The sequence below is a fragment of the Pirellulales bacterium genome, assembly GCA_035499655.1.
Taxonomy (GTDB): domain Bacteria; phylum Planctomycetota; class Planctomycetia; order Pirellulales; family JADZDJ01; genus DATJYL01.
In genome coordinates, this window is record DATJYL010000141.1 from 1 (window position 1) to 56,586 (window position 56,586).

Here is a 56,586-nt window from a genome sequence, read left to right on the forward strand (position 1 = left end):
CCATTGATCCGCGAAACATGAGCCCCTGGTTTCAGTCGCTTATTATGCGGTTGTTCAAAGGCGAGCCCACGGTGCTGGGTCTGCTGGAAACGAATCCGTTTCCCGACACGCCGCCGAACTTCATCCGTATTACCTTGTGCCAATACCGCTTTACCGACGCCGCCGAGCGAGAGCGGACCGGCGATTGGTGGAAACGCACCGTAGTTTGGGTGGGACCCGCCATTTCGATCCGCCGTTAGCACCGTTCCTCTTTCTGGCAAGGGCTTTTGTTTGAATCGGGTTAAAAATGTTCGATTTTGTCAACATAACGCTCTCAACAGGTCGCTTTTCGACCACTTTTTTGCCTGCGACACGCCCGATAGTGGGAGGAAAAAATAATTGATCGGCCGCCGTTCCGCGATTACCATAGAGGAATCTATCTCTCAAACGCCCGGAACAATTCGGGTCAATCCGATTGGCGTTTGACGCGAGACGGCCCTAGGCCATTTTCAACATGCGGCCTGCGGTCCACCATTTGCCACGCATTACAGTCGACACGCAGTCCTACACACCACGGAAGAGGCACCCACGATGAAGGTTTGGCGTCGCGGTTCGGTTCGTCGTTCTCCGGCAAAGCGTCGTTGGTTATCCAGGCAAAATTCATTGCAGCGCAGCCAGCGCCGGTTGCTCTTGGAGCCGCTGGAAGACCGCAGCATGCTCAGCGTTACGCTGCCGGCCATCACCGGACCCGATTCAGGCGGCGTGTACGATGTTCCCTCCGGCAAAGATCTGTACGTGCCGCTGGTGGGAACCGACACGGGCCAAACCATCACGTATACCGCCAGCAGCAACAATGCCAACGTTACAGCAACGGTGTTGACCGGCAATCCCACGCTGTCGATCACCGTGCATGGCGTGACAGGCACTAACAACACATCCTTTAGCGGAACGATGACGTTCCAATTGTTCGAAAACATCGCGCCGAACACCGTGCAGGCCATCATCAACTACGTCAATTCAGGCTTGTACACCGGGGCCAATTTCTACCGCGCCGAAACCGGGACTGGGTTTCAGTTGATCCAGGGCGGTGTGGAAATGACTTCTGGAAAAACGGAGCCGTCCGATATCGCTGGCGAAATCAATGTAGCCGCACTCTTCAACAGCCCCGGCATGCTGGCGATGGCCAACACCGGATCACCCGATACCGCGTCCGGCGAGTTTTTTATCACTGCGCCGAATATTCCATTGGCCAACGAACCCCAATCGTCGCTCAATTTTGGTTATACCGTCTTCGGGCAACTTCTAACGGGCCAAGACATTTACAACGACATCGAGAATACCGCCACTACTAGCTCCGGCGGCATTGATTACGCGAAAAATGATGTGACCATCGATTCGGCCACCATCAATACCAACGATACCCAGCATAGCGTTGTGCAAATTGCCGAACCCAGCAACTTTACCGGCTCGGCAGCCATCACCATCACCGCCACAGGTTCGGATGGGACGCACGCCACGCAAACATTCACCGTGAGCGCCGCGCCGCCAACCAACACCACCGCTCAACCGGTCATTCTCAAACCGGTGTCGAATCTCACGACGAATCTCAACACCCCGGCGAATCTACAATTGAGCGCCCTATTTGGCGCCGGCTATAGCACCGGCACCATTACCTACAGCGTGACGGGCAATACCACGTTCACCGGCGCGCCCAGCAATGTGACCGTGTCCGGGTCGGGCTCATCGGGCGCCCTTATCTTGACGCCCACTTCGGGGTTCACAGGCACCATCAATCTTGTGGCACATGTGGTCGACGTCCTGCCCAATGGCAGCGGTGGCACGTTCACCGTGCAAGATGCCCTGCCTTTCACCCTGACCGTCAACAACACCACCACGGTATTAACCGTGGGCATCACCTCGGTCACGGACCCCATTAATAACTCCAATGACACCAGCACCTCGGCCGTGGGCAACGGCGTGACCGGAACCACGGTTTCGGTCACTGCCACAGATGGCACCCACACCACTTCCGCAAAAACGACCACTGTGGGCACGGGGGGCATGTGGGCGGTGAACGGAATTAATGTCAGCTCGCTGAGCGACGGCGCCATTACTTACACGGCCACCGCCACCGATTCGACCCACGCCACCGTCACGGACACCCAAACCGCCACCAAAACTACGGCGTTGCCCAGCGTTGCCCTCACCACGCTCACCAGTCCAATCAATTCCGGCAACGTCACCAATACTTCAGCCAGTGGCACAGGCACCGCGGGAAATACCGTCTCGGTCGTCGCCACCGATGGCACTCACACCACCACCGCTCAAACCATGACGGTCCCCGCCGGCGGCTCCTGGTCGATTACCGGCATTAACGTCAGCGCGCTGAGCGACGGCACCATTACGTATAAGGCCACCACCACCGATTCCGTCGGCAATACAGCGTCGGCCACGAAAACTACGATCAAAGACACCGTGGGGCCCAGCGTGTCGATTACTTCCGTCCCCTCTTCCATTACGACCACCAATCAGACCAGTGTTACTGTCGGCGGTACCGGCGCGTCGGGCTTAACGATTTCGCTGGTGGCCACTGACGGCACGACTACCACCACGACCAAAACGACGACCGTCGGTTCCGGCGGCACCTGGTCGATTAGCGGGATTAACGTTAGCGGGTTGAACGACGGCACCATTACCTTCACCGCCAGCTCCACCGACACCAACGGCAACACTAGCAGCACAAGCAAAACTTCGATCAAGAGCACCGCCGCCCCTGCGGTGGCCGTAACCACGGTCACCAGTCCGATCAACACCACCAATGTCACGAATACTTCCATCAGCGGAACTGGCACCGTTGGAGCAAGCATTTCGGTGGTGGCCAGCGACGGCACCCACAGCACGACGGCCACAACCACGACAATCCCCATGGGCGGCAGCTGGTCGGTCACCGGCATTAATGTTAGCTCGCTGTCCGATGGAACGATAACCTATACGGTCACCGCCTCCAACGCCAGCGGCACGACTACCATCACCAAGACCACGACCAAAGACACCGTGGCCCCCAGCGTTTCCATCACCACGGTGACCAGCCCGATCAATCTCGCCAACCAAACAAGCACGGCGATTAGCGGCACAGGCACTGCGGGAGATACCATCTCGGTCGTGGCCAGCGACGGCACCCACAGCACGACGGCTCAAACGACGCCGGTCCCCGTTGGCGGCTCCTGGTCGATCACCGGCATCAACGTCAGCGCGCTGAACGATGGCACCATTACATACACCGTCACCGCCACCGATGCCGCTAGCAACACGACGACTACCAGCAAAACTGCCACCAAAAATACCACCGTTCCGTCGGTGGCCATCACGACCGTCACGAATCCGATCAATACTTCGAACGATACCAGCACCGCCATCAGCGGCACAGGCACAACAGGCGCGACGATTTCTGTCGTGGCCAGCGACGGCACGCACAGCACCGCGCCCCAAACCACCACCGTGAGCTCCGGGACGTGGACGGTCAGCGGCATCGACGTTAGCGCACTGGACGACGGCACCATCACGTATACCGTCACCGCCACCAATTCGTTTAACAACACAGCAACCACCTCACAGACTGCTACAAAGACTACCGTCATTACCGACGGCGAGGCAACGACCACGCAGGTGACGTCCGACCACGATACCGGCTCGACTTACGGCCAAACCGTTCAATTCACGGCGACCGTGAGCACCGGTTCGGCCGACACGCCGACGGGAACGGTGCAATTCCAAATCGACGGCGTCAACTTCGGCGCGCCCCAAACATTAAGCGGCGGCCAAGCCAGCATCTCGGTTTCCAGCCTGACGGCGACGACCCACACCATTACGGCCTTCTATCCAGGCGTTGATGCCCAATTCAACACGTCGCAGGGCTCCTTCAGCCAGGACGTTTCGCCCGCCATGCTGACCATCACCGCTGATGATAAGACGAAGGTCTTTGGCCAGGCGTTGCCGACCTTCACGGTCAGTTACAGCACGTTCGTCAATGGCGACACTTCAGCCAGCCTGACAACTCAGCCGACTTTGTCCACCACCGCCACGGCAACCAGCGCCGTCAACAACTACACCATTACGGTAAACGGCGCGACAGATTCCAACTACACCATCGAATTCGATCCGGGCACACTGAGTGTTACGCAGGCCTCGACCACCATTAGCGTGCAGCCTTCCGCGTCGACCATCGCGGTTTCGCAAAGCGTCACGCTCACGGCCACGGTGGCCGTGGTTTCTCCCGGTGCGGGCTCACCGACGGGAACCGTGACATTCATGGACGGGAGCAACACCTTGGGCACCGGCTCGGTGAATTCCAGCGGCCAGGCCACGTATACCGTGCCGGCCAATACGCTGTCGCTGGACGTGCACAGCATCACGGCGGTATACGGCGGCGATGCTAATTTCCAGGCCAGCCCGACATCGGACGCTGTTTCACTGACCGTGAATTCAATCGACAATACCTTGAAGCCCAGCGTGGGCATCTCCGGCCCAAGCATTGGCGTGCGCGGCCAGGTGTTGTCCTACACGTTCACCGTGACCGACCCCAACGCATCGGTGAACGAAGCGGCCGGATACAGTTACTCCATCAACTGGGGCGACGGCCAAACACAAAGCATTGCCGCGGTTCCAAATTCTCTAACCCAAACCGTAACGCACACGTACACGGCCAGCCAGACCGATTCGCTGTCGGTCACCGTAGCTAACCAACTGAACGTTGCCAGCACCCCGGCGACGCAAAGCGTGGTCATTTCTGCTGTGGCGTTGGAGCCCGATGCGGCCAATCCCAGCCAAATGGATTTGTATGTCGGCGGCACAACCGGCAACGACCAAATCTCGGTGGTGCCCGCCTCGGGAAATAAACTCAGCGTGATGATTAATCGTCAATCGCAAGGGTCATTTGCCGCGTCCGCAATTTACGTGTTCGGCGGAGCCGGGAACGACAACATCCAGATTTCGCCCAACATCCGTTTGCCTGCCGTACTTGACGGAGGCGCCGGCAACGATTGGCTGGTTGGCGGCGCGGGCCGCAATATTCTCATCGGCGGCGCTGGAACCGATACCTTGCAAGGCGGCAAAAACGACGACATCATGATCGGCGGTTCTTCGACCTTTGAAGGCGACGCAAAATCGCTGAACTACTTGATGGCCGAATGGAATTCCGCCGACAGCCTCGCAGTGCGCGAAAACGATTTGAATGGCACAGGCGGCGGCAGCGGCGCCAACGGCGAGGTGTTTCTTGAAATAGGCAGCACCGTGTTGAACGACAGCGTGGTCGATCAGTTGTTCGGCAACGGCGGCCACGATTGGACGCTGCCCAGCTAGAGCGAACTTCAGTTCGGTGTAGCGTGTTCAAAACAGCTCGGCACAGAGCCGTTTTTATTTCGCGGCTCCATCCATATTTTTCCGGAGTTTGCCCATCTTTTCCGGTGTGCAATCCGGATCGAGCTCCACGGCCCGGCTAAAATCGGCCTTGGCTTCTTCTGCGTGGTTTAACGCCTGGTGGCACAACGCCCGATTGTAATAGCACTCGGCCCGCTGCGGCGCCAGCGCAATGCAAACGTTGGCCGCCGACAATGCGTCTGCATCATGCCCCAGTTGATAGTCGCACCGCATCTGCTGAAAATGGGCCCAAAAATCGTCCGGCTGCCGGGCAATTGCCGTGGCAAATTGCCGCCGCGCTTCGTCCAGCGCCCCGTGGTGCATTAGCCAGCGCCCTAGGCCGTCGTGCTCCCAAGCATTGTTGGCCACAGGCAGGGAATCGAGCGACACTTTTTCATCCCCATTGTTTCCGCCAGCCCGATAATCGCGCTCTTCCAAATCCAACAAAAAACTTGGGCCGCACACTGCCCGCGCTTCGGCCAGTTTTTCAATGGCCTGTTGCCGTACCTCGGCAGCACCGGCCGGGGAAGCCAACTGCATGTCGAGCCGCGCCGACAGAATGGCCAAATCGAGCAAATCGCGCCGCAGCGCTTCCGGAAGCTTCTGGTTGTCGTCCTGTTTCGTCTTTTCTTCTCCCTGTGGTTCCGGCGACTTGTCGTTTGCGCCTTCGTCGCTTGAGTCGCGCGCAGGCGACTTCAACATTTCCCGGGCTTGCCAAATCGCGCGACACCCGGTGGCAATCTCGGCGAGTTTCGAATGATTCAGTGCCGATTCCGCGGTAGGTTCTTGGTCTAAAAATCGCAATTGTTCCACTAAATCGTGCAGCGCGGCCACTACTTGGGCTCGCTGTGCCGTGGCAATTTGCGTCTTCAGCCGGCTTTTAAGCTCGGCGTGCCCCGGGAACCATTGCAGCGCATTCCACGCAGCCTGCGAATGTTGAATCGCCGGGCCAAATTCTCGATTGGCTAGTTCTTCTTGCGATTGTTGCAGGGCCGCTTCCGCGGTGCGGATGTGATCGCGATAGTACAGCGCCGCCACTCCGCAAATCACAATCACCACACCCATGCTGATTGCCAGCACGGGCAGCGCCAGCGGCTTGCGGCGACGCCATTTTTGCCACCGTTCCAATACGCTGTGATTGCCTACCCCGCGCAACGGCAGGCTGGCCAAATGGCAACGCAAATCGGCGGCCAACTGCCCCGCGTCGTCATACCGGCCCGCAGGTGTTCTCGCCAGGCATTTGCACACAATATCTTCCAGTCCACGGCTGATTTGCGGATTGGCGTGGCGAAGTTTTTGCCGCAACAAATTTGGGTTCTCCGGCGGAAGTTGGCCCGCCAGCGATTCGTACAGCAATACCCCCAGCGAATAAATATCGGACCGTGCGTCAAGCGGCCGTGCAATCGGCACGCCTTGCTTCACGCACTCGGTGGCCGCGCGTTGCTCCGGCGACATGTATCCGGGCGTGCCTCCCAAGCGGTCGATGTTTTTGTTCTGCAATCGCTGCGTTTCGCACGCCAGGTGAAAATCCAGCAACATCGGCTGCCCATCACCCGCCAGCAACACGTTCGAAGGCTTAATGTCCAAATGTACCAGCCCGCGCTGATGAGCGTAAGAAAGCGCATCGGCCAAGCAAGCGCCGATCCAGCATACGGCGTCAATATACGATGAGCGCGACAAAAACCCAATCGCCGGGCCGCCCGCGACAGCAAAGGCCGAAGTGCGCTCTTGCCGCTCGGCCAAATGCGCGACTATTTGACCGCCGCTGCGGCCACCAAGCACATGCTTCTCCAGGCTCGACAGCACGCTGGCCCATGTGGCTCCGCCTAAATACGGCATGCACAGGGCGCGCAAATTCTCCGCCGGAAAATCGTGCACCAAATATAGGGGCACAATGTTCGTGTGCTGCAATCGGGCCAACGACAAATGTTCCTGGCCGCTGCGCGCCGTCACTTTCACCACCAATAGCCGATCCGACAGCGACGGTTGCGTGGCCAAAAACACCCGCCCTAGTGCTCCGCGCCCCAACTCTTCCAACAAGCATAAATCGCCTAACTGCTGGCCGGCCGTAGGAAATTGGGTGGCTTCATTCGGCGCGCGCAATAACTGATGGCAATCCAGCACCACCGCCAAGGCATCCTGCCACTGTGGGAACCGCCGATAGTACTCGGCCGATTCCACCCGCTCACCGCGCTCTTCCCGCAGGCAAAATTCCTCGTACACCACCCGGACCGCGGCCTCCGCGTCGGCGGCCAACTCCGGACGCTCCGCCAGCCACTGCTCGGCGGTGCGTGCTTGTCCGGCGTGCCACTGGGCCGCCATTTCATCCAGCGTCGCCGCCAGCCGCGCATCCAACAAACCACCTGGGTGCGATGCTTGGGTCGGCCGCTCCACGACGTACGGCACGGAAGGATTTGCATCTTTGGTTTCCGGCAGCGATTGCGAAGAAACACTCATGTTGGCCGCCAGTTCTGAACCCCGCCCCCGGGATGGAACAGTTTCTGCGTGCAGGTTTTCTCCAGCGCGTTACACCGCCGGCTGCCGGCGCAGCCGAGCCACGCGCCGGGCAATATCGTACAAAATGCGGCGCACGCTCCCTTCGTGAAGTTTAGTCTGCCGTGCGATTTCCGCGATCGACGCCCCTTGCCGCTTCAGCTTGAGCAACTCGTAATGCGCCGGCGGACAAACCTGCACCATCTGCTGCCATAATTCGTCGGCATAAAAATTCTCGCTGACGCGCGGGCAGCGGTCGACCGGCAAGCCGTCGATATTCTGCTGCGGCAGCGCCACTTCGCGCCGCAGTGATTCGCGGTGCTTCCGCAACCGGTCGATAAACCGATTCCGCGTCATCTTGAACAAAAACGCCCGCAGTTGGTCCACATTGTCGAAATTCCATTTCGCTTGTTGCAGACCCGCCACAAAATCGGCCCACACCGATTGCACCACGTCGGCCGAATCGAACTTGGCCCGCAGCGAGCCCGCGATGTGGCGATGCACGACCATTCGCATGTAAGGCTCGAAGGCGATGAACATTTGCCTGACCGCAAATTCATCGCCCGAATTCAGCCGCGCCAATAGCGCGTCAAGAGAATCGTTCATCGTTTACCGCCGTCGATTGGCTTCAGCCGGAATGGCCGTGCAGCCGCGCAAATAGCCAACTCGACGAAGCCTCTTCGTCCCGCCGGCCGGCTTCTTCCTCGCCGCGGCGTCGTAAATAATAAGTCGCGCCGGCTCCCAGCGCCGCCGCACTCACCGCGGCGATCATGGGCACTAGGTGCATGTCGTCCAACCAGTGGCTGACCTCAGTTCCCAGCGATTCCATTTCGCTCATCACCGTGTGCAACGCCCGTTCGATGCCTCTCATGTCGAGCGGAATGCCTGCCAGCGACGCCTTGCAAACCGTCGTTTCGGCCTGCCCAACCGTTGCACGAGAATGGATGAAAGCTGCGTCTGTCAGCCGCTCGACTTGAATGCCGTTGCCTGATCCTGCCGTTTGGAAGGCCGAACGCACAGCCGTCGCCGTATTCACCACAATGTTCGCCGGAGCTTGGGCACCGACGAAAGTTTGCATCCAGGCAGTGCCCGCGCCGTCAAGCAGAGGAATCGAAGGCGCCACGGAAGCGATGGCGGAAAACAACGCCGTTTTCATCGAGCCCGCCGCCGCATACGCCGACGTAACCAATGCGGAATGCGAATTAACCGCCGCCGTGAAATCGGCGGGCGTCACACGAACGGTCGTTGCCAATGGCGTTTGGCTGGGCGACATCGCACTGGCCGGGTGTGGCAGGGCGTCCAGGGACGGACTAACGTTGGGCTTCATCCCGCCGGCCGGAGCAACATCGGCACGTAAATTTGACCCACTCTGGCCCGCTGGGGTGCCAGATTCTGCGTACATCGCGCTTGAATTGTTGCTGGTCGTGCTGAAGATCACAATCAATTCGGTCGGCGCGCCGAATACGATGCCCATCGATCCCCCGCCCACTCCACCATAATCTGCCAGGTCCATGCTCATCATCGGCGGTTCGTAAAATCCAAATCCGACGGGAGCAAAGCCGCCCGATTCGGCGTACATCGATCCCATGTTGTCGGAATAGTGTGACGCAACGCCGAATGAACCACCGCCGATTTTTTGGGACGCTTCGCCAATCGCATTGATGTCACGGTCGCCGCTGAACATGACCGTCGGCGCGACCGGTAAATCGAACAACGCTCCGCCGTTCAACACGCAGCGCGATTCAAGTCGTTCGATTTTTCGCGCTCCCCGAGTTCGATACAGCGCGCGACCAGACGGGGCACGGCCAAGAAATCTCTCCATGAGAGTGTTCCTTAAAGCGAAAAGATAGGCGGGATGAAGCGTAGAAAGCGGGTTCGGCTACCGCACTGCATGTCTACAATTTATCTGTTTCCAGTGTATTTGCTTTCTTGCCCCAAAGTCAATCATTCGGACGAAAAATCGATCTTATTTCCCGCCACGAGACTCCCGTAGGAATTTTTGATTTTTTTGCGCGCGCTAAAACAGTCGCGTTTCGTTCTTAATGATAGCCACCGGCGAATCTTGGGGCGGAGCTGTCGATTTCCAGTCGCTATTGGTTTGCGTAAGGCATTAAGCGGCACGGAATTCACGCCTCTCCTTTCCCCAATTTGACGCCTCGCCTGCCGAACCCAGATCGGCAGTGGTTCACTCGCAGATTTGTTCAGGCATCGTTAGTTCGCTAGCACAACCATCAACTCAGGGGCGTCCGTTGCGGAGTTGCGACCATGACTCGAAATTTCAACAACGCGAATCGCCCGTTACGCATCGAACGTTTGGAACAGCGGCAACTGCTTTGCGGAGCGGCCGCCACAGGCTCCCTCTTGCAAGCAGCCGCTCATAGCGCGTTGGTTGCCGGAGCGCACACTTCCTCCGCCGTGACAAACACCTTGAAATCTTCCACCAGTAGCGGCGCGTCGGACGAAAGCACTGACACTTATTTTTTTGCCACGCTCACCAATAGCTCAGGCGAAATCGTCGGCACCGCCTCATTCGAAACGGAAGTCAGCGGCACGACAACCAAGGAAAGCTTGGTTATCGCGGTGGTTGGCGGTGCAGCCAATGCCAGTTACGAAGTGACGGTGGGCACTACCGACCTGGGTGCGCTCACGACCGATGCCAACGGCAACGGCCGCCTAATTCTAACCTCGTCCACTTCCACGAGCAGCACCACGTCCAGTGCCGCAACCGCCAATTGCGCCGGCACAGGCAACACCACGACCGGCACGTTGCCCACCGGTTTTACTTTGGCGGCCGGCGCGACCATCAACTTGGCTTCGACCGACACCACGGTCGATCCGCTAAACGGCACATTCGCCGCCTCCACCGGCGAAATTGGCGAGGGCAACGGCAACGGTTATGGCGGCAATGGCTACGGCGGCTGCCACGGATCCGATGCCTCCATCACCCGCTCGGTCGCCACGCTGACCGATTCCGCTTCCGGCGCGACGGTTGGAAAATCGGTGTTCACTACCATTACGCACAGCGACGGCACCACGGTGGACATTCTGCGAGTGCATTTGACGGGCACCGATGTCAGCAGCACCTTCGATGTTTCCGTCGACGGCACCGATGTCGGCTCCATCACCACCGACGCCAACGGCAACGGTTATTTGATCCTGTCATCCAATCCCAAAACTTCCAACGTCGGCCAGTTGCCTTCCGGCATTACCTCGCCGACAGCTATCACTATTACCAACAGCGTTACAGGCACCACAATTACCGGTAATTACAGCGCTTCGTCGTCGTCCAGCGCTGCCGGCGGTGTGCTTGCCTCCGCGAATAGATTTTTTCTGCGAAGATGGTAAACTGATCGTCATACCAAAGTGTGAATGCCTGTTCGGCAACCGAAAGCTCCCCGCATAGGTCTACCCGCCTGAGAGACAGAAGGAAACGACCCGACATGAAAGCGCCAATCCGCCGTGGGCGTGCATTGAAAATCGAAACGCTGGAAGTCCGCCAAGTGCTGAGCGCTTCGACAGCCAGCCTGCTTGTGACGCCCAATTTGCTCGTTGTTCCCGATGCCAATTCGTCCACCGTGCAAGGCTTTTCCCCCGCGCAAATCAAAGCCGCTTATTCGTTCAGCGGAATTACCTTTGGCAGCACTGTGGCCACCGGAGCGGGCGAAACTATCGCCATTGTCGACGCCTACAACGACCCAAACATCGTCAGCGACCTGGCCACGTTCGATAAGCAATTCGGACTGGCGGCTCCCCCCAGCTTCAAAGTCGTCAACGAATCCGGCGGCACCAGCTTGCCGCAAAACGATCAGGGCTGGGCTGCCGAAATCGCTCTTGATGTCGAATGGGCCCATTCCATTGCGCCGGGTGCAAATATCTTGCTGGTCGAGGCCAGTTCCGCAAACACTTCCGATTTAGACAAAGCGGAAGATTTTGCCCGTAATGCCTCCGGCGTCGTCGTCGTGTCTAACAGTTGGGGCGGCAGCGAATACAACGGCGAATCATCGGAAGATGCGCACTTCACGTCCCCGTCAGGCAAAGGCGTCGCGTTCACCGTGGCGGCCGGCGACGATGGCACGGGAGCGGAGTATCCGTCGGCTTCGCCCGATGTCGTCAGCGTGGGCGGCACGTCGCTTCGGGTCACTTCATCGGGCAGTTATTCCAGCGAAAGCGTGTGGTCCGATGGCGGCGGCGGCGACAGCCGATACGAAGGCTTGCCCAGCTATCAAACCGGACTGGGAATATCCAATCGCGGCACACCCGACGTTTCGTACGACGCCAATCCCAACACCGGCGTGGCCGTTTACGACAGTTACGGCAGCGGCGGTTGGGCTGAGTACGGCGGAACCAGCATCGGCGCACCACAATGGGCTGGGCTAATTGCCCTGGCCGATCAGGGTCGATCACTCGCCCATGAAAGCTCGCTGTCCAACGTTCAGGATGTGCTGTACGCACTTCCCAAAAGCGACTTCCACGATATTACCTCCGGCTCCGACGGTAACTCGGCTGCCACCGGGTACGATTTGGCTTCCGGTCTGGGCACTCCGATTGCCAGCAGTGTCATTCGCGATTTGGTTGCCTATACCGGTTCGACCACTTTCACGCAGGCTTCACCGGTGACCACAACTCGCGGCCACGGATTCTTCTTCGGTTTCGGTGGCTTCGGCGGGTTTGGCGGCGGTTTCTTCTTCGGCTTCGATGTGCCCTCCGGCGGACAGGGCGCCATTGCGGCCGGCTCTGCAACCGATTCGGCCGACAGCGGCGGTGCTTCCGGAGCGGCTTTGCCAAGCAATGCCGCCATTTCGGCGATCGATTCGTTCTTTGCCGGCGTCAACGACAATAATTCCTCTTCCACGTCCGGGTTGACATCGAACGATTCGCTGGCCGCCGACAATGGCGCCACCTTGCAACAAATTACCGTCGATCAATCCGACGCCGGCGATGGGTCCGCTTGCTCCTCAGCATTATCAACGGATGCAGGCGCCGTTTTGTCGCTGTCCGGCAATTTGGTCGATGCCCACTTTGCATCGCTGGACGGTTAATCTGTCGCACAGCCCGTGGCGTCACACAATGCCATAGAACACAGCAGGATGGATTTCCCGATCCCCACGATCCCCACGATCCCCCAAGGATCCATCCTCTCGGCGAAGGGACTCGCCGTCTATCAATGCGGTGAGTGATTCCAAACCCACGGGCTTGCGACCCGTGGGCTTAGATGGCTATTGATGTTTATCTGCCGTTCAGTTGGAGTTATCTGCCGGTCAATTGGCGGTGGTTTCCAGGGCGGCCCGATCGACCACGGCCGTGTTGTTGGTCTCGTCGATTTCGGCCACGTTATTCAGTATGTCGACGCCAATGAACAATTTGGTGAAGACGGCGGGCTTGCCCTCAGGACCGGCCATTCTTAAAGCCGCTTGCGGCAGCCGCACAGAGACCGTTCTCACTTCGCCGGCGGCCAGCGAGTCGATTTCGACAATCGCTCGCGGGGCGTCGTCGGACAGCTTATCGCCGAGTCCGGCGAAAACTCCGATCAGGAACTTGCCGGCCGCTTGCGTGCCTTGGTTGCGGAACTTTACGGTGTAAGCCGGACCGGCAACCAACGTGGCCGGAGCGTCCAAGCGGACATCTTCCAGCACCAGGTCTGCGCCGGTCGTAGCCTTGGCAGCCGCTGCAGCGGAAGGTGTGGTGGAAGCATTCGGCGTTGCATCGGTGGTCGTCGTGGTGTCCGTGGTGGTTGCAGACGAATTGGAGACGCTGCTGTCATCGAACCCGCCCCCGAAGACCGAGCCGCCCGAGGTCATCGGAGGCTTCATATTGCCTGGCTTCGTTGTTCCGCTGTTCGAAGTCGGCGGGGCAAAACCGGTGTTGAAGCCGGTGGAGGCAACCACCTTGCTGACCGGTTGCATTGTCTCTCCTTTGGAGATAGTTGTGCCCGGGATACCGGTCGTGTTGTGAACGTCCATCTTGCTTTGCGTGGCAACTTTGCCTGGGGTGAAGAATGTTTGCCCCACAATGGCGTTCTCGTAGCCGGCAGTCGCATCGACAGGGCTGACGTTGCGGTTGCTGACCTGGGTGGCCTTATTGAGAGCGTTTTCGCTGCCGGCTCCGTGGTAAATGGTGTTGCCTGCGCTGAAACGGGCGTCAGGTGGAATCGGCGCTAATCCGGAGCCCGTCAAAACAAGCGTGAGGGTGATCGGCGCCCCACAAGTCGCTTCCGTAAGCCCAATCGCCCCGTTGACAATAGGCCCCAGGTCCGATTCTAAGCCGGAAACAACATTTCCAAGTCCACCGGCCAGGCCGCCTAGCAAATCCATCGTATGCATGGGCTGGACGGAGTTGGCCATGACGCGGTTTGAATTCAGTGCAGTCCTATTGGGATTAAAGTTCGTCGATTGATCGATGGCCCCTGCCGTCGCGGCTTTGGCACTGACGGCATTGGCGGTAACGTGGTCTTGCGAACCGACGGTCGTGGGAACGGTTGATTTGCCGCTGATTCCGCTTAGGTTGGCTTTTTGGACCGCGCTGGTGGTCGAGGCGGAGCCGGCCGTCGTGCTGAAGTTGCCCAGCTTGTTGCCGCTGGGGGGAGGAATGGGAATTGAAGGAGTCGCAGCCAATGTTTTAACGCTCTTGCTTGAAAACTGGGTATTGATCGTGGAGCCGTTGGAGGCATGAGAAACGGCATGGCTTGCGCCGCTGCTGCTGCTGCCGCCACCACCGCCGCCATGAGCCAGCGCCACTTGCGGAATGGCCGTTCCCACGGTCGCCAGGGTTAATAACACGATTCGGAAATTACTTGTTACAGTTTTCATGATCCACGCTCGCTTTCTTGGATTTTGAAGGTTATTTGGGGACGGCCATGCCGGCCTTCACTCTTATTGAGCGTGAAACTGGGACAGATGTTACGGGAAGCATCCCGGCGGGCTGGTAGTTCAGGAACATGCTGCCCACGGTCGCCGCTCTATAGAAGCGCAAAAAACCGCGGTGTTTGCCGGCCATTACCGACAAACACCGCGAAGGATTGCCCAATTTATCGCAGGTTTTGTTACTTAATGTGCGGCACTGAGCCGCCTGGCGGCAGGCTGCTGAGGGGCACGGCGATGTTCATTGGATCAAGATGATAAATACTGCGGTTAAGGAAGGGGTCCGGTCGGCTGGTTAAGGGGGGATTCTGCTGCTCATCCGTCAGTTCGGTGTGATCGCCGGAGATGTTCTTGATGCCGGTTTTCGTCGGCGCGAATTGGCTATCCAGTGTTCGGGGTGAGGCATAAAGAGCGCGTTCCAGCGGCGACAACAGCCCTGTACCCGCCGGTCCTTCACCGCCAAGACCGGTTTGCGCATCTGTTAATTCGGTGTGGTCACCGTTAATGTTTTTGATGTCGGTTTTGGTCGAGGCAAATTGACTGCTTCGAGTCTGGTTGGTCACGGTTTCGGAATGTTCCAGCAGACTACTGATTCGTTCAGGTTCCTTGTTGCCGCCATGCACATTATCACTGCCAGTTGGCTGAGCTGTAATGTGCAATGTTTGGGGCGAATTGAATTGCGAGAGCACCTGGCCGGGCAATTTCGGGCCCAGCTGGCTGAGATTGACATGTTCGGATTCGTTGAACGACTTCGACAGGTGAAACGGATCCTGGTGGGGAGAACGCTTCGGCACCGGAACTTCGCTGGTCGAAATTTTCCCAAGCGTGTTGCCCGAAGTAGACAACGAGCCGCTGGAGGAATGAATCGCAGACACGTGCGAAACGGAACTGGGGCCTTTGGCCCAAACCGAGGACGGCATCAACATGCTGGCAGTCGCCAGGATCGAGACCGTATTACGTAAATATTTATTGAAACTCGTCATCATCCACGCTCACTTTCTTAATTGCAGATGCGGCCGCCGAAATAGCAGCCGTATACCCCTATAAGCGTGAATCCAGAAGCTTTGTTGCAGATAATTTCGAACATACGGGCTGACTTTTGCGTTAACCATCGATCAAACCGCGATGGCAATAGTCCGCTTGCTCGTCAGCATGATTGATCGATGTGGCCGCCGAATTGTCGCTGTCCGGCAATGAAGTCGATGCCCACTTTGCATCGCTGGACGGGTGTGCGTCAACGCAGAGTTTATCTCATCCGTTACTCAGCCACTGCGGTATCTTCCGCCAGCTCCAGCCGCAAATAATCGTAAATGATGCCGCTGGTTAACCCGCCGGCCGGAACGGTTAGCACCATCGTGTTTTTGCCCGCATGCATCAGCGCGGCATCAAACGACAGATTGCGCTCCGACCAATACCCGCCGATGCCGTCGCGGTTGATCGTGGCGTTGTAAAATGGCATGTTGACGGTCCCGGCCGCTTTGCCGTTCACGGTCACATCAATGGTTCGGGTTCCCGCGCCGCAAATGGCCAACCGCAACGTGGCTTTGCCGTGCATGTCTTGCGGCAAATTGAACGTGATCGTCCACGGAGTGGCTCGGCCCCGGCCGGTGGCGTCGGCATCAGTGTCCGATGCGTCATGCGGCACCTGTTCAAAGAACCAATCTTTGTGGAAATCGGACGTGTCCACGTCGTAATGCACGTCATTGGGGAATAGCTTGGCGTATTGCACGTACCAGCCCCAGTGAAAATAATCATCCCCTTTGAAAAACTCCGCGCCGGTTCGGTTGGGAATGCCAATTTCCCACAATTGCTTGCCGTACCGCACCGGCGTCCATTGCAGTTTTCCTAAATCGATCTTATCGCCCGCTTTCACTTCAATCGACGCTTGCGAGAACTCGCCTAGCACTCCGTCAGCGATGGCGTGTAGCTGATAGGTGCCAGGCCGAATGTTGGGAATCACGAAGTGCCCGTCCTCGTCTCCTTGTACCCAAAACTCATAATGCTTGGCGTCGTTTTGCCAATCGGTAACGCTGGGACCGCGACCAAATCCGCGCCCGCCAAAACCAAAGCCGCCATAACCACCAAAGCCACCAGGGCCTAAACCGCGTGTGCTCCCCGCTGAATCCGCTTTGCTTTGATCCGTTCCGCCGCTGCCTCCTCTGTCATTTCCAGGATTCGCACCGTTGGGATTTGCACTATTGGAAGCTGAACTACCCGGAGTCGCACCGCCGGAAGCCGAGCTGTTGGCAGTGGAAGTATCAGGGGCAGTTTTGTCCGAAGTAGCGCCATTCCGGGTTGCGCCGCTGGAAGAGGCACTGCTCGAAGAAACGCCGCTGGAAGAGGCGCTATCGGTTGCGCCACTGCCTAAGGACGAGCCAGCGCTCGCGCTTGCACCATTGGACGGGGCAGGGGGTTTTTGATCCGGAAACGCCAAACCCACCAGCAAATTCGGCAGCTTCGTGGTCGTGGCTTGCGGATCGTTGAGCACAATTTGCCCGCTCAGGGTGCCGCGCTGGTCACGGTGCGGATAATCGACCCCTTGCACCCAATCGTACGGCCACGCTTGGCTTTCTTGTTTGGCTTTGGCCAGCGCGTCGTCGTACATCTCTTGCGGCGTGTCTTTCGAGTTCAAATAAATCATGATCGGCCCCACCACTTTGCTCCATGCTTCCCCGGCCGGAATCCGGCAAATGCTGCCGCCGTAGTGCGTGCCCCGCCAATAATCCAACAGCGTCGGCGCGCCGCCAGGATTGGCATCCAGGTGCCCGGTCAACTCGTACTTGGTCGCCCCGCCGGAGAGAAACTCCGTCGACGGGTTGATGAAGTACAACCCAATGTGCTGCGTCGTGCTCGACCAGCCAAAGGCTGGAATTCTGAATTGATAGGCCGAGTAATCGTACTTATGCTCCGCTTCTCCTTTGTACGTGCCGGTGTTCAACCGTCGAACTTCTTTCATATTCAATTGCGTGCCGGCCGCCCAGTCGGCGGCGGTCGGCATCAGCCGGTTGCGCTGTGCGTCGATCGAAAGCCAATCAAACATGTTGGGTAGCTTCACCCCGTAGCGCGATTCCCCCACCGAGCCCGGACCGGTCTTGGCGTCGTGGCTAAAAATGGCGTAGGTATACACGCCGCTGTCGTTTTGTCCCATCGCATAGCGCACTTCCATTTGAACGTTGTTGGTGCCGCCCCCCACGCCACCGGTGGCGGTTCCCTTAATCGAAACTTCCGCGCGCTCGCCGTGATTGGTCCCCGGATCAATCGTGATCGACGCCACCGGACTCGCCGGCGATTGCTCCCAGTAACCAGCATGATGACCCGAATCGTAACCCATCAACTCCTTGCCCTTGTACGTCAGCGACGTCAAATCGCCCGATCGCTTGGATATCACCGCGGTGCAGTAGCGGTTGCTAAACGTGTAGCTTTGGCCGTGATCGACCAGCGTGACCTGGTCCAAAGTCCCGGTGCTAGACACATCATCAGCCTGCCCGGTAAACAGCATGACCGGCGCTGTGGCAAGCACTGCCAGAATCGCCGACACAATCCCCATTCTTTTCAGCGGCATGAGTGAAATCCTCGTCACCAAAATTGGGTCAAGCGATGGCTGGCCTGACCTTTTATATATTGAACGACGCCCGCGAATCGAAAACAATAGACGCTCGCCCAGGCCGGCACATCCCACAACCCCACGCCGCCGGGCATCCATTTAACCCCGCTGGCCGTCTTTCGAGCCGCTTTTATGCTCAGTTTAACCTCCGAAACTTCACAGCGTTGGCTGGCCCAGGTCGATGCCCACCTGGACGAAATCCTCATCGACCACGCCCATTGCGAGAAAAAAGCCGCCGGCACGGCCCTGAACCTGATTTTCGCCTATGTCGACCGGGTCGAACTGTGCCGCGAACTGGCCGATATTGTGAATGAAGAACTCGACCACTTTCGCCAGGTCCTCGATTTGCTCCAGCGTCGCCGCATTCGCTTCCGCCGCCTAACCCCGCCCGCCTATGGCCGCAAATTGAACGACCTGGTCCGCAAATTGGAACCCGGCAAGGCGGTCGATCGGCTCCTGGTGGCGGGCCTGATCGAAGCTCGCAGTTGCGAACGCTTCGACTTGCTGCGGCAGCACGTGTCCGACCCTGAGCTGGCCTCGTTCTACGGCAGCCTGTTCGAGAGCGAAGCCCGGCACCACAGCACGTACGTTCGTCTGGCCAAGCTGTTTGCCAAGGACGAAATTGTCGACCGCCGCTTGGACGATCTGGCCGCCGCCGAAGCCGAAATCATTGCCGCCGGCGATCCGCTGCCGCGCATGCACAGTTAGCCGCCGGGCTTGCCCGGCGGGTAGATGCCTTATCGTTCATCATTCCCGCTCTGCTAGCGCCTTGCGGCTAAACCTCGATGGCTCATTGAACTTTTCCGCCCCCAGCGCACCTTATCTTTCATACGGCAATTCATCCGGCCGGAAGCGAACCTCCGATGGCTGACCAATTGAATTCGTTCTATTGGAAAGTCTTGGTCGTACGCTGCCAAATTGGCGATAGCTCTGCCTTCGAGGAGTTGGTGACCGCCTGCCAACCTCGTCTGCGCGGATTTCTGTTCAAGTTGGCCGGCCGGGAAGCCGTCGACGATTTGGCGCAAGAAGTGTGGATGGACGTGTTTCGTGACCTGCCGCGGCTGGCCAATTCCGATTCCTTCCTGCCCTGGTTTTACCGCATTGCCCGCAATCGGGCATATCGGCGGTTCCGCAGCCGCGGACAAACCGTCGAATCGCTCGACGCGCAAAATTTGAACGTTGCCGATGAACCAAGCCCCGCCGACGATTTTACCGCCGAAGACGCCCAGGCCGTGCATGCCGCACTCGATGGTCTCAGCCCCGAGCATCGCGAAGTGCTGCTGCTGCGGTTCATGGAAGACATGAATTACGACGACATTGCCGCCGTGGTCGGTTGCCACGTCGGCACCGTGAAATCCCGGCTGCACCACGCCAAACAAGCTTTACGCACCATTTTGGAGAAAACCCATGAGCCCCGGTGATTTTTCCGCCGCATTCCAAAATCAATTGGCCGCACCGTTTTCCCCCATGCCTAGCGCCCACGACATCGCCGCCGAAATTGTCCGCCGCGATCATAGCCGCATTCGCTGGCTGGCCGTCCTGTGTCTGCTGCTGTGGATCGTCGGCGCCGCCGGCATGGGCTTGCTCGTGTATGGCCTGAACCAATTTGTCATGGGCGTACGGCTTAATAACACCCGCGAATTCCTCGAGCTCAAATCGCAACAAACCGACCAGCCGGCGACTGCTGACAAGGCTCATGATGATTTGGCGTCGCTGAATTTAAACGCACGGTCGAGCCCGCCACAGCAAACGTCCGATACCCAGTTCCAACCATCCGGCGACTCATCGCTCGCTCAAAAGGTCGATCAGGCACACGCGCGCATGCTGTCCGATGGCACCGACTTGTTTCACCACGCACTTCCTTACATCGACGCCGCACTCGTTTGCCTGTTCTTAGCCGCTTTGTGCACCGTGTGGCTGGTCTTCGCCTCGCGCCGGACCACACTCAATCGCATCAACATCAGTTTGGCTCAAATCTCCGAGCAACTGCGGCAATTGGCCAAACCAACCGGCTAATGACGAACGATGCTTGCTCCGGCCATGTCAAACCTTGCCGATTAGCGATTCCCTCCGGGCCGCCGGCAACGGACAAACGACAAATGACAACCAAGGTGCAGTCACGCCAGCCCGAATGCCGACCTTTGCTGTAGGCCCAGGCGTCTTGTGCAAACTGCTAGCACCGCGCGCCGGCCCGGAATAATCGGCACACCTTCACACGGTTTCATGCTAAACCGCAACCGCAGCACAAACTTCGCCGCTCAACTGGCCACTGACCACTAACCAACCCCGAACCCTGAAATCCGACAAGGATGTCGCTTTTCGGAAGTAGTCGAGATGACCGCCGCCGCCGAAACCTGGCGGAGGATTTAGCGGGCGAATCGTTCGCACCGTCGGCTGCCGGTACGTCTAAGCCGGCCGGCAAGCCGGAGCGTTACACTGCCTCCGCCCGGCGCGAAAATCATCGCCACACGACCGATTTCATTCCCCGCAGTTGGCTCACCGTAGCACTGTGGTATGTCGCCGCCTTGGCCGCCGTCGGCGGGTTGCTGTTCGGCTATGTCAGGTTGTGCGATCAAGCGCGCGACCAATCCAATTCGCTTGGCCTGGCCCCCTTGTTCGATGCCGCCAACGGCGGCAGCCTGGCCGGCTGGTTCTCGTCGCTATTGTTTGGCTTTTCCGCTGCCGGCAGCGTGCTCATTTATTCCATCCGCCGCCACAAGCTCGATGATTACCGCGGCCGTTACCGCCTGTGGCTCTGGTCCGCCGTCGCCTGGCTGGTGATGAGCATCGATGCCACGGCCAACTTGCACACCCCCTTTGCCTTGGCGATGGCGCACTTCACCGGCTGGTCGATGCTTGCCGGCGGAGCGATTTGGTGGATCGGCATTTGGGGCGGCATCGTGGGCATTCTCGCCTTGCGATTGCTCTTGGAAGTGCGCGAAAGCCGCACCGCCACCCTCGGCTTCACCCTGGCGTTTTCGCTCTGGGCCGCCGCGCTTGCCACCGATTACGGCTGGCTGCACTTAGGCCAATCGCCACAAATGAGCGCCGCGCTAGTAGCAATTGCCGGCCGCTTAGTGGGGCAAGTTACGCTGTTTTTCACCATCGCGCTGTACGCCCGGCACGTGCTGCTCGATGCCGAAGGATTGCTCACGCTGCGCCAGCGCAAGCTGAAGCGCGAAAAAGCACCGAAGAAAGCGAAAGCAGCGCGGGCCGCAGATCAGCGCGCCGACAGCGCCGCCGAGCGCTTGAAATCCTCCCGTATTGATGCAGCCCACAAAACCCCCGCGTCGCCTTCCGCCGCACCTTTGGCCGCCATGGTGCAGCGCTCAGCCGCCAACTCCGGCTCTGCCGGGGGATCGACGTCGACAAATTCCACGTCGAAAAGCTACGGCAGTTCCGCCGATGACGACGACCGCGACAGCAATCGCTACTCCAAAAATCGCGCCGGCCAAAATCGCTTCGACGACGAAGAGGACGAAGATGACAGCGATTCCTACGGCGCGGGCCGCAAGCTCTCCAAAGCGGAACGCAAACGCCTCCGCAAACAAATGCGCCGCCAACAGCGCGAAGACGATGAATGACCAATGACCGAATCCCAATGACCAATGCGTTGTTGGGCAGCGGGTCGTTGGTCATTTCTGCTGCCATTCCCCATTCCACACTCCCCATTCCCCACTAGCCCGTTTCTCTGGTAGCTTAGTTCTCAATAAGCTCAAAGTTTCAGAGGATGAGGCATGGCTAGTCCCGTTCGCACACGTTTCGCTCCCAGTCCCACCGGGTATTTGCACATCGGCGGCGTGCGCACGGCCCTGTTCAATTGGCTGTTTGCTCGGCGGCACGGCGGTCAATTTCTGCTGAGAATTGACGATACCGACCAGGAGCGCAATGTGGCCGAGGCGCTCGCGCCCATTTTGCACGGCTTTCGTTGGCTGGGCATCGATTGGGATGAAGGGCCCGAAGTCGGCGGCCCGTTCGCACCGTACTACCAATCGCAGCGGCGCGATCGCTATCAGCAAGCCATCAACAAACTGCTCGACGGCGGTTTCGCTTACTGCGATTACGCCACCACCGAGGAAATTCAGGCCGAGCGCGCCGCCGCCGAAGCCGCCAAGCAGCCCTTTATTTACAGCCGCCGCTGGATGGCCGACACCGTCGATACCCAGCGCCGCTTCGAAGCCGAAGGCCGCAAAGGCGTAGTCCGACTGAACATGCCGCACGAGGGGCAACTCGTCATTCACGACCTGATCCGCGGCGACGTGCAGTTCGATTGGGTCCGCGAGCAAGATCACGTCATCCAGCGCGCCGACGGCACGCCGCTATACAACCTGGCGACGGTCGTCGACGATCACGATTTCCAAATTTCGCACGTCATTCGGGCCGAGGAACATCTTTCCAACACGCCGCGGCAGGTGTTCGTGGCCCAATCGCTGGGTTACCCGTTGCCCGAGTACGCCCACGTGCCGTTTGTGGCCGAGCCCGGCAGCAAAAACAAACTGAGCAAGCGCAAGCTCGGGCAATACCTGAAGAACCAAGATTTCGCCCGACTGTACAAACACGGCGTCGACATCGCGGCCAAGCTTAACTTGGCGGCGACCGCCGAAACGTTCAACCCGGTGATCGTCGATTTTTACGAGCAAGTCGGCTACCTGCCCGACGCCATCATCAACTATTTGATGCTGCTGGGCTGGTCGTTCGACGACAAAACGGAATTCTTCACGCGCGAGCAAATGATCGACAGCTTTTCACTGGAGCGCGTGAACAAAGCCCCGGCCAGCTTCGACCCCAAAAAACTATGGGCCTTCGAAGACCACTACCTGCAAGAGCTGCCGCTGAAGCAGAAAGTAGCCAAGACGTTGCCGTTTTTGCAACGCGCCGGATTAGTGGCTGAGCCGACGCCGTGCGACGTGGGCCCGCAACTGACAAAAATCGTTGCCGCCGCCGCCGACCGGATAAAAGTGTTCGGCGACATACTGGACTACGCCGATTTTTTCCTGCCCGACGATCAGTTGCCCTACGACGAAGCCGCCTTCGACAAACGCATTCGCAATACTCCCGGCGCCGCCGAAATTTTAACCGCGGTCAAAGAATTATTGGCCACGGTCGAACCGTTCGAACCGCCGCAACTGGAAACGACGCTGAAAGCTATCGTCGAGCAGCGCCAAATGAAAATGGCCGATCTGGTGCATCCGCTGCGCATCGCGCTGACCGGCAAAGGCGTCGGCTTCGGCCTGTTCGACACGCTGTCTATTCTCGGCCGCGAAAAATGCCTAGCCCGCATCGACCGAGCTTTGGCACGAAAGTGAATGAATCCGAAGCTATGGCCCAAAGGACGGACGTTGGCCACACGATATTTTTCGGAACAACATGGAAAATTAGGTGCTGAATTGTGGCCCAAAGGGCCAAGCTATGTCAGCCCAGGCCAACGGCCTGGGTCGATATCATCCCGCATAATCAAATAAGCCCAAACGGGGCGAACTAGAGCCCCTTCATGCCGCAATCGTTATCCAAGGTCATCGTTCACACGACATTCAGCACTAAGGGTCGTGTCCCGCTCTTACAAGATGTGGCTTTGCGGCGTGAACTTTACGCTTACCTCGCTACGGTGCTGAAGAATATCGATTGTCCCGCGCTGGTAATCGGCGGAATTGCCGACCATATTCACATTCTGAATTTGCTGGCGCGAACGCGCACGATTGCGGAAGTGATCGAGGAAGCCAAAACTTCCACTTCGAAATGGATCAAGACGAAGGCCGCATCGCTGCGCGATTTCCATTGGCAAAACGGTTACGGCATGTTTTCCGTCAGCGAATCGAAAGTGCCTGACGCGCGGCGATACATCGAAAATCAGGAGGAGCACCACCGCACATTGACTTTTCAAGAAGAATTTCGCGCGCTTTGCCAGCGGCACGGCATTCAGATCGACGAACGATATGTGTGGGATTGATTTCAGTGCGCCCCGTTGGGGCTTTAGGTTTCGTGTGCGTCCGTAAACCCAGGCCGACGTCCCGGCGCGCCGGGACTTGGCCTGGGCTAGCATAGTTCAACCCGTTGGGCTGCATCTGCACGTCGTAACGACCAATGCAAAGTGCATTTACCAACATGCGCCTTTTGAAAATACATCGCCGGCTGAAATGTGGCCCAAAGGGCCTAATGCGGCCAGTCCGGGCTCAATGAAATTGGGCGATATCGTTGATTCGATATCCGAAACTGTGGCCCAAAGGGCCAACCGATGTCAGCCCAGGCCAACGGCCTGGGTCAACGTGCCCAATCACTACCGTTAGCCCCAACGGGGCGAAATTAGGATTTCAGCTTGAGCTCGATTTGCTCAATCGCCTCATCAATCCACTGCCGAAATTCTTGGGCATCGCCTTGCTTGGAAAATTGTTTTGTCTGCGCTTGACGAAGAACTGCCAGTGATTCAGGCGACGCCAGTGCAACCAGCCCATCCAGCGCTTGTTGCCAAACCGCAGTGTTTGGATCGTGCAGCGCTTCGCCGAGCAACGGAATAATGGACAAATCGCGCCTCTGCCACAAAACTTCGATGGCGAATTCACGAATACTCGGGTCTGACTCGCTGCGATAGAGCGCGACCAAATCAGGAACAACGCTACTGTCCGATTCCAATAGACCGAAGAATGCGGCGCTGTTATCCTCGGCTCTTAGCCGTTCTAAATAATATGCGGCTACGTCAGAATAAACTTGCATCGGGTTAGCCCTGTTTCGCCTTCTCCGCAAAAAACTTCGCTGCCCGCTGCTGAATTTCCTGCGTCGTCAACACTTCCTTGTGCGTCGCGATCCACCACATGTTGCCGACCGGGTCTTTCACGCTGGCGGTGCGGTCGCCATAGAACATGTCGGTCGGCTCGGTTTGCGATTCTCCGCCCGCCGCCACGGCCTGTCGGTAAGTGGCATCGCAGTCGGGCACATATAAATACAGTACGGTCGGCCAGGTGTGGTGTCCCGCCGGCGGCTCGCCAACCATCAACAGCGAATCGCCAATCCGCACCTGGGCGTGCAGCACGCCTCCATCGGGCCGCGTGAATTTTTCACCCACTACGCCACCAAATGCCTGCTGGGCGAACTCGAGCAACCGGGCCGCATTGGGCACGACCAAATACGGCGTAACGGCGTGGCAATTTTCGGGGATGTAATTTGCTTTCATGTTTCGCGGCTCCAAGGATGAGGAGCAGGGTTTAACTTGCCGGTGACCGACGTCCAGCCAGAATGACGAACCAGGTGCCCAGCACGCACACTGCTATGGTCGCCAACAACGCCATCCACCAACTTCCCGCCGGCAGACACAGCACGCCGGCGAATGCTAAAATGCTTGCTTGCCAAACAAAAGGCAGCGTCGGCGAAATGCTATTGCTGGGGTCGGAACTTTTGCTATGCGTTTGTCGATATTCCCTGCGCACCGCAATGAACACTTCGAAGCCGGCCAGCAACAAAAAGAACAATCCGGCCCAAATCATCAGCGCACCTTGGAAAATCAGGCTCAGTTACCTGGTTCGCAGAATAGCTCAGTATAGTGCACTGGGCTGGCACTTACAAAACCTGATGGCAGTGACGCTCTTGCTTGAAACAGCCCCTTGCGAGAAACTATCGACCGTGTCCTCTCCCAGGCACTATATAAAGGCACCCAATACCAATTACCGTCAATTCATCATGCCCGACGAACCCCGTTCGCTGAATTTCATCGAAGAAATTATCGAGGAGCACGCCCGCACCGGCCGGTTTGGCAATCGGGTGCAAACGCGGTTCCCGCCGGAGCCCAACGGTTATTTGCACATTGGCCACGCCAAAAGCATCTGCCTGAATTTCGGTCTGTCGATCAAATACCAGGGCACGTGCAACCTGCGGTTCGACGACACCAACCCGACCAAGGAAGAAGAAGAATACGTCGAATCGATCGAGGAAGATGTCCGCTGGCTCGGCTTCCACGTGCCGCCGCCCTTGTACGCCAGCGATTACTTCGAGCAAATTCACGCCTGGGCCATCCAGCTCATTGAAGCCGGCCACGCCTATGTGTGCGATCTGAACGCCGACCAAATCCGCGAATATCGCGGCACGCTCACTACGCCGGGCAAAAACAGCCCGTTCCGCAACCGGCCCGTCGCGGAAAATCTCGACCTGTTCGCCCGTATGGGAAAAGGAGAATTTCCCGAAGGCTCGCGCACGTTGCGGGCGAAAGTCGACATGGCCCATCCCAATTTGAACATGCGCGACCCGGTCATGTACCGCATTTTGTACTCCAAGCATCACCGCACGGGCGACCGCTGGTGCATTTATCCCATGTACGATTGGGCCCACGGTCAAAGCGATTCCATCGAAAACGTGACGCACAGCATTTGCACGCTGGAATTTGAAAACCACCGCCCACTGTACGATTGGTATTTGGACCGCATCATTGAATGTAATTCTCATAAAGCCGCGACCGCTGGTCGCGCTGCCACCCCGTACCCCGGCCCTCTCCCACAAGGGGCGAGGGAGAAATCCACGCCACACGCATCCATCATCCATCCCCAGCAAATCGAATTCGCCCGCCTCAATCTCACCTACACCGTAATGAGCAAGCGCCGGCTGTTAGAACTGGTGAAAGACAAGCACGTCGCCGGCTGGGACGATCCGCGGATGCCGACGATTTGTGGTTTGCGCCGCCGCGGTTACACGCCCGAATCGATCCGCCTGTTCTGCGACCGCATTGGCGTGGCCAAATTCAACAGCACCATCGACATGGCCGTGCTGGAAGGTTCGGTCCGCGAAGATTTGAACCGCCGTGCTCCGCGCCGCATGGCCGTGCTGCGGCCGTTAAAAGTGGTGCTCGATAATTACCCGGCCGACAAAACCGAAATGCTCGAAGCGGTGAACAACCCAGAAGACCCCGCCGTCGGCAAACGGCAAGTCCCGTTTTCGCGTACGCTATATATCGAGCAGGACGATTTCCGCGAAGAGCCGCCGAAAAAATTCTTTCGCTTGGCCCCCGGCGCCGAGGTGCGGCTGCGGTATGCATACATCATTAAATGCGTCAGCGTTGCCAAGGACGCCAGCGGCAATATTACGGAAGTGCATTGCACGTACGATCCGGAAACCAAAAGCGGCATGCCGCAATCGGACCGCAAAGTGAAGGGCACCATTCACTGGGTCAGCGCATCGCACGCCGTGACCGCGCCGGTGCGGCTGTACGATTATTTGTTCAACAAAGCCGATCCGGACGAATTCCCCGCCGGCCAAAATTACTTGATCAATCTCAACCCCAATTCGCTGGAAACGCTGACCGATGCCAAATTGGAGCCCAGCTTGGCCGATGCCGCTCCCGGCGATAGCTTCCAATTCGAACGCAACGGTTACTTCATCGCCGACAAGCTCGATTCCCGGCCCGGCCGGTCCGTCTTCAACCGCACCGTCACGCTCAAAGATACCTGGGCCAAAATCGAACAGAAAGCCGGCGGTAAATAGTCCAGCAATAGCTGCCAATTGACGGCCCACCAACAGTACCTATACTGTTGTTCATGGATATCCTTGACCGCTTGCTGGGCCACGATTCCTGGACCACGCGCCAATTGCTCGTGCGCTGCCGCGAATTAACAGACGAACAGCTCGACACGCAATTCGACATTGCCCACCGTTCCGTTCGGGCTACTCTGCTGCACATGATCCGCAACATGGAAGTCTGGACCGACCTAATTGCCGAGCAACCAATCCGTCCGAACCAAAATAATTTGCCCGAGGGGCGCTCCGTCGACGGCCTCCTGCGCCGGCTCGATATTGTCTCCGCCGATTTAGCGGCCGTCAGCACGCGCCTGCAGCGTGAAAACAAACTCGACGAATGCTTCGTCGATCATTTGGACGACCCGCCGCGGAAAAAGCCCTACGGCGGGGCCATCGTCCACGTGATTACGCACAGCATGCACCATCGGGCCCAACTGCTGTACCTGCTGCGATTACTGGGGCTGCAAAATTTACCCGAAGGGGATGCCCTTGGTTGGGAAATGCAATTGCGGCGGAATTCAAGCTGATTCACGAAAGGGCCTTTCTGATGTTGGAACTTTACAAGCAAACGGTCGCCAGCCAGTTCGAAGCCGCCCTGGCCATGCTAAAACAGTGCGTTACCGCCTGCCCGAGCGAGTACTGGGAAGGCAAAATCGCCAACGACACGTTCCGCTACGTGGCCTATCACACGCTCTTCTTTGCCGAATTCTATCTCTCGACCAGCGATGCCGAATTTAAGTTGCATCATTTTCATGATCGCGGCGGCGACGAACGGGGCAAACAGGCGAGTCCCGGCCTGTCTCAGCCAGATACGCTGGAATACGCCCGGCTGGTCCACCAGAAGCTGCGCGACGCACTAGCCGCCGAAACGGTGCAATCGCTCGCCGGCCCTTCGGGCATCGCCCGCCGAAAATGCTCCCGCGCTGAGTTGCACATTTACAACCTGCGCCACGTCCAGCACCATACCGGCGCCATGTACGCCTACTTGCGTCGTATCGAACCCACCCTGGCCGACAACCAATCGCTCCCCTGGGTCAGCTCCGGCTGGCGATAAGAACCGAGTTTTCAATTCCAAAAGATCACGGGGCGACAATGCAATTTGAATGGGATCTTCAAAAAGCAACTCGAAATTTGGCCCGCCACGGTGTATCCTTTGAGGAGGCGGCCACGGTGTTCGCAGATCCGCAGGCCATGACGTATTTTGATCCCGATCACTCCGATCAAGAAGATCGATTCCTCACGATTGGAAATTCCTCTGCAGGACGATTATTGATGGTTTCACATACCGATCGGGGTGAACTCACAAGAATTATCAATTCCCGCAAATTAACTCGACGGGAGCGGAAACAGTATGAAGAAGAAACGTAACGCAAAGAAAAACGGCGAATTGCGTGAACAATACGACCTCAAGAAACTTAAGGGCGGTGTGCGAGGAAAGTACGCCAAGCGCTATCGCTCTGGAACCAATCTGGCGCTCCTAACACCAGAAGTGCGGGCGGCATTTCCTACCGATGCCGCTGTCAACCAGGCATTGCAATCTCTAATGCTGCATTAAATTTCGTTGAACCTTTGCTGCGAAAATCTGTGATCGGTTAACTGATCTCGCGCCAAAGTTTGCTGTTACCCCTGCCGCACCACGTCCCCCGCTTGCAGCGTGCCGGAAGTTAAAATTTCCGCCCGCAGTCCGCCCCGGTGAAGCAGGGCTTGCCTGATCCCCGGCACGGTCAGCTTTTCTAAATGCCCGCACGGCTCGCACAGCTTGATGCCCCGCAGCCGCACCGGCCCGACCAGAAATTCGCGCCCCACTAAATGATTCAGCGGCACGCCGCGCACCAGCAAATTGCGGCGCGATTGGGCCGGCGCAATCGTCACCTCGCAATCTCGGGCGACTGCCTCCAGGGCCTCCGCTTCAATCAGCGTGATCTGTGTTTCCGGATCAATGGTTGTCGGGTCGGCCGCCGTATCGGGCCAGTCGGAAAATGTGCCGCTGCCCGCAGAGTAACGGTCCCCTTGCAGACCCTTGGCGGCAATCGCTTGGGCGCTTTCCACCGGTTGCATCGGCCCCGCTTTCATCGATCCAATAAAAATCGCTTCGAGTGTTCCTTCAAACATCAGTTTGCTTCCGTCTGAGATTTCATCGGTTTCATGTGTGTCCAGTAGCCAAATTTCACCTTGCTGATGGCTTTCCACTGGGCCTTCAAAGTGGCGATGACCGGATCGGGAACGATAGGGACCGTGGACAATTTCCGAAAGTGCGAATACAAGAGCGACATTTCTGGGCAAGGAAATTGCCACACGGAACCGATGCCCAGTCCTGCCGTTGGGTCGTGCAGCATCAGCAGATAAATCGTGCCGCCGTAGCGATGTGGCTGGCTCAGCTCCCAGCCGGAGTTGCCGCGGGGGCATTTTTCCAACTTCATTCGTTTGCGCCGAGCATACTTGGCGACCACCTCGGCGATGGGTTCGAAGAGACGTTCGATATCGTCAGCGTTTGACATAGGAGTCCGGTTGAAAATGTCCAATGACCAAGCACCAATGACCAATGATCCTCGGAAATAACAAAGGAGCAAGGACGAATGACCAAGGGCCAAAGACCGCCGTTGCGGGGCGTTAGTTCGCGCTTCATAATGTGGCAAGTTTTGGCCGCCATGCAAGCCGGACTTCAAAAATCGCCCCAAGGAATTTCCCATGCCGCTGTTGGTCGTCGGTTCCGTCGCCTTAGATAGTGTCGAAACTCCCACCCAGCGCCGCGATAACGTCCTGGGCGGGGCGGCGGTCTTCTTTTCCTACTCGGCCAGTTATTTTTCGCCCGTGCAGTTGGTGGGGGTGGTCGGTGAAGATTGGCCCGCCGAGCACACCCAACTGCTCGAAAGCCGCGGCATCGACACCGCCGGCCTGCATATCGTCAAAGGGGGCAAAACGTTTCGCTGGACCGGTAAATACCAGCCCAACATGAACGACCGCGAAACGCTGGAAGTCCACCTGAACGTCTTCGGTGATTTCAATCCGGTATTGCCCGAAGCGTACAAGCGTTGCAAGTTCTTGTTCCTGGCCAACGGCTCCCCCGTGCTGCAAATGAAAGTGCTCGATCAAGTCGATGGCGCCCTGCTCACCGTGGCCGACACCATGGACTTGTGGATCAACATCCAGCACGATGATTTAATGCGCCTGTTTAAGCGGATCGACGGCCTGGTCATCAACGACGCCGAGGCGAAGCTGCTCACCGGCGACGAAAATTTGGTCCGCGCCGGCAAAGCCATTTTGAAGTTTGGCCCGAAGTTTGTGATTGTGAAAAAAGGGGAGCACGGGGCGATGTTTTTCAGCGAGCACGAAACCTACGTCATGCCCGCTTATCCCACGCCGAACGTGATCGATCCGACCGGGGCCGGCGACAGCTTTGCCGGCGGCATGATGGGCTACCTGGCCGAAAAAAATAACTTCGACCCCCGCACGCTGAAAGAAGCCCTGGCCTATGGCATTCTCACCGCCAGCTTTACCGTCGAAGATTTTTCGCTTGAGCGGCTGAAAAAAATCGAACGCCCCGACCTGGAACGCCGCATGCAAGAATACAAAAAAATGCTGAGTTTTTGAACCAGGTTTGAACCGCAGAGACGCGGAGACGCAGAGAGGGCAAGGAAGAAATAATGGGGCAGGATGGCGAACGGTACGAGAATCGGATTACGGAAGCCATTATTGGGGCAGCGATCGAAGTGCATCGGTCGCTGGGGCCGGGATTGCTTGAATCGGCCTATGAAGAGTGTTTGTGTTATGAATTGAGTGTCCGCGAACTGAAATTTCAGCGACAAGTGCCGCTGCCCGTTCGGTATAAAGAAGTTTTATTGGATTGCCGATACCGAATTGATTTAGTTGTCGAAAATGTGATTGTCGAATTAAAAACAGTTGAGAAACTACTACCCATTCACGACGCTCAATTGCTCACCTATTTGAAACTTTTTAATAGCCCCATCGGTTTGCCGATCAACTTCCAAGTTCCTGTCCTCAAAGACGGAATCAAACGAGTCGTGCATCATTTCTAAACTTGCTTTTATCCTCTCCGCGTCTCTGCGTCTCCGCGGTTAATTCTGAATTTTATTGCTCATCGCCATGTCCGTGCTGCGAGTTTTTACTGCTGTCGAAATTTCCCCGGAAATCCGCTCCGCCGCACTGCGGCTTATCGAACGGCTGCGTGTGGCTTCGGCCAAAGTCACGTGGACCAAAGCCGCCAACTTGCACTACACGCTCAAATTCCTCGGCGACGTGCCGATGGAAAAAACCGCCGCCATTTGTCAGGCGGTGAAAGCCGCCGCCGAACCCTTCACCCCCTTCGACATCGTCTCGGCCGGCGTCGGGGCGTTTCCCTCAGCCGGTCATCCCCGCACGCTGTGGCTGGGCGTAACCGACGGGGCCGAGCAAATGGAATTGCTCTTTCAAGCCCAGGAACGCCTGCTGGAACCGCTCGGTTTTCCGCGCGAGCATCGCCGCTTCACGGCCCATTTAACGCTGGGCCGTGTGCGCGATTCGAGCCCCGCGGCATTGCATCAACTGACGGAACTGCTGCGCAAACACGCCGAATTCGACGCCGGCGCCATGACCGTCGACAGCGTCACCGTCTTTTCCAGCACCCTCGGTCGCGATGGCCCAACCTACGAAGTTCTTTCCCGCGCGACCCTGAACGGCTAAATTCACCACGGAGGCACAGAGACACGGAGCGGAAAATGACGAAGGACTAATGACGAATGTCTAATGAATGACCAATGACCAAGTCACAATGACCAAGGATGCTGAGCGCTTCATCATTCGGATTTAGCTTCGCCACTTCGTGTGGTCATTCTTTCGACATTCGTCATTCGACATTAGGAATTCGCTGCACTGCGCTCTCCGTGCCTCCGTGGTGAAAATCTACTGACCACGCTGCGCCAGTTCCGCTTCCAGTTCCTTAATCCGTGTTTGTAGTTGTTCGATGATGGGCGCTACATCTTTCACCGCCACACGCTTGTGAATATGTTGCGGGCAGTTCATGTCCCAAGCTGTCAGCGTGAACACGATCGCCCGTTCGGGTTTGCCGGCGCGATATTCTGAATCGGCCAGTTGTGAGAGCAGGGCCTCGTCGTTCTCCACCACTTTGGCCGTGCCCCACAATTTCACGCGCCGGCTATGAGCGTAATCCATCAAAAAAATAAATGCCTTTGGGTTCTCCGATAAATTGCCCAGCGTAATGTATTGCCGGTTGCCGCCGAAATCGGCAAAGGCCAGCGTGTGCTCGTCGATCACTTTCAAAAACCCAGGCGAGCCGCCGCGGTATTGAATGTACGGCTGTCCCGCGGCGTTAGCCGTGCCCAGATAGAACATGTCCAGGCCGCTAATGAACTTCGCCAATTGCGGCGTGACGACCGTCTCCCAGCCGGTATCTTCTTCCATTTCGGCGTAGATGTTCCGCGAGCCTTTTTCAGTTTGTATGGCTTTCACGGCAGGGGTGAACGCAACATCGCTGGGAATTTCGGCCATGACTGAATTCTCCGTAACCGCAAACCGCTGCAGGCGCAAAACAGATGAACTGAGACATAGCATTGTACAGAACCAGGCAATAGACCGCAGAATGGATTTCTGCGAATTCGTTCTGACGGTGCGCGATGTTTGTCAGTGGCCGGCTGTACCATCTGCCGGCACGCCATCGAATCGCCGGTGCCGGGCCGCCCGCGCCAGCCGTCGGCCGCAACGGCCCACACTCGCATTGCTGCGAAGGGGAAGCGCCTTGTAAACTTGCCCATCCCGGCATGGAAGCTTGCCCCTATGAATTTGAAAGTGGCGTGTGATGGCCTCTTGCGTCACGCACGCCTGCCCACCGCGTCCAAACTATCCTCTTCCGTGAAAAACAGGTCGGAAGTGTATCCCGACATTTTCACTTCGCCCCGAGCGAACGCCGTTTGACGCCGTCAGGCCCCCCATCTGGACCGCCCGACGAAAATTTGCATCCTCGATTATTCATAGTTAAATTAATTATCGCCGAGCCCAATGGGAACGCCGCGACGCGAGGCACTCCAGCATTTCCGCTGACCGTGTTTTACTCACTTGCAGCCGGTCGGCTGGGCTCGGCATGTACGATTGTTTAATCGTCCCTAGTCCGTTGCAAGCAAGGTACCTGGGACACAAACAGGCTGCTCCAACCTCATCGTTTAGTCGCGAGCAGCAGGCGAGCGCTCTCATCCGGCCGCCGTCCCCATCACAAAGCTGGCGATGGCATCGTCGGCCCACGCGCTCGTTTGCCCATGCACCGCCGTACAAAGCCGCGACCGTCGCTCGCGCTGCCGGCCAGTCCCTCTTTGCCCGCCCGCCGCCCAACTCATTTAGCCCCGGTCAATGACCTGCGGTAAAAAACATCACCACGGCCGCTAATCTCTGCTTTCTCGTCAATTGCAGCCCCCGAGCTTTCCGGCAACCGCCCCAATTTTTCCGTGGAAATCGGGCCTCTCCATCCGCTGCAAAAATTCCAGACAAAATCGGCGAAACTCTACTTGATTCAGCGGGAAAAACCGATATACTGTCCACGTGTTCAGTAATCGGGTAAAATTGCCGATAAACCAAATGGCACTGGCCGGGGCATTTCGCAGGACGCGGCCAGCTTGCACTTTCGGGCTTTCTGCGACATAAAGGATGCACATTGCATGGTTACTGCCGTAAAAACAGACAATGGAAAAGTCGACGCCGGAAAAGGCGACACGGGAAAAGTCGACACCGTAAAGCCGAACAATCGTATGGCCAAAAAAGAATCAACCGAAAAATCCTCGGAGGGTAAATCCAAGGCGCATAAAGACCCGCTCGCCGAGCATCCCCAATTGAAAAACACCATCGCCCAAATCGAAAAAACTTTCGGCGAAGGCTCCATCATGCCGCTGGGCTCCACCGAGGCCGCCGCCGGCCGCATCCAGGGCATTCCCACCGGCAGTTTATCGCTCGACCTGGCCTTGGGAGGCGTCGGCCTTCCCAAGGGACGCATCATCGAAATCTTCGGTCCCGAATCCAGCGGCAAAACCACGCTCGCCTTGCATGCCGTGGCCCGGGCACAAAAGGAAGGGGGCATTGCCGCCTTCATCGATGCCGAACATGCCCTCGATCCCACCTGGGCTAAAAAATTGGGCGTCAATTTGGAAACGCTGCTGGTCAGCCAGCCCGGCAGCGGCGAAGAGGCCATGAACATTACCGAAATGCTCATCAAAAGCAATGCGGTCGATGTGATTGTCATCGATTCGGTCGCCGCCCTGGTGCCGCAGAAAGAATTGGAAGGCGAAATGGGCGATTCCCATGTCGGTTTGCAAGCCCGGCTCATGAGTCAGGCCATGCGCAAGCTGACCGGTGCCATTTCCAAAAGCAAAACCTGCGTAATCTTCATCAATCAAATCCGCGAAAAAATTGGCGTCATGTTCGGCAGCCCCGAAACCACGCCGGGCGGTCGGGCACTGAAGTTTTATTCCTCCTGCCGCATCGACGTCCGGCGGATCGGTCAATTGAAGGACGGCGAGGAAGTCATCGGCCAGCGCGTGCGGGCTAAAGTCGTCAAAAACAAAGTCGCCCCGCCGTTCCGTGTGGCCGAGTTCGATATGCTCCACGCCAACGGCATCAGTTACGAAGGCGACGTGCTCGATTTGGCGGTGGCGCAAAAACTGATTGTACGCAGCGGCGCATGGTTCAAATATGGCGAAACGCATTTGGGCCAAGGTCGCGAAAAAGTCCGCCAATACCTGGCCGAGAATCCTAAATTTACGGAAGAACTGCGCGAAAAAATTCTCGTTGCCGGCATCAACACCGTCGTCGCCAGCGCCGGCAGCGCGGGTGAAGAATAGACCGGGTGACAAATCTCGTCGTGGTCGCCAGCCCTGGGGTTGCAACCCCAGGGCTTTTTTTGCGCGAGCTGATCGCCCGTATGCTTTTACGCCGCTACTTGCAAGCCGCCAGTCCGCCTAGTCGCTGTTTCGCTAGCCGGATATGATAATCCGTCTGTTTGCTGTTAATTCTTAGTTCTCTCCGTGTCTCTGCGCCTCTGCGGTGAAAAATCCGCTTGAATGATTTCCTTCCATGAAAACTGACGAAATTCGCGAAAAGTATTTAGCGTTCTTTGAATCGAAAAAATGCATCCGCCGGCCCAGCGACGTCCTCGTGCCGCGGTGGGATCCGTCCGTGCTGTTCACGCCCGCCGGCATGAATCAGTTCAAAGATCATTTCTTGGGCAAGTGCAAACTGGAATTCACGCGGGCCACCACCTGTCAAAAATGCCTCCGCACCGGCGACATCGACAACGTGGGCCGCACCGCCTATCACCACACGTTTTTCGAAATGCTCGGCAATTTCAGCTTCGGCGATTATTTCAAGCCCGAAGCCATAAGTTGGGCCTGGGAATTTTTGACGGCGAAAAAATGGATGGGCATTGCGCCGGAACGGCTGTCGGTTTCCGTCTATTTGGATGACGACGAGGCCTACCACATCTGGCACGACGAAATCAAAGTGCCGACCGAGCGAATTCAACGCATGGGCGAGGACGATAACTTCTGGCCCGCCGGCGCCCCCAGCAAAGGCCCCGACGGCGTTTGTGGACCGTGCAGCGAAATCTTCTTTCACGCGCCCGGCGGCGGCGAAGTGGAAATCTGGAATCTGGTCTTCACCCAGTTCAACCGCTTGGGAACTCCGCCGAACAATTTGCGGCCGCTCCCCAGCAAAAACATCGACACCGGCATGGGCCTGGAACGCATGGCCGCAGTCATGCAAGGAGTGGAAACCAATTTTCACATCGACATTTTGCGGCCGCTGGTCGAAGCCGCCGGCGAAGTGTGCAAGCAAAAGTACGATCCGAAAAGCGACAATGGCCGCCGGCTGCGGCGGATTGCCGACCACGTTCGCGCCTGCGCCTTCGCCATTCACGAGGAAGTCGTGCCCGGGCCCAAAAAGCAGGGCTATGTCATCAAGCGGCTCCTGCGCCGCGCGGTGCTCGACGGCCATCAAATGGGAGTCCGACAGCCGTTCTTGCATCAATTGGTCGGCACGGTGGCCGACGTTATGAAGCAGCCGTATCCGGAATTAAGAACCACCATCGAGCGCGTTTCGAAAATCATTCGCAGCGAGGAAGAAAGTTTCCTCCGCACCATCGACAGCGGTCTGAATCTCATTGACCGATTGTTCGACTCGATGAAGCGCGATGGCCGCTCGCTGATTACCGGCGCCGAAGCCGCCGATCTCTACACCACTCACGGTTTCCCCCCGGAGTTGTTGGAGCAAATCGGCGCGGAGCATAATCTGCAGCTCGATTGGGCCGGCTTCAAAACCGCCATGGAGGAGCATGGCCTGGAAAGCGGCGGCGGCAAGGTGGCCGACGTCTTCACCCACAGCCCTGTCGACAGTTTAGCAAAGGCCATGGAACCCACCAAGTTTTTGGGTTACGAAACCACCCAGGCTCCAGGCAAAGTGGTGGGCATCATTGCCCAAGATCACCTCTGCGAAGTCATGCAAGAAGTTGGCGAGGCCGCGCCGGTCACGGTCGTGCTCGATCAATCGCCGTTCTATGGCGAATCGGGCGGCCAGGTGGGCGATACGGGGGAAATCGTCGGGCCTCGGCTGCGGTTCGATGTCATCGACTCCCAAAAAGAAAAAGGCTTCGTCCTGCACCGCGGTCATTTGCGCGAAGGGGTGTTAAAGCTGGGCCAGACCGTGACGGCCAAAGTGAATACCGAACGGCGCGACGGAATCCGCCGCGCGCACTCCGCCACGCACGTATTGCACTACGCCTTGCAAAAATTCTTGGGCAAGCACGCACAGCAGCAGGGCTCCAAGGTCGATGCCGATTGGCTGCGGTTCGATTTCGCCAATCCGGCGGCGGTCGACCGCGACACGCTGGCGAAAATCGAAGACGAAGTAAACCGGCAAATTCTGGCCGCCGAGCCCGTCAGTTGGAAGCTGCTGCCCATCGCCGAGGCGCGGCAAGCCGGCGCCATGATGCTGTTCGGCGAAAAATATCCCGATGTCGTGCGGATGGTCAGCATGGGCCAGTTCAGCAAGGAACTGTGCGGCGGTACGCACGTCAGCAGCACCGGCCAAATCGGCCTGTTTCGCCTGGCACACGAAGAAAGCGTTTCGGCCGGCACGCGCCGCATTGTCGCCTGGACGGGCCAGGGGGCCATCAAGCAAGCGCGGGAAGATCAACACGTGCTGGCCGAAGCCGCCGCCGCACTGCGTGTGCCTGTGGCCGAAGTGCCGCACCGTCTGGCGTCGCTGGCCAAGGAAGTGCGCGATCTGAAAAAGCAATTGGCCGCAGGTCCCAAAGCCGGCGGTGTGACCGCCGAAAAGCTAATTGAAGAGTCCGCCAAAGTCGGCGGCGCAACCGTCATCGTCGTCGAAACGCCCGGCGTCGATGCCGCCGGCATGCGCGAACTGGTCGATTTGGTCCGCCGCAAAGTCAGTCCCGCCGCCATCCTGCTGGCCAGTGCCGCCGAAGATAAAGTCACCCTGATCGCCGGGCTGACGCGCGATTTGGTCGACCGCGGCCTCAGTGCCGGAAAATGGATCAACTCGGCCGCCGAAATCGTGGGCGGCCGGGGCGGCGGCAAGCCCGACATGGCCCAAGCCGGCGGCAAATCGCCCGAGAAACTCCCCGCCGCGCTGCAGGCGGCCCGCCAGCAAATTGAAGCGCTTTTGAAATAGCATATAATAGCAGAGGCAATCGTCGCATTCTTGCTTGCCAATTCTGGCAGCCGCGGCGGATTGCTAACTCGTGGATAAGGAGCCGTGTCATGCCGCACTGGGTTTGGTTCATCATCATCGGGATTGTTGCCGGTTGGTTGGCGGGCCTCATTATGAAAGGGGGCGGTTATGGACTGTTGGGCGATTTGGTCGTCGGCGTCATCGGCGCGCTACTGGGCGGCTGGCTGTTCGGCCTGCTGAGAATATCCGCCGGCGGCGGCCTCATTGGCGAATTGATCGTGGCTCTCGTCGGCGCCATCGTGCTGATCGCCCTGCTGCGGTTACTCAAGCGCGCCGCGTGAAGCTGAGTCTCTGTGGAATAAACCAAATTACAGCTGCGACTTAATCGCCGCCAGCGCGCTGCCGTAGTCCGGCTCGTCGGTCACTTCTTTAACGACCTGGTCGTAAACGACTTTGCCGTCTTTATCGAGCACGAACACCCCGCGGGCCAAAATTTTCAGTTCGTCAATCAGCACGCCCCAGTTCTTGCCGAAGCTGCGGTCTTGGTAATCGCTGCCCACACGCATGTTCTTAATGCTTTCGGCCCCGCAAAAGCGGTTCATCGCAAACGGCAAATCCAGGCTGACCGTCACCGCGTTGATCCGATCGCCCAACACCCCAATTTGCTCGTTGAATTTTTTCGTTTGCAGCGCGCAAACCGGCGTGTCGAGCGAGGGCACAACGCTAATCAGCGTGGGCTTACCCTTCAAATCAGCCGGCTTGATCGTTTTCAGGCCACCTTCAAAGTAATGCAAGGTGAAATCAGGCGCTGCTGCGCCCACTTTGACCGCCTCGCCAACCAAGGTAAGTGGATTGCCCTTGAACGTGACTGCTCCGGAACGTGCCATGATGAACCTCGCTTGATGAAAGGGGGTTCCGCCAACAATTGCTAGCTTTTAGCGGAAATGCCACAGGAAATCGAAACGAAAAACCAGGCTAGCTGGTCAGTATCGCCATTCAACCGCAGCCTGCAAGGGGGCGAGATCGCTGGGAATCGAACTGTAATTACCATGGGAATTTTGCCTGCGGTGGACACTGCCTGTGCCGATGGTCTGCGATTTGCTGCTGGCCAACTTCATGTTGCAACGCCGTCTTAAATGCTTATGATAATTCTCGGGGAAGTAATCGTTAGGCAAACCTCTTTCTGGCGGAAGGGAGGGCTCTATATGCTCACCGCACAAGCTGTGGCTGGGTGGCACTTCGATGTGGATCGTGGGCCCGATTGGATGTTTGTTCGCTTGCGGCCCGCGCACGATGGCGGCGCCGAAGAGCTTGCTCTGGCGGCACGAATTTGGTCCATCTTGGAGCAGAGCTTCACGTATCGGTTGGTCCTGGAACTCGATCATATCGAGCTCTTGCAAAGTTGCCTGATTGCGCAATTAGTGATGTTGTCAAAGCGCATTCACTCGCACGGCGGCATGCTGCGGTTGTGCGGCCTCTCGCCGGGTAATCAGCAAGTGCTGCACGTTTGTCGCTTGGAAGGCTGTCTGCCGAATTACGACAACCGGGGCGACGCCGTGATGGGAACGCAACGACCGTTGCAGCCCAGGTAATCACTCGGTAAAGAAACGGACAATCCAGCCGCCCTGTTTTCTGGACGGGACGATTGAATCGGCGACCGTTCGTTTTTTAGATCCAGTTCACTTCCAACTGGTTTTCCACGCGGTCGATGCCGTCCAGCCGGAACAACGTTTCCTGGGCCATCTGCTTTTGATACCAGGAACTGACCTGCCCCTTCAGCGTGACGCGGCCTTCACTGGCCTCAAACCGCAAGTTGCGGGTGTGCAAATGTGGATTTTGCCGTAGCGCGGTGGAAACTCGTTCTTCAAATTGTTCGGCAAGCTGGTCGGCTTGCAATCGCGCTTCAAGAGAAAGGTCGGCGGACGACATAAAGGCCAGTGCTCGTAGGAAAGGTTTTAAGAGGCGGGGCGGCAGGCGACGAAGGCGGTCGCGGGCAACTTCACTGGCGATCGGCCTGCTAAAAAAGCATCGGCCACACTCCGCGACCATGTGAAGTTTTAACCTTTGGGAAATCCGCAATAGTTAGTGAAAAAGGTCCGGCCGTAAGGAATTTTCCGGCCGAGCGGGTGTGCGGCGGAAAGCCGCCTCTACCAAGCAATTCACCCCTGGCGGCAGTCGGCCAATCAACAGTATTAACCAGCCGTTTCCTGCCGCTTATTGCAGCCAGCCGGGCAGCTTACCGGCGGGGGGCAATTGGACCACCGTGGCCGATTTGATGTCCGGCGCGGCCCGCACCGCCGCCAACGCCGCGGCCCCGGGTTCGTCATCCAAATTCAACACCCCGGTTGCGGCCCCACCGGCTTCACTGCGGCCTACCGCCATCTGGGCAATGTTCACATGATGCTGCCCAAAAATCGTGCCCACCCGGCCAATGATGCCAGGCACGTCCGTATGCGTGAAGACCAACAGCACGCCGTCCAAATATGCTTCCAGGCGATGTTCGTCGATCTGCACCAGTCGCGGCATGTTGCTGCCAAACAGGGTGGCCGCCGCTCGGCGAGTTTCGCCGTCCGTGGTCACCTGCGCGCTAATCAACGAGTTGAACGCTCCCCGATCTTGCCGCGATTGCTCCACCAATTCAATTCCCCGCTCCCGCAGCAGCACTTCCGAGTTCACAATGTTCACGTCTTCGACCAAGGCCGATTCCAGCAATCCGCAGGCGAATGCGGCGCTCAGCAATTTCGTATTCTTCCCCGCTATTTCCCCCCGATAATGAAGCTCGCACCGCTTGGGGCTCCCGCGCACCAGTTGCGCTAAGAGCCGTCCCAATCGGAATGCAACATCCAAATGGCCCCGCAATGCTTCCAGCGTCTTCGGATCAAGTGGGCTCATATTCACCGCGTGGCGAATCGCCCCCGTGGTGAGAAAATCAACCAGTAAGCCGACCCCTTCCACAGCCACTTGGGTTTGCGCTTCTTCCGTGCTGGCGCCCAAGTGCGGCGTGCACAACACGCCGGGCATTCCAAACAGCGGACTGTCCGTGCACGGTTCGTCGGCGTAAACATCCAGCGCCACGCCGGCTATGCGGCCCGCTTTCAAACCCTCGGCTAGCGCCGCCTCGTCGTAAATGCCGCCTCGGGCACAATTAATCAGCCGCACCCCGGTCCGCAATAGCGGCAGCGTTTCCGCATTCACAATGCCTTTGGTTTCCTCAGTCAGCGGCGTGTGAACGGTCAGGTAATCGACACGCGGCAGCAAATCGCGAATGCTGTCGACCGGTTCCACGCCCATTTCGGCAGCCCGATCTTTATTCAAAAACGGATCGTAGCCCAGCACGCGCATTTCAAATGCTTTGGCCCGCTTCGCCACCGCCTGACCGATCCGCCCCAAACCGACAATCCCCAGCGTCTTTTCGGCCAGTTGCGTCCCCATGTATTTATTCCGGTCCCAGCGATGTTCAATCAGGCTTTGATAAGCCGGGGCCACATTCCGCGACAGCGCCAGCATCAGCGCCCAGGTGTGCTCGGCGGTGCTCAGCGTGTTGCCCGCCGGCGTGTTCATCACCACGATGCCCAATCGCGTGGCCGCTTCTTTATCGATGTTGTCGGTTCCCACGCCCGCCCGCACAATCGCCTTCAGCCGATGATTGCCGGCCAGCGCATCGGCCGTAATCTTCACCCCGCTGCGGCAAATCGCCCCTTCAAACTGGGCCAGTGTTTCGCGCAAGCCCTCTTCTTTCAGTCCCGTCCGGACTTGATATTCGATCCCTTTCGCTCGCGCCTCTTCCAACAATTTCAGGCCGTCCGGGCTCAGCGTATCGAGTACGACAATGCGGGGCATGGGGAAGTGTCTTGAGGGGTGAGCGTTGTGATGGGCAAATGATGATGATTACTGCTGGTCATCCATCCGCTTGCGGTTTAGCATGCGATTGTGGTTTTGTTTCCATCCGCTTGCCGCTTAGCCGTTCGTGGTCCATCCGCTTGCGGTTTAGCCGCGAGCCGTCAGGCGAGCGCGCCGGCCGAAACATGATTCATCCTCGTTGTTTCACAAAATCGAGCATATATTGCCGCAGCGTTTCCACGCCTGCGCGCGGCATGGCGTTGTATATCGAAGCCCGAATGCCGCCCACCGAGCGGTGCCCTTTCAAATCGATCAACTTGTGCTGCTTGGCGCCTTCGAGAAATGCTTTTTCGATTTCTTCGTTGGGCAGCCGAAACGTGACGTTCATCTGCGACCGGCAGTTCGCTTGCGCATGCCCCTGATAAAACTTCGGATGCTGATCGAGCACATCGTACAATAGCGCCGCTTTGGATCGGTTCAGCTCCTGCATTTTGGCCAGCCCCCCAATTTCGTTTTTCAGCCACCGGCAAATCAGCATCACCACGTAAATGCCAAACGTCGGCGGCGTGTTGTACCGCGATTCATTGGCCGCATATTGGCGATAATCGAGCATCGGCGGCAAATTCGGCGCGGCGCCCTGCATGACGTCGTCCCGGATAATCACCACCGTCACGCCCGACGGACCCGCGTTCTTCTGCGCGCAAGCGTACAGCAAGCCGTATTTGCTAATCGGCACCGGCTTGCTCAAAAAATTGCTGGATGCATCGCACACCAGCGGCACTCCGCCCACTTCCGGCGGCGACGGAAACTCCACCCCCTGGATCGTTTCGTTGTCGGTGTAATGAACGTAAGCTGCGCTGGGCGTCAGTTTCAACTCTCCCGACTTTGGCAGCCGATCATAATTCGTAGCTTTGCCGTCCCAGGAAACATGCGCTTCCCCTTCGCGCCGGGCTTCCTCAATCGCCTTTTTGCCCCATGTGCCGGTGAGAACGTAATCGGCGCTTTTGCCCGTCCCGCGCAGCAGGTTCATCGCCACCATGGTAAACTGCAAGCTGGCGCCCCCCTGAAGAAACAAAAGATGGTAACCCTCGGGCACGCCCAGCAAATCGCGCAGGCCTTGGGTGGCCTCGGCCAAAATGGCGTCGAACGCTTTGCTCCGGTGGCTGATCTCCAGAATCGACATCCCCACGCCAGGCAGCGCCAGCAGTTCCCGCTGAGCGTGTTCCAAAACACTCACCGGCAAAACGGCCGGACCGGGCGAAAAATTGAAAACACGCTCTGTCATGGGTGATGTGTTCGAGTGGTGAGTATTCCGGCGACAGTAACCGATCCGCTGACAATGGACTATCCATCCGCTTGCGGTTTAGCACGCTTCCTTCCGTGAATCACGCAGAATACGCCGCTGGGGCAAAGTGGTCAAGGACGCTAATTCGATGGTAGTGGGCCAATTTGAACATAGCCCGACTGTGTCAGTCGGGAAAAGCGGCTGTCGGAATTTCAAATTGTCCCACCACCAATTCGATGACAGCACTGCCCCTCCCCCGGTTCGATCCCAAGCGAACAAGCTGGAAGTGACTTGGGCCGACCAATTGTGATAATTTGCCTTGCCAATCAAAGGAAAATACGGGCATGGATGCCGCAAAAAAACGCGCTTTAGTGACCGGCGCTAGCAGTGGGTTTGGCGCGGAGATTGCCCGCGTCCTGGCGCAGCGCGGTTTCAACCTCGTAATTGCCGCGCGCCGCCGCGATCGCCTGGAAACGCTGGCCGAACAATTCCGCCGCGAACATCACGTCGATGTGGCCGTGTTTGCTTCCGATCTTTCCACATCCACCGGCCCACGCCAATTGTTCGACGTCGTTCGCGCCGCCGGTTTGCAAATCGACATCCTCGTCAACAATGCCGGCTTGGGGCATTTCGGTCCTTTCTTGGAGCAATCGCTGGAGCAAATCGAACAGATGATTGCGGTCGATGTTTCCGCGACAACCGCGCTCACGCGGCTGTATGCCCAGGCTATGGTCGCACAAGGTTATGGACGCATCTTGCAGGTCTCGTCATTCGCCGCGCTGCAGCCGATTCCCCGCTACAGCGTCTACTCCGCCGCCAAGGCCTATTTGGTTGCCCTGGCGCAGGGGCTGCAGCACGAACTGCGCAAAACGGGCGTCCGCATCAGCGTCGTTGCCCCGGGTTTCATGAAGACGGAGTTCCACGACGTCGCGCTTCACGAGCGGACATTTCTTATGAAACTCACCAACGTCCCGGTCTGGTACACGGCGCGGCGGGCCGTGGTCGGCATGCTCCGCGGAAAACTGCTCATCACGCCGGGCCCGGTTTATCAAATCAATGGAGTCCTGGTCCGGTTTTTACCGCGCCGCCTGGCGTCGGCCATTTCCGCGCTCTCCGTGGGCGGAAAACAAATGAGCCCCGAAATCGCCGCCCAAGAAATGGCTGCAAACGAACGTAAATAAACCCCAGTCAATCTTCGAGAAGCCCAAATCAGAGAATGCAAATCGGAGTCGCACATGAAACATCTCAAAGGCAAACGCTGCTTCCTCACCGGAGCGGCTTCGGGCATTGGCCGGGCACTGGCGCTGCGATTGGCTGGCGAAGGCGTCCATTTGTATCTCGTCGATGTCGATGCGGCAGGCCTGCAAACCATCGTCGACGAGTGCCGCCGCCGCGGCGTCGTGGCCGTCGGCCGCCCCTGCGATTTATCGCAACCGACGCAAATCTCGGCCGCCATCGCCGATTTGCTCGCGCGCTGGAAATACATCGATCTGCTCGTGAACAATGCCGGCGTCGCCTATTACGGACCCACCGAAAAAATGACCGGCCCGCAATGGGACTGGCTCATGTCCATCAATTTGTTGGCGCCCGTGCAAATTACGCGGGAGCTACTGCCCACGTTGTTGGCGCGAAACGGCGCTCACATTCTCAACGTCTGCAGCATCTCCGGCATCGTCGCCGGAGGGCGTTTTTCCGCCTACCACACCAGCAAGTTTGGCTTGACGGGCTTCACCGAAGCGCTGCGGGCCGAATACAACCGCAAGGGCATCGGCGTCACCAATTTGTGCCCGGGCCCAGTCAGCAGCAACTTATACAACCGGGCCATCAGCGGCCGCAGCCGCGGCCAGCCGGTGCCCAATCCGCCCGCTTGGTTATCCGCCTCGCCCGATTACGTTGCGCGCCGAGGCGTCTCGGGCATCAAACGCAACAAGCGGCTGGTGCTGGTCACGCCGTTGGCCAGATTGTTATTTGCTCTAAAGCGCATTTCCCCCGCGTTCTTAGATTCGCTCAATCACGTCACCCGCCGCCGGCGTCCCGTTCCCGCCGACACCACCCACACCGAACCGCCCCCGCAATTCGAAATGGCCCTGACAGATTTAGCGGCGGTAGTGTCACAGAATGTGGCGGCCTGATAGTTTTGGCAACTACCGGTACGTTGCATCCGGCGCTGCCACCAACCGCGTGCCACCGGCACTGGTGTATGGCGCGCCGGTCACACCGGCTTGCTGCAAAGCGTTCACGCGCTGGGCCAGTTCCGGCTGGTTGCGGTCCACCATTAAGGCCCGTTGATAGTTCGCCATGGCCTGGTTCACATCCCCCGATTCCTCGCGCAACCGCCCCAATGCGGCCAAAGCGCGCGGATCGTTGGGCGAAACCGCCAACGCCGAAGTCAGACAATCGGTGGCTGATTTCTTGTCCCCGAATTCTTCGTACATGCGGGCCAACTCGATCTTCGGCGCGGCCTGCGACGGATTTTCTGTCGACCAATCTTCCAGCATCTTGAACGCTTCCTCCGATCGGCCTTGTTCCACCAGCAGCACCGCCAGACCGCGGCGGCATTCCACGTGGTTGGGGTTGTGATCCAAACACTGCCGGTAATAACTTTCGGCCTGGGCGGTGTCGGCCGGCTTTTGTTGCAACTTGCCTTGGCGGTGATAGTATGCCGCCAGGTTGTAATAGCTGTCAGGGTTGTTCGGATCGTTTTGCATGGCTTCGCGGAAGTCACTCGCAGCACCGTCGTAGTTGCCCATCTGAAACAACCGCACCCCCTCGGAGTTTTCCCCCGTCGACATCCAGCCGCATCCCCCGAGTCCGCTGAAGCATAATCCGGCGGTCAGCGCCGAAATGACTTTTAGGCAGCGGCCGATACCGGCCTGCCGAAGAATGACGTAATGATCGAAGCGCGCACGGTTCACGGGTTGCGCCTCCTTCCGCTGGTGTGATACGTTGGCTGAACAGCCCCTGGATGGCTTGAATGCGTACGGCGCGCGAAATCCTTCGGCGGAGACGTGCAAGCCCAGAAAAGCGGGCAAACCATAGTTTCTGCCCGCCGCTTGTGCAAGGGCAAAAATGTGCCGCCATCACAGCGATCAGAAAAAATTGCCCCAACAATCAGAGCACGCTAGCGATGCTAGCCTTTGTGCCGCAGCCCATTGGCGTTGGAAATCAACCGTGCGCCGCAGGATTCGGTTCGCTCGGTGTTTCCATCAAGGTGGTCGGGTTCACTTTGGTATAGCCCAGGCTACGGATCACTTCCAGCACTTCGCTGCACGTGGGGAACATCCGGCCGCTGCTCCGTTTGTACCGATCCAGGGCGTGCATGAACTCGACTTCTTCCTCCGAATAATCGCGCTCGCAGGTGGTGGGGTCTATCTGTCGGCGGCGGTTTACTTTTTCGCGCCGTTGCAGCTTGCGGCGTTCGACGGGCACAGCCTGAACAGCACTCCGGCGGTCGGCGGCAAGGCGACGCTCTGTGCTCCCTCGGCGGTCGACTACGGCGGCGGCAGTTTTCATTTTGGACACGTGTTTCGCCTTTTCTGACTGGGGAATAGACGCAAACCACAAGAAGTATAGGCCCTGTACCTACGACAGAGGAAATCGGACCGCCCCCATGTTAAACATCAACGCCTGGGAAAAATGTACGGTTTTAGGGAGATAATCGCATGGTGCGGGTTTTCCCGATGGGGCGATTTTGACGGTCGTGGGGCGCAGCCCGTCGGTCCCCAATCAGATCGATGGCCCAGCACGAGGAAAAACCGCCGCCGGCCGCTTAGCAGCGAGCGGCCCCCCTGGACAGAAGCCCCTTCTACAAGCCGCTTGCAAAAATGCCGCTTATAAAAACCGATTCGCCAGCCAGAAGGCGTTAAACGCCGTATAAACCGAACCCGTCACCGGTTTGAAATCTTCCGCCACACGGTCCACTCGTTTGAGAACTTCCGCAGTCAATTTCTGCGGCTGCGTTTCACTGGGGCCATTGCTCGCTTCGTGGATTGCCGCCGGTCCCCGCCAGCTAATCACCGCAATCAATAGCGCCGCGGCAATGGCAACCACCGCGCTGGCACGCAGCCGCCAACGCTTTTGCTCCCGCCGCTGCACGTCAACCGCTTGCATGACTCGCAAGGCGAAATCAGGGGACGGTTCCTCCCGTGTGTTCGGCAACGTCTCGAACAATGACATTTGTGTCGACAGTAATTGATCACATTCCGGACAACTACGTGCGTGCGCGCACAGCAAAAGATCGAGCTGCGGCGACCGGCGCTCATCGAGCACGGCATTCAGCCGCGATTTGAACGTGGCACAAGTCATTTCACTGCCGTTAGATTTGGCGTATGGCACGTGACACCTCCCCCACAACTTCTCGTTTGCGAAGCATTTCCACCAATTCCCGCCGCGCCCGGTGCACCCACGTTTTCACGGTTCCCAACGGGCAATCAAGTGCGGCTCCAATTTCAGCGTAACTCAACTCTTCCTCGTGAAACAACTTAAATGCCAGCCGATATTCCTCCCGCAGCCGCCCCATCGCCCGCTGCAATTCCTCCGCCAAATGGCGGGCCGGTTTGCCGTCAGGCTGCCGGTCCGGCACTTGCTCGACCAATTGCGTTGTGCTGGGGCGTCGCATCCGTTGCCCCAAACAAGTCCGGCAGCGATTGCCGGCAATCGCCAATAGCCAAGGCAAAAACTCCCGCTGCGAATCCCACTGCCGCAGGCTCCGAAATGCCCGAACGAATGTTTCCTGCGCCATGTCTTCCGCGTCCTGTCGCTGGCCAAGCATGCGCAAGCACAGCCCGAAAACCGGGCTCTGGTAGCGGTCTACCAAGGCCAACATCGCGGTTTGGTCGCCGGCCAGCGAGCGCTGGACTAGGTCTCGCACATCGTCAGCCAATGCAGGGTCCCTTTTGTCTGGCGGAAGGCGGTTCTAAAGCGTATACCCGCCAGGAACCATTGTTGTTTCAAATCGCTAGAAAAAGCAACCTCTGGCGCCGTTGGCGTAAAGAACCGCCATACATTGCTGATTCGGCACAGCTGCGGCAGGCTTACTTCTTCCCCGTCACCTGCTGCCAGACATCGCGGGCAATACCACGCAATTCGCGGAGCGAAACATCTTCCAGACGCTGAGCTTGCTCGGCCAGCCGCTCGTTGATTTTCACGGCCGTTTCCTGCATTACTTCGTGCGTTTCCTGCGAGCCGCCGCACAGCACAAAATTATCTCCCTTGGTAATGCGCGTTTGCCCATCGGCGGCATCAAACGCCACACCTAAAATACCGGCTTTACGCTTACGCTTGACGGCTCGCACGCATTCCTCGGCAAAAAGTAGGTCAGGCTTTCGAGCCTGACAAACGCAGTGACTTTTCTAGACAACTAGCTGGCGTCCTGCCCTTTATTCATATCGCGCCGGTCGCCTCTGGAACTATAGATAGGATAGCACAGCCCGGTCAAGCTTGACGCTATCCAGACAACCGTTCACCGTAACCGGCTTAGATTTCGGTTTAGCGCCGGCGCTGAGCCAGCCGCACCGGGCTTAACCGTTCCGGTTACTGAACAGCTTTTTCAGCGCCAGATTTGCGGCCTCGCGGCTGTCTTTAGGAACTGCCGGAGTCGGCGCCATAAATTTACCGGTTGTCTTAACAGCCGGCATCCCGCCCGATTCGCTAACTTTGGCCTCCTCCGGCGATGCCGGTGGATTCGCTTTCGCATCCACCGGCTTGATCGTCGTCGTCTCGTCGGTGGGTGTTTTCAGAAACGCGGTTTCTCTCACCGACATGGCCGGAGTTTCGTGCGCGGGTTGACCGCGTTCTTCCAGATCATCCGTCTCGTTATCGGCCGGAACCGGGGTCAACCAATCGCTGATATCTTGATCGCCTTTGCCCGCCTTTGCTCCCGTGGCGGTGCGCTGGGCGGCGTCTTTTACATCTTTGACCTTGGGGCGCTTCTTGCCCCCGACACGCGAAGTCAATTCCACTTCGAACTCCAAATTGCCGACCTTGATACGGTCGCCATTGTGCAGTTCGTGCTGTCCCACCACTTTTTGTTCGTTGACAATCGTGCCGTTGCGGCTGCCAAAATCGCGGATTGCGCAAAAGCCTTCTTCGACCAACAGCACGCAATGATGCCGGCTCACAGTCTCGCTATGGGGGCGCAGGTGGCAGTCGTCGGCACGCCCGATGAGAAACTTGCTGACCGTAATCGGTATTTCCTTGCCGGCGCTGCGGCCGGTCAGCAGCTTGAGAGTTAATTCCATGCTCCGCCTCGGTTCCGTAACGTGGTACTGCGATACATCTAATAATAATTGCGAAAATTCACCACGACGAAATTGTGCGTTGCCGGAACAGCACGCTCTGATACTTCCTGGCTTGCTCCCTATTTAGAAAAAAATTGTTCACTCAAACCACGCAAGCTTAGCCGCCCAGTCCGCGTTCCGCGCCCCCCTCTTTGGAAAAAAGAAGATAACGATAAGCCTTAAAGAGGACCTGCGGCGCGTTTGGTCTGATCACACTGAACCAAACATTCCAATGGCCGACACGGGCCTGGCCCGTGTGTCGACAGTTACTTCCCACAAGCCCGATCTTACCGGATCGGCGCTCTCCAGTCAAAGAATCCCCCCATCAGTGTCCTGGCTGTCCCCCGGCAGCCAAAACCTTTCTCGAGATGACATCGGCCGCCACTCGCAGCCGACTCAATTCAGATTTTGCCCAAACTCTGGTTTCAAAAGCCTAAAACCGCCGCCTCCCGCTGCAAAACCTTCTCCCAACGAGAGTTCCGCCAGCACACCGCCTAATCGGAAGCAGTTTTATGAAGGCTTAATCATTTTCGGCCCATCCGTCGATTAGCGCCGGCAAGTCCAGCCCGCGTCACCAAATTTTCCTCTTTCGATTGCTCGGGCCGCTGACACTACTGCCTCGGGCAGTGCCTCTCGCTGTTGATCCAGCGATAATCGGGCAGCCAGCCGTACGGGCCAAACCTCCAGCAGCCCGTTCATTCCCCGTAAATTTGCGCCTGCCATTTCTTTGGAACCGTCGATGAAATCGGCAATTCCGGGAAGCTCCGGCGCAAACGGCGACCGGGCCCACAGCACGCTGCCGTGTTGCAGCACCGCCCCGCGCTGCCGCCGCTGCGCGCTACCGGCGATTTTGTGACCAGCCAGCAGCACGTCCCCCTGTTCGCGCCGCTGAAAACACAAAAACGGTTTATTCAAACCAGAGCTTGTGTTAGTGCAGGTTTCAAAACCCTCTCCCTTTGGGAGAGGGTAGGGTGAGGGTGCTGACGCCGGCTCGCATTGTGTGGCCGCAGCGCCAAACTCCGCCAGCGTTTCGATCAAGCTCCGGTGTACCGCCTGGTACAGCTTTTCAGCCCGCGCGGCAAGCGGATGCGCAAAGGGCAGGGCAACGCTGTAGGTCAATTCGCGGTCGTGCAAAATCGCACCGCCGCCGCTGGCACGCCGCACCAGCGCACACCCGGCGCTGGCCGCGTGCAATTTCCGATCGTCGTGCGGCTGAAAATATCCCAGCGATAGCGTCGGTTCCCGCCACGTGTAAAACCGTAGCGTGGCAATTCCGTCATTCTGCGCCGATTCCAACAGCGCTTCATCCAGCGCCATGTTCCACGCGCCCGATGCCGGCGGATCGATGATGAGGCGACAGGAATTCACAGCAATGGCGAAAGCCGAATTTCGAATGAATGACCAATCTCCAAGCACCAATGACCAATGAGAGCAGGCAAGCAGTTTTGGTCCTTATTGGTCATTGGGATTTGGTCATTGGTCATTTCTCATCCATTGGGATTTGGTCATTGGTCATTCTCGTGCCGGCATCCACCGCATCACCGGCTGTCGTGCCGCGCGCACTTCGTCGGGTCGGCTAATGGGCGTCGTGTGCGGCGCTGCGTGCAACAACTCCGGCGATTCTTCCGTAATGCGAAACAAAGTCTCGGCAAAAGCGTCCAGCGTCTCCTTGCTTTCCGTTTCCGTCGGCTCAATCATCATCGCTTCCTTCACCGTCAGCGGAAAGTAAACCGTCGGGGCATGAAAGCCATAATCCAACAGCCGCTTGGCCACGTCCATGGCCGAAACGCCTCGATCCGCTTTTAGCTTGCTCGCCGTCGCCACAAACTCGTGCAGGCACCGGTCCCCCTGCGGCACGGGGAAAATGTGCTTCACCCGGCTCAGCAAATAATTGGCGTTGAGCACTGCATTTTCCGAAACCGCCCGCAAACCTTGCGGACCATACGTGCGAATGTAGCAGTATGCCCGCACAAACACGCCCACCTGCCCGAAAAAGCTGCGCACCCGACCGATCGATTTCGGCCGCTGCTTGACCAGCCGATAAACAAAATTTCCCTCTCCCTTGATGGGAGAGGGTTGGGATAAGGGTGAAGGCGCTCTTTCCACCACCGGCAGCGGCAAATACGGCTCCAAAAATTTCCGCACGGCGATGGGTCCGGCGCCCGGGCCGCCGCCGCCGTGTGGCCCGCTGAAAGTTTTGTGCGGATTGAAGTGCATCATGTCCGCCCCAAAATCGCCCGGCCGCGCAATTCCCAAAATCGCGTTCATGTTCGCGCCGTCTAAATAAATCAGCCCCCCTTGTTCGTGCACTAAATTCGCGATCTCGCGCACCTGCCGTTCGAACAATCCCAGCGTGTTCGGATTGGTGATCATGAACACGGCCGTGTCGCTTCCCAAATGCGATTTCAATTCGCCCATCTCCACCGAGCCGTCCGCTGCGCTGCGGATCGTCACCGCCTCAAAGCCCGCCATGGCTGCGCTCGCCGGATTGGTGCCGTGCGCGCTGTCCGGCGCCAACACTTTCGTCCGCTTCTCGCCTCGGTCGCGGAAATAGGCCGCCGCCACCATCAGCGCCGTAAGCTCACCATGCGCCCCGGCGGCCGGCTGTAGCGAAACCGCATCTAATCCCGCTATTTCCGCCAAAATGGTTTGCATCTCGAACAGCAACTGCAACATCCCTTGCAGCGTTTCCTCCGGCTGGTACGGATGTAAATCGGCAATCCCCGCCATCGCCGCCACGCGCTCATTCCGCTTGGGGTTGTACTTCATCGTGCACGAACCCAACGGATAAAAATGCGTGTCGATCGACATGTTCAGCGTCGAAAGATTGGCGTAATGCCGCACAATCTCCGGCTCAGCCAATTCCGGAAGCGGCGGCCGCGACGATGCAATCGCCTCGGCCGGCAACAGCTCTTCCACCGGCGTCGCCGGCACGTCGGCGCACGGTATCTGCGCACTCCGCCTCCCAGGACGCGAAAGTTCGAACAGTAATTGTGTGGCCCGGGTATTACGCATAATTAAACGCAGAAAGCGGAAGGCAAAAGGCAGAAGCTAAACTGCCGGCGCTCTTTCCACATTCTGCTTTCTGCCTTCTGCTTTCTGCCTTCTGCCTTCCTTAAAAACCACCGCCAGCCCCTCAATTTCTTCTCGTGTCCGCTTCTCCGTGACGCACACCAGCACGCTATCCGCCAACTCCGGATACCACTGCCCCAGCGGCACGCCGGCAAAATAACCGCAATCCAGTGCCTCAGACAGCAACTCGTCCACACCACCCGCCGTATCGCGCAGCACAAACTCTTTGAACATGGGCCGCTCAAATTTTTTCGTCAACCGCTTTCCACTCGTGAGTTTTTCCAGTGCGTAGTGGGCTTTGCGAACGCACGCCGTGGCGATTTCCCGCATTCCCTGCGGTCCCATCGCCGCCAAGTACACGCTGGCCCGCAGCGCAAACAGCCCTTGATTCGTGCAAATGTTGCTCGTGGCTTTTTCACGGCGAATGTGCTGTTCCCGAGTTTGCAGCGTCAGCACCCAGCAGCGCTTGCCTCGCCGATCGACCGTTTGCCCGGCAATCCGCCCCGGCATCCGCCGCACAAACTGCTCCCGGCACGCCATGATGCCCAAGTAAGGACCGCCGTACTGCATGGGCGTCCCCAGCGATTGCCCTTCGGACACCACAATATCCGCCCCATAATCCCCCGGCCGCTTGAGCAGGCCCAGGCTGATCGGATCGACCGAAACCGCCGCCAGCGCTCCGCGCTCATGCGCCGCTTTCACCAGCGATTGCACATTTTCCAAACAACCAAAAAAATTCGGATGTTGCACAAACACGCAAGCGGTGTCGTCGGTCAGTGCGGCGGCCAATTCATGCGAATTGACCGTCCCCTCCGGCGTGCCCACCGTGACCAATTCCGTTTCCAAATTCGCCAAATACGTTTGCAAAATCTGCCGGTATTCCGGATGCACACTCGCCGGCACCACCACGCGTCCTTGCCGGCCGGTGGCGTGAATGCACATCAGCACCGCTTCCGTCGCCGCGCTCCCGCCGTCGTACAGACTGGCGTTGGCCACGTCCATGCCCGTCAGTTGCGTGATCAGCGTTTGATACTCGAAAAACGCTTGCAAATTCCCCTGGCTGGCCTCCGCCTGATACGGCGTGTACGAAGTGTAAAACTCGCCGCGCCCCGCCACGTAATCGACCACCGCCGGAACAAAATGATCGTAGCTCCCGCCTCCCAGGAAGCACACTTTTTGCCCGCAGGCCACATTCCGCGCCGCCAACTGACCCAAGTGCGCCGTCAGCTCCAACTCCGACAGCGCCGGCGGAATATTCAATTCCCGATTCAACCGCAGCTCGGCCGGAATTTGTGCGAATAGTTCGTCGATCGATTTTACGCCGATCGCTTCCAGCATCGCTTGCTGATCCGCCGGCGTATTAAGAATGTAAGACATGCTGACCAATAAATTGAAACGGGGGCAATTGCAAGATTTTACGGGCGCCGACTGAATGACCAATGTCCAAGCGCCAATGACCAACGCTTTGGCGCCTTATTGGTCATTGGGATTTGGTCATTGGTCATTTCTAATGTTGTTCCTCGGCGCACATCTTTTGATACGCTTGGTAATCCAGCAGGTTCTTCAGGGCGGTTTCGTCCGTCAATTTAATTTTAACCAGCCAGCCCGCGCCGTATGGGTCGTTATTCAGCGTTTCCAGCTTGTTGGGCAGGGAGGTGTTGACTTCCACAATTTCGCCATCCACCGGGCTGTATAAATCGCTCACTGCCTTGACCGATTCAATTTCGCCGAACGATTCGCCCGCCTTCACCTTGCGGCCAAGGGCCGGCAATTGCATGAACACCAAATCGGTCAGCGCCTCGACCGCGAACGCCGAAACGCCCACCGTGGCAATTTTCCCGCCCGGCCCAGCTTCAACCGCGGCCCACTCATGCGTTTTGGCGTACAACAGTTCTTGCGGTTTCACGTCATGCTCCCCATTTATTTTTTGATTTGGAATTGTAGATGGAAAAATTCAACCAGCGATGGCTGATCATTGGAACTCAGATGAACGCGGATAAAACAGATGAACACAGATTGGCCTAGCCTGGGTAACAGTTTGCCACACCCATGAAATAATTTGATAATTATCTGTGTTTATCCTTTTCATCCGTGTTCATCTGTGCCTCTTTGACGATATTCTTGCTTTACGCGCTGTCGTTCAAATCCTAACGTCGCTTGTAAAACGGCAACTTCACCACCCGGGCCGGTTCGCGGCTGCCGCGGATGTCGACAAATAACTCGGTTCCCGGCTGCGCGAATTGCGGCGGCACATAACCCATCGCAATCGGCTTTTGCAGCGTGGGCGAAAACGTCCCGCTGCTGATTTCACCAATCGGCTGCCCGCTGTCTGACTTCCCAAAAATCGCATAATGCTCCCGCGCCGCCCGCTTCCCGGCCAACTCTAATCCAACCCGCACTCGCTTCGGTCCCTCGCGCTTCACGGCCGCCAACACCTCACAGCCCGGAAACTTTCGGCCCTCCAAATTCACCGCAAACCCCAGCCCAGCTTCTAGTGGATTGGTTTGCTCGTTCAATTCGTGCCCGTACAGCGGCATCGCCGCTTCCAGCCGCAGCGTATCGCGCGCGCCCAAACCAGCAGCCATCCCGCCCAGTTTGCTGGCTCGTGTGGTCAACACTTCCCAAATCTGCGGGGCAATTTCCTCATCGCAGATAATTTCGAAGCCATCCTCGCCAGTATAACCGGTGCGGCTAAACATGACGCCGTCGCCGTCGAACAATCCCATCCAGCAGGTGTAATAACCCATCGATTTGAAATCTTGAACCGGAGCCGGTTTGATGGCCGTTTCGACAACTGGCTCCAACAACTCCACCGCTTTGGGGCCTTGCACGGCAATCATTGCGGACTGAAGCGTATCGTCGCTAACCGTCAAGGTATTGGAATGGCCAAGTTCGCTTTGCCAAATCGTTTGCTGGTTGCCGAGCCATTGAACAATCTTTTCGCGGTTACTGGCATTCACGACCATGCCGAAATTTTCTCCGCCATCGTATCCGCGATAAATCAGCACATCGTCCAGAATGCCGCCGTCTTCATTTGTGACCAGCGAGTAGCGAACTTGGCCGGCGCGCATATCGCTCACACGCCGCGTTACAACCGAATCCAAGAAGTCCGCAGCATGGGAACCAAAAAATCGCAGCCGCCCCATGTGCGAGACATCAAACAACCCCGCCGCTGTGCGCGTCGCCGTATGCTCGGCCACGATCGACGTGTATTGCACCGGCATCGACCAGCCGGCAAAATCGACCATCCGCCCGCCATGCGCGGCATGCCAATCGTGGAGCGGCGTTGTCAAAAGAGTAACAGTCACAGTGATCCGTCGCCGTGAAACCGCCGGGCCCCGCGCCCACATGATCGGACAGGCCGTTGCCAGCCGCGCGTTCCCAACGATATCAGCGTTAATACGCCGCAGTTCAAGATGCCAAGGATGAAATCGTACCAGTCGATCCAACTGCGGTATTGTAACTGCGCGCGCGACAACTTCCAGGGGCCGCGCACGGTGCCTTGTTCCCGCAGTAAATGTAATGCCAGATATGCCTGGACGGGTAGTGGGCCAATTTGAACATAGCCCGACTGTGTCAGTCGGGAAA

General features: G+C 57.9%; 53 protein-coding genes. 24 read left to right on the forward strand and 29 right to left on the reverse strand.

Annotation, left to right across the window (positions count from 1 at the left end):
* On the forward strand, positions 1–239 hold a 239-nt coding region (locus VMJ32_09845; GenBank protein ID HTQ39321.1), incomplete at its 5' end, for a lipase maturation factor family protein.
* A gap of 331 nt (positions 240–570) precedes the next feature.
* Positions 571–5,337: an Ig-like domain repeat protein gene (locus tag VMJ32_09850; GenBank protein ID HTQ39322.1), complete on the forward strand. Its 4,767-nt coding sequence runs from the start codon at positions 571–573 to the stop codon at positions 5,335–5,337.
* Between the two features lie 54 nt (positions 5,338–5,391).
* Here VMJ32_09850 and VMJ32_09855 read toward each other — a convergent pair whose 3' ends face one another.
* The 3 genes from VMJ32_09855 to VMJ32_09865 all read right to left on the reverse strand — a co-directional run bounded on the left by VMJ32_09855 (position 5,392) and on the right by VMJ32_09865 (position 9,709).
* A complete protein-coding gene (locus VMJ32_09855) occupies positions 5,392–7,851 on the reverse strand; it encodes a serine/threonine-protein kinase (protein HTQ39323.1) in 2,460 nt (819 codons plus the stop codon).
* A 69-nt stretch (positions 7,852–7,920) separates the two neighbouring features.
* Positions 7,921–8,493 carry a sigma-70 family RNA polymerase sigma factor gene (locus VMJ32_09860; protein ID HTQ39324.1) on the reverse strand — a complete coding sequence of 191 codons (573 nt, stop codon included), beginning with the start codon at positions 8,491–8,493 and terminating at the stop codon, positions 7,921–7,923.
* Between the two features lie 22 nt (positions 8,494–8,515).
* Positions 8,516–9,709: a hypothetical protein gene (locus VMJ32_09865; GenBank protein HTQ39325.1), complete on the reverse strand. Its 1,194-nt coding sequence runs from the start codon at positions 9,707–9,709 to the stop codon at positions 8,516–8,518.
* A 443-nt stretch (positions 9,710–10,152) separates the two neighbouring features.
* Here VMJ32_09865 and VMJ32_09870 point away from each other — a divergent pair, with 443 nt between their 5' ends.
* Together VMJ32_09870 and VMJ32_09875 are read left to right on the forward strand one after the other, a co-directional pair.
* Positions 10,153–11,232: a hypothetical protein gene (locus VMJ32_09870; GenBank protein HTQ39326.1), complete on the forward strand. Its 1,080-nt coding sequence runs from the start codon at positions 10,153–10,155 to the stop codon at positions 11,230–11,232.
* 95 nt (positions 11,233–11,327) lie between these two features.
* A complete protein-coding gene (locus VMJ32_09875; GenBank protein HTQ39327.1) occupies positions 11,328–12,926 on the forward strand; it encodes a S53 family peptidase in 1,599 nt (532 codons plus the stop codon).
* Between the two features lie 219 nt (positions 12,927–13,145).
* Here VMJ32_09875 and VMJ32_09880 read toward each other — a convergent pair whose 3' ends face one another.
* From VMJ32_09880 to VMJ32_09890, 3 genes are all read right to left on the reverse strand, one after another.
* The gene (locus VMJ32_09880) at positions 13,146–14,693 is read right to left on the reverse strand and encodes a CARDB domain-containing protein (GenBank protein HTQ39328.1); all 1,548 of its coding nucleotides are present in this window, start codon (positions 14,691–14,693) and stop codon (positions 13,146–13,148) included.
* Between the two features lie 233 nt (positions 14,694–14,926).
* Complete coding sequence (locus VMJ32_09885; GenBank protein HTQ39329.1) at positions 14,927–15,727, reverse strand: hypothetical protein; 801 nt, start codon at positions 15,725–15,727, stop codon at positions 14,927–14,929.
* A 275-nt stretch (positions 15,728–16,002) separates the two neighbouring features.
* A complete protein-coding gene (locus VMJ32_09890; protein HTQ39330.1) occupies positions 16,003–18,306 on the reverse strand; it encodes a polysaccharide lyase family protein in 2,304 nt (767 codons plus the stop codon).
* Between the two features lie 174 nt (positions 18,307–18,480).
* On the opposite strand from VMJ32_09890, the gene VMJ32_09895 reads away from it, so the two are divergent.
* From VMJ32_09895 to VMJ32_09920, 6 genes are all read left to right on the forward strand, one after another.
* Complete coding sequence (locus VMJ32_09895; GenBank protein ID HTQ39331.1) at positions 18,481–19,056, forward strand: tRNA-(ms[2]io[6]A)-hydroxylase; 576 nt, start codon at positions 18,481–18,483, stop codon at positions 19,054–19,056.
* A 155-nt stretch (positions 19,057–19,211) separates the two neighbouring features.
* The gene (locus VMJ32_09900; protein HTQ39332.1) at positions 19,212–19,769 is read left to right on the forward strand and encodes an RNA polymerase sigma factor; all 558 of its coding nucleotides are present in this window, start codon (positions 19,212–19,214) and stop codon (positions 19,767–19,769) included.
* Positions 19,756–20,364, forward strand: coding sequence for a hypothetical protein (locus VMJ32_09905; protein HTQ39333.1), 609 nt, complete (start codon positions 19,756–19,758; stop codon positions 20,362–20,364). Before VMJ32_09900 ends, VMJ32_09905 begins: the two co-directional genes overlap by 14 nt.
* 293 nt (positions 20,365–20,657) lie before the next feature.
* A complete protein-coding gene (locus VMJ32_09910; protein HTQ39334.1) occupies positions 20,658–21,932 on the forward strand; it encodes a hypothetical protein in 1,275 nt (424 codons plus the stop codon).
* Positions 21,933–22,085: 153 nt separating this feature from the next.
* A complete protein-coding gene (gltX, locus tag VMJ32_09915) occupies positions 22,086–23,654 on the forward strand; it encodes a glutamate--tRNA ligase (GenBank protein HTQ39335.1) in 1,569 nt (522 codons plus the stop codon).
* A 185-nt stretch (positions 23,655–23,839) separates the two neighbouring features.
* A complete protein-coding gene (locus VMJ32_09920) occupies positions 23,840–24,295 on the forward strand; it encodes a transposase (GenBank protein HTQ39336.1) in 456 nt (151 codons plus the stop codon).
* 353 nt (positions 24,296–24,648) lie between these two features.
* Here the strand turns inward: VMJ32_09920 and VMJ32_09925 are convergent, their stop codons facing one another.
* Genes VMJ32_09925 through VMJ32_09935 form a run of 3 tightly spaced genes read right to left on the reverse strand, consistent with a single transcriptional unit; the run spans position 24,649 to position 25,823 of the window.
* A complete protein-coding gene (locus VMJ32_09925) occupies positions 24,649–25,056 on the reverse strand; it encodes a HEAT repeat domain-containing protein (GenBank protein ID HTQ39337.1) in 408 nt (135 codons plus the stop codon).
* 4 nt (positions 25,057–25,060) lie between these two features.
* Positions 25,061–25,513 carry a VOC family protein gene (locus VMJ32_09930; GenBank protein HTQ39338.1) on the reverse strand — a complete coding sequence of 151 codons (453 nt, stop codon included), beginning with the start codon at positions 25,511–25,513 and terminating at the stop codon, positions 25,061–25,063.
* A gap of 31 nt (positions 25,514–25,544) precedes the next feature.
* Positions 25,545–25,823, reverse strand: coding sequence for a hypothetical protein (locus tag VMJ32_09935; protein HTQ39339.1), 279 nt, complete (start codon positions 25,821–25,823; stop codon positions 25,545–25,547).
* A 193-nt stretch (positions 25,824–26,016) separates the two neighbouring features.
* On the opposite strand from VMJ32_09935, the gene VMJ32_09940 reads away from it, so the two are divergent.
* The 5 genes from VMJ32_09940 to VMJ32_09960 are packed head-to-tail and all read left to right on the forward strand — an operon-like array spanning position 26,017 to position 29,395.
* Complete coding sequence (locus VMJ32_09940; protein ID HTQ39340.1) at positions 26,017–27,807, forward strand: glutamine--tRNA ligase/YqeY domain fusion protein; 1,791 nt, start codon at positions 26,017–26,019, stop codon at positions 27,805–27,807.
* Between the two features lie 53 nt (positions 27,808–27,860).
* Positions 27,861–28,367 carry a DinB family protein gene (locus VMJ32_09945; protein HTQ39341.1) on the forward strand — a complete coding sequence of 169 codons (507 nt, stop codon included), beginning with the start codon at positions 27,861–27,863 and terminating at the stop codon, positions 28,365–28,367.
* A complete protein-coding gene (locus VMJ32_09950) occupies positions 28,334–28,894 on the forward strand; it encodes a DinB family protein (GenBank protein ID HTQ39342.1) in 561 nt (186 codons plus the stop codon). The genes VMJ32_09945 and VMJ32_09950 overlap by 34 nt, the downstream gene beginning before the upstream one ends.
* A 38-nt stretch (positions 28,895–28,932) precedes the next feature.
* Positions 28,933–29,208 (forward strand): BrnT family toxin, encoded by a 276-nt coding sequence (locus VMJ32_09955; GenBank protein ID HTQ39343.1) that lies wholly within the window; start codon positions 28,933–28,935, stop codon positions 29,206–29,208.
* Complete coding sequence (locus tag VMJ32_09960) at positions 29,192–29,395, forward strand: hypothetical protein (protein ID HTQ39344.1); 204 nt, start codon at positions 29,192–29,194, stop codon at positions 29,393–29,395. The genes VMJ32_09955 and VMJ32_09960 overlap by 17 nt, the downstream gene beginning before the upstream one ends.
* A gap of 65 nt (positions 29,396–29,460) precedes the next feature.
* Here the strand turns inward: VMJ32_09960 and VMJ32_09965 are convergent, their stop codons facing one another.
* On the reverse strand, positions 29,461–29,952 hold the full coding sequence (locus tag VMJ32_09965) for an MOSC domain-containing protein (GenBank protein HTQ39345.1): 492 nt from the start codon (positions 29,950–29,952) through the stop codon (positions 29,461–29,463).
* Entirely contained in the window at positions 29,952–30,338 is a 387-nt protein-coding gene (locus VMJ32_09970; GenBank protein HTQ39346.1) for a hypothetical protein, read from the reverse strand. Before VMJ32_09970 ends, VMJ32_09965 begins: the two co-directional genes overlap by 1 nt.
* Before the next feature lie 190 nt (positions 30,339–30,528).
* On the opposite strand from VMJ32_09970, the gene VMJ32_09975 reads away from it, so the two are divergent.
* The 3 genes from VMJ32_09975 to thpR all read left to right on the forward strand — a co-directional run bounded on the left by VMJ32_09975 (position 30,529) and on the right by thpR (position 32,520).
* Positions 30,529–31,431: a PfkB family carbohydrate kinase gene (locus tag VMJ32_09975; GenBank protein HTQ39347.1), complete on the forward strand. Its 903-nt coding sequence runs from the start codon at positions 30,529–30,531 to the stop codon at positions 31,429–31,431.
* A gap of 53 nt (positions 31,432–31,484) precedes the next feature.
* Positions 31,485–31,877, forward strand: coding sequence for a GxxExxY protein (locus tag VMJ32_09980; GenBank protein ID HTQ39348.1), 393 nt, complete (start codon positions 31,485–31,487; stop codon positions 31,875–31,877).
* A gap of 67 nt (positions 31,878–31,944) precedes the next feature.
* Entirely contained in the window at positions 31,945–32,520 is a 576-nt protein-coding gene (thpR, locus tag VMJ32_09985) for an RNA 2',3'-cyclic phosphodiesterase (GenBank protein HTQ39349.1), read from the forward strand.
* A gap of 219 nt (positions 32,521–32,739) precedes the next feature.
* Here the strand turns inward: thpR and VMJ32_09990 are convergent, their stop codons facing one another.
* Entirely contained in the window at positions 32,740–33,345 is a 606-nt protein-coding gene (locus VMJ32_09990) for a pyridoxamine 5'-phosphate oxidase family protein (GenBank protein ID HTQ39350.1), read from the reverse strand.
* A 1,247-nt stretch (positions 33,346–34,592) separates the two neighbouring features.
* On the opposite strand from VMJ32_09990, the gene recA reads away from it, so the two are divergent.
* The 3 genes from recA to VMJ32_10005 all read left to right on the forward strand — a co-directional run bounded on the left by recA (position 34,593) and on the right by VMJ32_10005 (position 38,864).
* Positions 34,593–35,678 carry a recombinase RecA gene (gene recA, locus VMJ32_09995; GenBank protein ID HTQ39351.1) on the forward strand — a complete coding sequence of 362 codons (1,086 nt, stop codon included), beginning with the start codon at positions 34,593–34,595 and terminating at the stop codon, positions 35,676–35,678.
* 232 nt (positions 35,679–35,910) lie between these two features.
* Positions 35,911–38,523, forward strand: coding sequence for an alanine--tRNA ligase (alaS, locus tag VMJ32_10000; protein HTQ39352.1), 2,613 nt, complete (start codon positions 35,911–35,913; stop codon positions 38,521–38,523).
* Positions 38,524–38,612: 89 nt separating this feature from the next.
* The gene (locus VMJ32_10005) at positions 38,613–38,864 is read left to right on the forward strand and encodes a GlsB/YeaQ/YmgE family stress response membrane protein (GenBank protein HTQ39353.1); all 252 of its coding nucleotides are present in this window, start codon (positions 38,613–38,615) and stop codon (positions 38,862–38,864) included.
* A gap of 27 nt (positions 38,865–38,891) precedes the next feature.
* Here the strand turns inward: VMJ32_10005 and tpx are convergent, their stop codons facing one another.
* The gene (gene tpx, locus VMJ32_10010) at positions 38,892–39,410 is read right to left on the reverse strand and encodes a thiol peroxidase (protein HTQ39354.1); all 519 of its coding nucleotides are present in this window, start codon (positions 39,408–39,410) and stop codon (positions 38,892–38,894) included.
* A gap of 318 nt (positions 39,411–39,728) precedes the next feature.
* On the opposite strand from tpx, the gene VMJ32_10015 reads away from it, so the two are divergent.
* Positions 39,729–40,115: an STAS domain-containing protein gene (locus VMJ32_10015; GenBank protein HTQ39355.1), complete on the forward strand. Its 387-nt coding sequence runs from the start codon at positions 39,729–39,731 to the stop codon at positions 40,113–40,115.
* Positions 40,116–40,191: 76 nt separating this feature from the next.
* On the opposite strand, the gene VMJ32_10020 is transcribed toward VMJ32_10015, so the two are convergent.
* From VMJ32_10020 to serC, 4 genes are all read right to left on the reverse strand, one after another.
* Positions 40,192–40,452, reverse strand: a complete 261-nt coding sequence (locus VMJ32_10020) for a BON domain-containing protein (GenBank protein ID HTQ39356.1) — start codon at positions 40,450–40,452, stop codon at positions 40,192–40,194.
* A 285-nt stretch (positions 40,453–40,737) separates the two neighbouring features.
* Positions 40,738–42,363: a phosphoglycerate dehydrogenase gene (gene serA / locus VMJ32_10025; GenBank protein HTQ39357.1), complete on the reverse strand. Its 1,626-nt coding sequence runs from the start codon at positions 42,361–42,363 to the stop codon at positions 40,738–40,740.
* 58 nt (positions 42,364–42,421) lie between these two features.
* Entirely contained in the window at positions 42,422–42,550 is a 129-nt protein-coding gene (locus tag VMJ32_10030; protein ID HTQ39358.1) for a hypothetical protein, read from the reverse strand.
* 3 nt (positions 42,551–42,553) lie between these two features.
* The gene (serC, locus tag VMJ32_10035) at positions 42,554–43,648 is read right to left on the reverse strand and encodes a 3-phosphoserine/phosphohydroxythreonine transaminase (protein ID HTQ39359.1); all 1,095 of its coding nucleotides are present in this window, start codon (positions 43,646–43,648) and stop codon (positions 42,554–42,556) included.
* A 344-nt stretch (positions 43,649–43,992) separates the two neighbouring features.
* On the opposite strand from serC, the gene VMJ32_10040 reads away from it, so the two are divergent.
* Together VMJ32_10040 and VMJ32_10045 are read left to right on the forward strand one after the other, a co-directional pair.
* A complete protein-coding gene (locus tag VMJ32_10040) occupies positions 43,993–44,829 on the forward strand; it encodes an SDR family oxidoreductase (GenBank protein ID HTQ39360.1) in 837 nt (278 codons plus the stop codon).
* 54 nt (positions 44,830–44,883) lie between these two features.
* Positions 44,884–45,780, forward strand: coding sequence for an SDR family oxidoreductase (locus VMJ32_10045; protein ID HTQ39361.1), 897 nt, complete (start codon positions 44,884–44,886; stop codon positions 45,778–45,780).
* Positions 45,781–45,792: 12 nt separating this feature from the next.
* Here the strand turns inward: VMJ32_10045 and VMJ32_10050 are convergent, their stop codons facing one another.
* The 12 genes from VMJ32_10050 to VMJ32_10105 all read right to left on the reverse strand — a co-directional run.
* Complete coding sequence (locus tag VMJ32_10050) at positions 45,793–46,563, reverse strand: tetratricopeptide repeat protein (GenBank protein ID HTQ39362.1); 771 nt, start codon at positions 46,561–46,563, stop codon at positions 45,793–45,795.
* Between the two features lie 250 nt (positions 46,564–46,813).
* Positions 46,814–47,161, reverse strand: a complete 348-nt coding sequence (locus VMJ32_10055) for a hypothetical protein (GenBank protein ID HTQ39363.1) — start codon at positions 47,159–47,161, stop codon at positions 46,814–46,816.
* Between the two features lie 318 nt (positions 47,162–47,479).
* Positions 47,480–47,983: a hypothetical protein gene (locus VMJ32_10060; GenBank protein HTQ39364.1), complete on the reverse strand. Its 504-nt coding sequence runs from the start codon at positions 47,981–47,983 to the stop codon at positions 47,480–47,482.
* A complete protein-coding gene (locus VMJ32_10065) occupies positions 47,964–48,530 on the reverse strand; it encodes a sigma-70 family RNA polymerase sigma factor (GenBank protein ID HTQ39365.1) in 567 nt (188 codons plus the stop codon). Before VMJ32_10065 ends, VMJ32_10060 begins: the two co-directional genes overlap by 20 nt.
* 151 nt (positions 48,531–48,681) lie before the next feature.
* Positions 48,682–48,942 carry a hypothetical protein gene (locus VMJ32_10070; GenBank protein ID HTQ39366.1) on the reverse strand — a complete coding sequence of 87 codons (261 nt, stop codon included), beginning with the start codon at positions 48,940–48,942 and terminating at the stop codon, positions 48,682–48,684.
* A gap of 225 nt (positions 48,943–49,167) precedes the next feature.
* A complete protein-coding gene (locus tag VMJ32_10075) occupies positions 49,168–49,887 on the reverse strand; it encodes an FHA domain-containing protein (GenBank protein ID HTQ39367.1) in 720 nt (239 codons plus the stop codon).
* Positions 49,888–50,472: 585 nt separating this feature from the next.
* Entirely contained in the window at positions 50,473–51,294 is an 822-nt protein-coding gene (locus tag VMJ32_10080; GenBank protein HTQ39368.1) for a lipoate--protein ligase family protein, read from the reverse strand.
* A gap of 144 nt (positions 51,295–51,438) precedes the next feature.
* Complete coding sequence (gcvPB, locus tag VMJ32_10085) at positions 51,439–52,941, reverse strand: aminomethyl-transferring glycine dehydrogenase subunit GcvPB (GenBank protein HTQ39369.1); 1,503 nt, start codon at positions 52,939–52,941, stop codon at positions 51,439–51,441.
* A gap of 36 nt (positions 52,942–52,977) precedes the next feature.
* A complete protein-coding gene (gcvPA, locus tag VMJ32_10090; protein ID HTQ39370.1) occupies positions 52,978–54,375 on the reverse strand; it encodes an aminomethyl-transferring glycine dehydrogenase subunit GcvPA in 1,398 nt (465 codons plus the stop codon).
* 130 nt (positions 54,376–54,505) lie between these two features.
* Positions 54,506–54,904, reverse strand: coding sequence for a glycine cleavage system protein GcvH (gene gcvH, locus VMJ32_10095; protein HTQ39371.1), 399 nt, complete (start codon positions 54,902–54,904; stop codon positions 54,506–54,508).
* Positions 54,905–55,145: 241 nt separating this feature from the next.
* Complete coding sequence (gene gcvT / locus VMJ32_10100) at positions 55,146–56,306, reverse strand: glycine cleavage system aminomethyltransferase GcvT (GenBank protein HTQ39372.1); 1,161 nt, start codon at positions 56,304–56,306, stop codon at positions 55,146–55,148.
* Positions 56,303–56,586: hypothetical protein (locus tag VMJ32_10105; GenBank protein HTQ39373.1), on the reverse strand; the 284-nt coding region annotated here is incomplete at its 5' end. The genes VMJ32_10105 and gcvT, both read right to left, overlap by 4 nt.

Excerpts from the sequence above, each read along its gene's own strand:
- VMJ32_09850 (HTQ39322.1), top strand. The coding sequence starts at position 571 with ATGAAGGTTTGGCGTCGCGGTTCGGTTCGTCGTTCTCCGGCAAAGCGT.
- VMJ32_09855 (HTQ39323.1), bottom strand. The coding sequence starts at position 7,851 with ATGAGTGTTTCTTCGCAATCGCTGCCGGAAACCAAAGATGCAAATCCT.
- VMJ32_09860 (HTQ39324.1), bottom strand. The coding sequence starts at position 8,493 with ATGAACGATTCTCTTGACGCGCTATTGGCGCGGCTGAATTCGGGCGAT.
- VMJ32_09865 (HTQ39325.1), bottom strand. The coding sequence starts at position 9,709 with ATGGAGAGATTTCTTGGCCGTGCCCCGTCTGGTCGCGCGCTGTATCGA.
- VMJ32_09870 (HTQ39326.1), top strand. The coding sequence starts at position 10,153 with ATGACTCGAAATTTCAACAACGCGAATCGCCCGTTACGCATCGAACGT.
- VMJ32_09875 (HTQ39327.1), top strand. The coding sequence starts at position 11,328 with ATGAAAGCGCCAATCCGCCGTGGGCGTGCATTGAAAATCGAAACGCTG.
- VMJ32_09880 (HTQ39328.1), bottom strand. The coding sequence starts at position 14,693 with ATGAAAACTGTAACAAGTAATTTCCGAATCGTGTTATTAACCCTGGCG.
- VMJ32_09885 (HTQ39329.1), bottom strand. The coding sequence starts at position 15,727 with ATGACGAGTTTCAATAAATATTTACGTAATACGGTCTCGATCCTGGCG.
- VMJ32_09890 (HTQ39330.1), bottom strand. The coding sequence starts at position 18,306 with ATGCCGCTGAAAAGAATGGGGATTGTGTCGGCGATTCTGGCAGTGCTT.
- VMJ32_09895 (HTQ39331.1), top strand. The coding sequence starts at position 18,481 with ATGCTCAGTTTAACCTCCGAAACTTCACAGCGTTGGCTGGCCCAGGTC.
- VMJ32_09900 (HTQ39332.1), top strand. The coding sequence starts at position 19,212 with ATGGCTGACCAATTGAATTCGTTCTATTGGAAAGTCTTGGTCGTACGC.
- VMJ32_09905 (HTQ39333.1), top strand. The coding sequence starts at position 19,756 with ATGAGCCCCGGTGATTTTTCCGCCGCATTCCAAAATCAATTGGCCGCA.
- VMJ32_09910 (HTQ39334.1), top strand. The coding sequence starts at position 20,658 with ATGTCGCTTTTCGGAAGTAGTCGAGATGACCGCCGCCGCCGAAACCTG.
- gltX (HTQ39335.1), top strand. The coding sequence starts at position 22,086 with ATGGCTAGTCCCGTTCGCACACGTTTCGCTCCCAGTCCCACCGGGTAT.
- VMJ32_09920 (HTQ39336.1), top strand. The coding sequence starts at position 23,840 with ATGCCGCAATCGTTATCCAAGGTCATCGTTCACACGACATTCAGCACT.
- VMJ32_09925 (HTQ39337.1), bottom strand. The coding sequence starts at position 25,056 with ATGCAAGTTTATTCTGACGTAGCCGCATATTATTTAGAACGGCTAAGA.
- VMJ32_09930 (HTQ39338.1), bottom strand. The coding sequence starts at position 25,513 with ATGAAAGCAAATTACATCCCCGAAAATTGCCACGCCGTTACGCCGTAT.
- VMJ32_09935 (HTQ39339.1), bottom strand. The coding sequence starts at position 25,823 with ATGATTTGGGCCGGATTGTTCTTTTTGTTGCTGGCCGGCTTCGAAGTG.
- VMJ32_09940 (HTQ39340.1), top strand. The coding sequence starts at position 26,017 with ATGCCCGACGAACCCCGTTCGCTGAATTTCATCGAAGAAATTATCGAG.
- VMJ32_09945 (HTQ39341.1), top strand. The coding sequence starts at position 27,861 with ATGGATATCCTTGACCGCTTGCTGGGCCACGATTCCTGGACCACGCGC.
- VMJ32_09955 (HTQ39343.1), top strand. The coding sequence starts at position 28,933 with ATGCAATTTGAATGGGATCTTCAAAAAGCAACTCGAAATTTGGCCCGC.
- VMJ32_09960 (HTQ39344.1), top strand. The coding sequence starts at position 29,192 with ATGAAGAAGAAACGTAACGCAAAGAAAAACGGCGAATTGCGTGAACAA.
- VMJ32_09965 (HTQ39345.1), bottom strand. The coding sequence starts at position 29,952 with ATGTTTGAAGGAACACTCGAAGCGATTTTTATTGGATCGATGAAAGCG.
- VMJ32_09970 (HTQ39346.1), bottom strand. The coding sequence starts at position 30,338 with ATGTCAAACGCTGACGATATCGAACGTCTCTTCGAACCCATCGCCGAG.
- VMJ32_09975 (HTQ39347.1), top strand. The coding sequence starts at position 30,529 with ATGCCGCTGTTGGTCGTCGGTTCCGTCGCCTTAGATAGTGTCGAAACT.
- VMJ32_09980 (HTQ39348.1), top strand. The coding sequence starts at position 31,485 with ATGGGGCAGGATGGCGAACGGTACGAGAATCGGATTACGGAAGCCATT.
- thpR (HTQ39349.1), top strand. The coding sequence starts at position 31,945 with ATGTCCGTGCTGCGAGTTTTTACTGCTGTCGAAATTTCCCCGGAAATC.
- VMJ32_09990 (HTQ39350.1), bottom strand. The coding sequence starts at position 33,345 with ATGGCCGAAATTCCCAGCGATGTTGCGTTCACCCCTGCCGTGAAAGCC.
- recA (HTQ39351.1), top strand. The coding sequence starts at position 34,593 with ATGGCCAAAAAAGAATCAACCGAAAAATCCTCGGAGGGTAAATCCAAG.
- alaS (HTQ39352.1), top strand. The coding sequence starts at position 35,911 with ATGAAAACTGACGAAATTCGCGAAAAGTATTTAGCGTTCTTTGAATCG.
- VMJ32_10005 (HTQ39353.1), top strand. The coding sequence starts at position 38,613 with ATGCCGCACTGGGTTTGGTTCATCATCATCGGGATTGTTGCCGGTTGG.
- tpx (HTQ39354.1), bottom strand. The coding sequence starts at position 39,410 with ATGGCACGTTCCGGAGCAGTCACGTTCAAGGGCAATCCACTTACCTTG.
- VMJ32_10015 (HTQ39355.1), top strand. The coding sequence starts at position 39,729 with ATGCTCACCGCACAAGCTGTGGCTGGGTGGCACTTCGATGTGGATCGT.
- VMJ32_10020 (HTQ39356.1), bottom strand. The coding sequence starts at position 40,452 with ATGTCGTCCGCCGACCTTTCTCTTGAAGCGCGATTGCAAGCCGACCAG.
- serA (HTQ39357.1), bottom strand. The coding sequence starts at position 42,363 with ATGCCCCGCATTGTCGTACTCGATACGCTGAGCCCGGACGGCCTGAAA.
- VMJ32_10030 (HTQ39358.1), bottom strand. The coding sequence starts at position 42,550 with ATGTTTCGGCCGGCGCGCTCGCCTGACGGCTCGCGGCTAAACCGCAAG.
- serC (HTQ39359.1), bottom strand. The coding sequence starts at position 43,648 with ATGACAGAGCGTGTTTTCAATTTTTCGCCCGGTCCGGCCGTTTTGCCG.
- VMJ32_10040 (HTQ39360.1), top strand. The coding sequence starts at position 43,993 with ATGGATGCCGCAAAAAAACGCGCTTTAGTGACCGGCGCTAGCAGTGGG.
- VMJ32_10045 (HTQ39361.1), top strand. The coding sequence starts at position 44,884 with ATGAAACATCTCAAAGGCAAACGCTGCTTCCTCACCGGAGCGGCTTCG.
- VMJ32_10055 (HTQ39363.1), bottom strand. The coding sequence starts at position 47,161 with ATGAAAACTGCCGCCGCCGTAGTCGACCGCCGAGGGAGCACAGAGCGT.
- VMJ32_10075 (HTQ39367.1), bottom strand. The coding sequence starts at position 49,887 with ATGGAATTAACTCTCAAGCTGCTGACCGGCCGCAGCGCCGGCAAGGAA.
- gcvPB (HTQ39369.1), bottom strand. The coding sequence starts at position 52,941 with ATGCGTAATACCCGGGCCACACAATTACTGTTCGAACTTTCGCGTCCT.
- gcvPA (HTQ39370.1), bottom strand. The coding sequence starts at position 54,375 with ATGTCTTACATTCTTAATACGCCGGCGGATCAGCAAGCGATGCTGGAA.